Raw genomic sequence first — 57,671 nt, 5'->3', positions numbered from 1 at the left:
TTAAACAAGCGGATATTACTGCTATTCAAGACATTGTACCTGCGGCGAAAACACTCTTAATTCACTATACACCGTGGCTAATCACGGCTGAAGAACTTGTATTTCAACTTCGACAATTAGAAGTCAAAGCGGTATCAGCACGTCAAACACAATCATTAACGATCCCTGTTCATTATCAAGGTGAGGATCTTAATGAGGTCGCTGAATTATTAGGGATCGCGACCAGTGAAGTGATCCGCAGACATACAGAACAAACCTATCAAGTTGCATTCACTGGTTTCGCTCCGGGTTTTGCTTATTTGATTGCTGATGAAACTCAGCTTTATGTGCCTCGTCGCAAAACGCCTCGTACACGCATCCCCGCAGGGTCGGTCGGATTAGCTGGCGAATTTAGTGGTGTTTATCCGCAACAAAGCCCTGGAGGTTGGCAACTTATTGGTACCACAGAAATAAAGATGTGGGATCTCTCTCGTGAACAACCCGCTTTTTTATTACCGGGAAATGAAGTGCATTTTGTTGATGCACAAAAATCACCGATAACCGTTTCACTACCGGAGAAAAAAGCCGTAGTCGCTTCCCCGCTCTCATTAAATGATAAAGGGTTATATGTTATTTCAGCAGGGTTACAAACTTTATTTCAAGATGAAGGGCGTATTGGTGCCGCATCAATGGGAGTATCTGCTTCAGGTGCACTTGATAAACCCGCTTTACATGCGGCCAATCGTTTAGTGGGTAATCCCACAACTTTTGTTGCACTTGAGATAACCCAAGGTGGACTGATGCTTAAAGCACGACAAGATTGTGTGATCGCTTTAACAGGGGCGGATTGTTCCATTACGCTAAAACATGAGTCGGGTGAGAATGAATTCTTATCTGGTTATCAACCTATTGATGTTCGCTGTGGCGATGAAATTATTTTAGGTATGCCAAAAACTGGTGTACGTAGCTATCTTGCCGTGAGAGGAGGGTTTGAATTACCAAAGGTGTTAGGTAGTTATGCATTTGATACTTTGGCACAAATTGGCCCTAATGCTTTGCAAGAAGGTGATGTACTTCATTTAAATAATGAAAGTACCTCGAACGGTATTCTTACTAATGAACAGCCGACATCAACACTGCCAAAACAAGGTGATATCGTCACGCTTGATGTTGTTTTAGGCCCCCGCACCGACTGGTTTACCAGTGAAGCTATAAAGACATTAACCTCTCAATTATGGCAAGTGACACCACAATCTAACCGTATTGGGTTACGTTTATTGGGCGAAACACCTCTTGTACGCGAACAACAACAAGAACTATCGAGTGAAGGCACTTGCATCGGTGCAATACAAGTTCCGATTAATGGGCAACCAGTTTTGTTTCTTAACGATCACCCGTTAACAGGAGGATATCCTGTTATCGGCGCAGTTGCTGAATATCACTTACCACTTGCAGGGCAGATCCCTGTTAACGCTAAAATTCGTTTTAATCCAATTACCGAATTTCAAGAATATTGATAGGAGAATGCCACTCATGACAACAATTAACCAAAAACAACGAGTGAAGCATAGAGTACTTATTGCCAACAGAGGTGAAATCGCTGTTCGTATTATTCGAGCTTGTCAGGACTATGGTGCGACTTCCATCGCTATTTATGCCAATGATGATATTGATGCACTACACGTTCGTCTTGCTGATGAAGCTTATGGACTCAATGGTAATTTGCCGAAAGAAAGCTATCTAGATATTAATAAAATCATTGATATTGCCCATAAAGCTAATGCCACAATGATCCATCCCGGTTACGGTTTTCTTTCTGAGCGAGCTGATTTTGCAAAAGCGGTACAAGACGCAGGATTTATTTGGATCGGCCCTAACCCAGAAACGATAGAAGTGCTTGGTGACAAAGTGAAAGCTCGTAAAATTGCACAATCTGTTGGTGCTCCTCTTGTAAATGGTACGGCTGATCCCGTTAATGATGCCAAAGAGGTTCTCGATTTTGCTAAACAGCATGGTCTACCTGTTGCCATTAAAGCTGCTTTTGGTGGTGGTGGACGAGGTTTGAAGATCGCTCATAAAATGGAAGAAATTGAAGAGCTTTACCATTCTGCTGTACGAGAAGCTGTAACTGCATTTGGTCGTGGTGAATGTTATGTTGAGCAATTTCTAGATAAACCTCGTCATATCGAAGCGCAAATTATCGCAGACAAACTGGGCAATGTTGTTGTTGTCGGAACACGAGATTGTTCGTTACAGCGACGTAATCAAAAGCTTATTGAAGAAGCGCCAGCACCTTATTTGACAGACGAACAACGTGAACGTATTCACCAGTCGGCTAAAGATATTTGTGCTAAAGCAGGTTATGTGGGTGCAGGTACAGTTGAGTTTTTATTAAGTGCAAATGGCACTATCTCATTTTTAGAAGTGAATACACGCTTACAAGTGGAGCATCCTGTTACAGAAGAAACGGCGGGTATCGATTTAGTGATCGAGCAATTGCGTATTGCTGAAGGTTTACCGCTAAGTATTGATAAAACGCCTGTTCCTCGGGGGCACTCTTTTGAATTTAGGATCAATGCAGAAGATCCCGCGAAAGGCTTTTTACCTACCCCAGGTTTAATTACGCATTTCTATGAGCCTTCAGGCCCAGGTGTTCGTGTAGATAGTGGTGTTACTGAAAATAATCAGGTTTCACGCCAATTCGATTCTATGATGGCAAAATTGATAGTGACAGGTGCAACTCGTGAACAAGCCATTGCACGGGCTCGTCGAGCATTATCCGAATTTAAAATTGAAGGGGTAGCAAGTGTATTGCCTTTCCATTGTGAAATGATGGAGCATGCCGATTTTACTGAAGATTTCAAAGTGCATACCCGTTGGATTGAAACAGATTTTCAGGCAAAAAATACCCATTTCCCTCGTAGCACACCTGCAAAAAATGAAGAGCTTGTTCGTACTTTTATTGAAATTGATGGCCGTCGTCATGAACTCGCTTTACCTGCTCAATTACTATCGCTCTCTGCGGTAATACCAACAGCAATTAATGCCTCTCATGAGAAAGAAGAGAATGAAAAAACAGTCACTGCACCCATCTCTGGTGTATTACATAGCTGGATCTTAGCTGATGGCGACAAAGTTAAAGAGGGTGATGTTATTGCCATTATGGAAGCGATGAAAATGGAAGTTCAGGTAGTAGCTTCTTGTGATGGTGTACTACTGCAAAAAGCGAAAACAGGTGACTATTTTTCAGCAGAAACAGTTTTAGCTGAAATCAATTAAGCGTATTAAAAATTAACTTATTGATTAATAATAATATCTATCATTAATATCGGCCCTTTAATATGAGGTAACTTCATATTAAGGGGCTTTTTTATAATAACTTTATTTATATTCCTATTTGTTATATCTAATTCCTTTTGGTTATAAGTTATTTTGCCTATAATCGAAGCTTGTTAAATTTTAACCAAAAAGGAAATAAGATGTTGCTTGTAACACAACTACTTATCGGTGCTGCAATCGGGTTAGTTATTACAACGACCGGTGTAGGTGGTGGTGTTATTTTATTACCTGTTCTTATTTATCTTTTTGGTATGAATGCATTAGCTGCGGTTGCAACAGCAAATTTACTCTCGATGCTAATGAAGCTCTCATCTTCTTATATTCATTTTCGGTTAGGTAATATCCCATTAAAACCCGCACTATTGATCTTAGGGATAATGTTTCCGGCAACATTTTTAGCCAGTTATGGTGTGACATGGCTGGGATCACAACCTCAATATTACGATCGTGTTGAATCAGCGATTAATATTTTGATGATCGTTGCTATCGTATTTTCATTGGTCTTATTTTTACAACGAATGGTAAGAAGGTCAGCAATTTCAGATCCTTTAATTGCTTTACCACCACCTTCTACAGTGACTTTTTCTTCCTTATTTGTACCAGGAATGAGTGCCGGGTTTGTGCTTGGTGCAACAGGTGTCGGCGGAGGATTAGTGGTGTTACCGGTATTAATGCGTTTTGCCCAAATGGGTATTAAAGAGGCAATCGGCACTTCTATTTTTATTACCACGATCCTTTCTGGTGGCTCTGCTATTGCTTATAGCGCTGGTGGTTATACCGATGTTCACACAGCACTTATTCTATGCTTAGGTTCATTACTCTCCATCCCATTAGCTCGCTATTTACTTGTGTATTTATCAGAGCGTTTTTTCCAATACTTAACACTGTCTTTTATTCTGATCAGCATCATTATGATGAGTTGGAAATTAATAAATTAACTTAATGTAATATCGAGTGAGTCAATCTTTCTCTTACTACCTTTAGTTAGACTAAACTTATTCTATCATCATTAGATTAACTACTAAGAGTAAGTACAGCGAGATGAATATTAAAACAGGTGATGAGTTTTTAGTTTATATGGCGCTGGGTGAAGAGAGCTATATGAAAGAGTATTACCGTGTGATTGAAATTGACTCAACGCTTTCTCAAGTGACGGGTAAATTGTTAAGAAGAACAACGGCTGATGACAAAAATATTGGATTAGGTCGTTGCGAGTTAGAAGGTGGCATTGAGCAATTTGCGTTAGAAGATATCTATCCTGTTAAAGAGTGATCCGTTATTGGGATCACTCTCCTTACTTAATTTGTTGCTTAGGCAGCGGGTGCATTCTCAGGTAATGCAGATTTTGGTAAGCCAAAAATTTTGTCAAATACCCAGTTATAAACGAAGGTATAACAAGGGATAATGATGATCAGTGCAAAGTCCATAACTAACGCTTGCCACAATGAAACATTAAGCCACCATGCAATCAGTGGAATTAAATAGAGTACCAGTGTTAGCTGAAATCCAATTGCATGTACTAGGCGGCGTCTAAACGTTCGAATTCTCGAAACTTGTCGGCTTTCCCAAAACTCAAATATGCAGTTATAAATAAAATTCCAACTCACCGCGATTGTTGTGATCACCAACGCTAATGGGCCTGTTACTGCTGTTGAGCTATCAGCCAAAAGTGCAAGCCCGACTGATGAAATAACCCAGCCAAAAATTTCATAAGCTGTCACGTAGACAATTTTTCGTTTGATACCTTGCATTGTGCTCTCTTTTTCTGTGGATCTGTGTCGTTAAGCATCGTAAGATAAATCAGCAAGAATGATAGAAAAAGTTAGCTAGTATCAATTTGACTGAAACATCAGGAGTGAACATGCAGTTCTCAAGTGAACATATTGCGATATTTTTAGCAGTGATGGATAAGGGATCTTTCTCTGCGGCTGCACGTTCATTAAAACGCGTTCCATCAGCAGTCAGCATGGCAATTGCTAATATGGAAGCTGAATTAGGTTATGCGCTTTTTGAGCGCTCATCACGAGAGCCTCAGCCAACTGAAAAAGCCAAAGCACTTGAACCTCATGCCAGAATGATCGCAGAGCAATTAAAATTATTACAAGTGCATGCACAAGAGCTTTCGATGGATCTCGAAAGTGTCTTAAATATTGGTGTTGCCGCTGATATTAATCCTGATTATTTATTACCTGCGTTATCTGAATTAACGCAACGTTATCCATTACTTAATGTGAATGTGATAACCGCGGCACAAGATGACATTATTGAGATGTTACATTCACATAAAATTCAACTGAGCCTAGTTTATGGGGGCTTGTATGTGAATGGTGATGAGCAGTTTCAATATCTTGGTTCTGAGTCATTGGTCGCAACAATCTCTGCAAGTCATATTGCATTGGCACACCCTGCAAGTGTGTTTATTGAGGATCTTGTGAATGTTCGCCAAATTATGATCGCAAGTCACACCAAAGAGTTAAGAGATGAGCGCTCATTAGTGGCGACGAATTATTGGCAAACAGATAGCTTTCAAATGGCATTAGGTATGGTTGAAGCAGGGATGGGGTGGGGTAATTTACCGTATTCGCTGATTTATACTCAATTGCAAAAAGGTAAATTAAAACAGATTCAGTTTAAGAATACGAAAAATGAATTACGATTGCCTATTCATGCTATGTGGCTAAAAGGGGAGTCGTTACAGAAAGGGGCGAAAGAGTTAGTTGAGCTGATGAGTACTCACCAGCCCATTGTTCCTAACTTTAATTAATCGACACGTTGTTGATGAACCCAAACAGCAACTTCAACACGAGATTTTAGCTTCATTTTTTTCAGTAGATGTTTTACATGTACTTTGACCGTACTTTCCGTAATATCAAGCTTACGTGCGATCATTTTATTTGATAATCCTTGCGCTATCAGTTTCAAAATATCGCGCTCACGCGGGGTGAGTTGTTCAATATCACGTTCACCCTCAGAGCGATCTTCACGTAAGGATTCGGCTAAAATAGGGGTTAACGCAGGGCTGACGACCATTTTTCCGGCCGCTGCCTGTTTTAGAGCTGCCAGTAATTCTTCAGGTTCCATATCTTTTAGAAGATAACCATCTGCACCACGTTTTAACGCTGTGACTAAATCATCACTATAATTTGATACGCTGAAAACAACGATCCGACCTGATAACGACTTTAATCGCAGTTGATCGAGCGTTTCAAAACCATTCATTCCAGGCATATTCAGATCCAGTAAAATTAAATCAGGATCTAACTCTTCAGCTAGCTTCACACCTTGAATACCATCTCCCGCTTCCCCAACGACAGTTAGTGTTGTATCAAGACTTAAAAGTTGTTTTACACCATTGCGTAGCATCGGGTGATCATCAATGAGTAAAATTGTCGCTTTTTCTGCGGGGGATCCCATATTATTCATTACGACTTGCTCCAATTTAGACAGGGTCTTTATGAGTAGTTATTAATGGAAATTTAACAAACACTTGAGTACCGCCCTGTTCGCGTACTTTTATAGTATAAGAACCATTTAAGCTATTTGCGCGTTCACGCATAATAATAAGGCCATAATGATTTAGTTTTTCAGGATTAGGGCTAATTCCTTCACCATTATCATTAATTTTTAGTTCAACCATGCCATTATTTAGGGATAAAGAAACTTCAGCCCAATTGGCATTGGCATGTTGCAAAATATTATTTAAGGCTTCACGGACGATTTGAACAACGTGAATACTTTGGTGCGAGTTCACACATTTTGCGGGCAATTGATAGTCAAAATTAATAGGAAAACCAAGGCGCTGATTAAATTCAGTCAGTGTACCTTCCAAGGCTGCAAGCAATCCCGGTTCAGTGAGTTTTAAGCGAAATGTGGTTAACAGTTCTCTTAATTGGCGATAAGCCACATTAAGCTCTTCTCGCATCTCTTTTAGTAGCTTTTGGCAATTGTCCGGTAAGGTTTCTGACTGCATCTGCAAATAGCTAACTTGCATTTTTAAACAAGAAAGCGATTGAGCAATAGAGTCATGTAATTCGCGTGCGATTGCTGAACGCTCATCCATTAACAAAAGCTGCTGCTGTTGCTCGTTTTGCTGTTCCATTGCCAGCATTGCTGAGATCTGTTTTGTCAGTAATAGCATTAAATTATTCTGTTCGTCCGTCAGGGCGGTATGTTCAGGTAATTGCATAACAAATAATCCATAGCGATGGATTTGATCTGCTAGTTCCCAATGCAATAGTTCACTGCGTAGTGGAACGGTGGCTGAAGCGGTTTCATCACAGCGTTCACATTGTAGATCTGGGCAATGTTCAGGGCGTGGTTGAGGTTCTAAACTGATCTCATTAAAGAGTGTGTGATGATTATCTTCATATAACCGTATCTGTAAATAAGCATCAGGAATGATTTGTTGAAGCTCAAATAATATCTGTCTTAATCGGGCACAAAGTGGCGCAGGAGAGTGTAATTGTTGGCTTGAGTGATAGAGATAAGAGAGTACTTTATTTTTCTGTTGTAAGTCGTGTGTTTTTTCAATCACTCTTTTTTCTAATTCGCTATACAGTGTAGAGAGCTCTTCTGACATGGTATTGAGTGCAATACCCAATGTGGCAATTTCATCATGGTGTGTACGCTGGTGGAAACGGGCTGAAAAATTACCATGACCAATCGAATTTGCCATCGCCATAAGTTGTTGCCAAGGGTGCAATAAACGGCGGCGGAAATGCCAAACAGAGCCAAACAGCAATAGCAGTGTAAGCGCTGTGAAAATAAGCTGGGTATAAGCCACCAGCCTGATTTTTTGCTCTGTAAGTTGATCGATACTTAATACTAATTTATCTAACTGTGAAACAAAAAAGGCAACCTCTTGTTTGGCTTCATCGCGTTGTTGCGCATAAAGCAAGGTTGGCTTTAGGGTATCTTTCCAGTAAGTATTTAATTGAGCATATTGTGATTGTAGCGATCCATTGCTTAGGACTTGACGTAACTCACCACTGTCTAAGTCGGTTTCTAACTCGTGAAGATAATAACGATGTTGCTCATCTAGGGGTAAAGCAGATAGCAAGCGATAGCTTTGCATCCGTAGCGATCCAGATTTATTAATCGCATGAGCATTACCTTGTACACTCAAAATAATATGGTTAGAAATCGCCATCCCCACCACACCCAATAGAGTGAAAAGTAACATTAATATCGCTATCTGATTAATAATTGAAAAACGGTAGTGCCATTGGATTTTATTTGTACTCATCGTTATTTTTCCAAATTTATTCTGGCGCTATATTGCCTTAAAAATACATCAAATGTCATATACCACTAAAGTGTTACCCCTAAATATCTGATGGAGGTAATTTCACTTCTAAATTATAGTATTTTTAATTTAACTTATTAATTTAAAATAAAAAATTAAGGATAATCCTATTAATACTTAGGTGTAAATAACGACTTTAGCTTAAAAATCAAACAAATCTTTGCTTGATGCAGATCATGACTAATTAACAATTCTAATCGTACAAAGATGCCAATCTAACCGTTAATCGAGGTTGTTATGGCACTCACTCAACACCCAGAAAAAATGAGAAAAGGGGTGATCGAAGATTGGCATCCTGAAGATAAAGTTTTTTGGGAAAAGACTGGTCAAAAGATCGCTTCACGCAATTTATGGATTTCTGTTCCTTGTTTACTTTTATCGTTCTGTGTATGGATGCTTTTTAGTGCAGTTGCAGTAAATTTGAACAAAGTAGGTTTTAACTTTACCACAGATCAGTTGTTTATGCTGACTGCACTGCCTTCAGTCTCTGGTGCTATTTTACGCGTTCCTTATTCTTTTGTTATTCCTATTTTTGGCGGCCGTCGCTGGACAGCAATCAGTACCGTCTTTCTCATCATTCCTTGTATCTGGCTTGGTTTTGCAGTGCAAGACAGCACAACGTCTTATTCGACCTTTATTGTGATTTCATTGCTATGTGGTTTTGCAGGTGCAAACTTTGCATCCAGTATGGCAAACATCAGCTTTTTCTTCCCTAAAGCACGTCAAGGTGGTGCATTAGGTTTAAATGGCGGATTAGGCAATCTGGGTGTCAGTGTTATGCAATTGGTTGCGCCATTAGTGATTGGTGTTGGCGTATTTGCTATGTTTAGTGGCCCCGGTGTTGTTCAGCCTGATGGTTCACGTTTATGGCTAGAAAATGCTGCATGGGTTTGGGTTCCTTTCTTACTTATTCTGACCTGTGCTGCTTGGTTTGGCATGAACGATCTGGCAGCTAACAAAGCCTCTTTAAGCCAGCAATTACCTGTTTTAAAACGTGGTCACCTCTGGCTGTTAAGTATTTTATACCTGTGTTCTTTTGGTTCATTTATCGGTTTTTCAGCGGGTTTTGCGATGTTATCTAAAACCCAATTCCCAGATATCGTCATTCTACATTATGCGTTCTTTGGACCTTTATTAGGTGCTTTAGCTCGCCCTGTAGGTGGTGCTTTGTCGGATAAATTTGGTGGTATTAGAGTCACACTTATCAACTTTATCATTATGGCGATTTTCTCTGCTCTGCTTTTCTTAACACTGCCTGTAAATGGCGCTGGTGGCTCATTTATCGCCTTCTTCGGTGTCTTTATGGTGCTGTTTTTAACCGCTGGTTTAGGTAGTGGTTCTACATTCCAAATGATTGCTGTGGTGTTTAGAAAAATCACAGTCGATCGCATGAAAGCACAAGGTGCCTCAGACGAAGTCGCTCAAAAAGAAGCAGTAACAGAAAGTGCAGCAGCACTTGGTTTTATCTCTGCTATTGGTGCAATTGGCGGCTTCTTTATTCCTAAAGCTTTCGGTACATCACTGGCTATGACTGGCTCTCCTGCCGGTGCAATGAAAATCTTTGTTCTATTTTATATCGCCTGCGTCTTGATCACTTGGTTGGTCTATGGACGTAAACACAATAAACAATAATGACGAATTATACGCAATGTGAGAGCGCTCGCGCGCATTGGGAGAGTATCTGATGAGTAAGTTTCTCGATAGATTCCGCTATTTTAAACAGCTTGGTGATACCTTTTCAAAGGATCATGGCCAAGAGCTGAATGTTAACCGTGATTGGGAAGATGGTTACCGTAGTCGTTGGCAACACGACAAAATTGTCCGTTCCACTCATGGTGTTAACTGTACCGGTTCATGTAGCTGGAAAATTTACGTCAAAAATGGGTTAGTAACTTGGGAAACCCAACAAACGGATTATCCACGTACACGTCCGGATTTACCGGATCATGAACCTCGTGGTTGTCCTCGTGGTGCAAGTTATTCATGGTATTTATATAGCGCAAACCGCGTTAAATACCCAATGGTACGTAAACGCTTAATTAAACTATGGCGTGAAGCAAAAGCACAACATAGCGATCCTGTTGATGCATGGGCTTCTATTGTTAGTTCACCAGAAAAAACTAAAAGCTATAAGCAAGCGCGTGGGCGTGGTGGTTTTGTTCGTTCTTCATGGTCAGAAGTGAATGAAATCATTGCGGCTTCTAACGTGTTTACTGCCAAAGAGTTTGGTCCTGATCGTATTATTGGTTTCTCGCCAATTCCTGCTATGTCGATGGTCTCATATGCTGCGGGTGCGCGTTATTTATCTCTGATTGGTGGCGCATGCTTAAGTTTCTACGATTGGTATTGCGATTTACCACCTGCATCGCCAATGACTTGGGGGGAGCAAACCGATGTTCCTGAATCAGCAGACTGGTATAACTCTTCTTACCTGATTGCATGGGGTTCTAACGTACCGCAAACACGTACTCCAGATGCCCACTTCTTTACAGAAGTTCGTTATAAAGGGACTAAAACCGTTGCGGTAACACCTGATTACGCTGAAATCGCGAAACTCTGTGACCAATGGTTAAATCCAAAACAGGGTACTGATAGCGCAATGGCGATGGCGATGGGACACGTTATTCTTAACGAATTCCACGTTAAGCGCCAAACTGAATACTTTAGTAACTATGTGCGCACTTACACTGATATGCCAATGTTGGTGATGTTAGATAAACATGATTCTGGCAAGTTAGTTGCGGGTCGTATGTTGCGTGCTTCTGATTTAGTGAACAATCTGGATCAAGAGAAAAATCCAGAGTGGAAAACCGTTGCTATTGATGAAAAAACACAGCAATTAGTTGCCCCTCAAGGCTCTATGGGCTTTCGTTGGGAAGGTGCTGCTAAATGGAACCTTGAGCCTAAAGACGGCAAAAGTGGCGAAGATGTCACTTTACAATTAGGTCTTTTAGATAACCACGATGATATTGTTGATGTAGCATTTCCTTACTTTGGTGGCATTAAGAGTGAATACTTTGAAGGTGTTGCCCTTGATGATGTGATTGTTCATAAACTGCCTGCTAAGCGTATTACACTTGCGAATGGCGAAGAAAAATACATCACAACTGTTTATGATTTATTGTTAGCTAACTACGGTGTTGATCGCGGTTTAAATGATGAAAACTGTGCATCAAACTACGATGAAATCAAAGCATATTCACCAGCATGGGCTGAAAAAGTGACAGGTGTAAGTCGCCAAGATATCGCTCGTATTGCGCGTGAATTTGCGGATAACGCAGAAAAAACACACGGCCGTTCGATGGTGATTGTGGGAGCCGGTATTAACCACTGGTATCACATGGATATGACTTATCGTGGCATTATCAATATGCTGATTTTCTGTGGTTGCGTTGGTCAAAGTGGTGGTGGCTGGGCACACTATGTTGGACAAGAAAAACTGCGTCCACAAACAGGTTGGTTGCCATTAGCCTTTGGCCTTGATTGGCAACGTCCGCCTCGCCATATGAACAGTACATCATTTTTCTACAACCACTCAAGTCAGTGGCGTTATGAAACTGTATCACCGACAGAGTTGTTATCACCATTAGCGGATAAATCACGCTTTAGTGGTAGCTTGGTTGATATGAACGTGCGTTCAGAGCGTATGGGGTGGTTACCATCTGCGCCTCAATTAAACTTAAACCCGCTGTCTATTGCGAAAAAAGCCAAAGAGGCAGGCGTTAGTGCCGCTGATTACACCGTTAATGCATTGAAATCAGGTGAAATTCGTTTTGCTTCAGAGCAACCTGATAATCCACAAAACTTCCCACGTAATTTATTTATCTGGCGCTCTAATTTATTAGGTTCGGCGGGTAAAGGACATGAGTATTTACTGAAATACTTGCTGGGAACCGAAAACGGATTACAAGGTAAAGATTTAGGCGAGCAAGGCCAAGTTAAGCCACAAGAAGTGGAATGGCAAGATAAAGGCGGTGAAGGTAAAGTTGATTTAGTGGTGACTTTAGACTTCCGTATGTCAAGCACCTGTCTTTTCTCAGATATCGTTTTACCAACCGCAACATGGTATGAAAAAGACGATATGAATACGTCGGATATGCATCCCTTTATTCACCCATTAACGGCAGCCGTTGATCCTGCTTGGGAGTCTAAAACAGACTGGGAAATCTATAAAGGTATCGCTAAAACCTTCTCTAAATTGTGTGTAGGCCATTTAGGGGTTGAAACGGATTTAGTGACATTACCTATTCAACATGACTCTGCTGCTGAAATGGCGCAGCCTTTTGATGTGAAAGATTGGAAAAAAGGTGAATGTGATCTTATTCCAGGTAAAACAGCACCACACCTTATTCCTGTAGAGCGTGATTATCCAAATACTTATGCTCGCTTTACTTCACTTGGCCCTCTGATGGACAAATTGGGTAATGGTGGTAAAGGGATCAGCTGGAATACACAAGCAGAAGTCGATTTCCTGAAAAAACTTAATCGAGTTCGTCATGATGGGGTGGCAAAAGGACGTCCAGCGATTGAAACGGCGATTGATGCAGCTGAAGTTATCCTTTCTTTAGCACCTGAAACCAACGGCCAAGTGGCTGTAAAAGCATGGGATGCACTAAGTAAAGTGACGGGACGTGATCACACTCACTTAGCCAAAGTGAAAGAAGACGAGAAAATTCGTTTCCGCGATATCGTTGCTCAACCTCGTAAGATTATCTCAAGCCCAACATGGTCTGGTCTTGAAGATGAGCATGTCTCTTATAACGCCTGTTATACCAACGTTCACGAGATGATCCCTTGGCGTACTTTAAGTGGTCGCCAGCAGTTATATCAAGATCACGAGTGGATGCGTGCTTATGGTGAAAGCTTAGTGGTCTATCGTCCACCGATTGATACCAAAGCTATTGATGCGGTTAAAGGTAAAAAACCAAATGGTTTCCCTGAAAAGGCACTGAACTTCCTGACTCCTCACCAAAAATGGGGTATTCACTCAACGTATAGCGATAACTTACTGATGTTAACGCTAGGTCGCGGTGGCCCTGTGGTTTGGCTAAGTGAAGATGATGCCAAAGAGATGGGAATTAGCGATAACGATTGGGTTGAAGCATACAACAGTAATGGTGCGTTAACGGCGAGAGCTATTGTCAGCCAACGTATTCCTGATGGCATGATTTACATGTATCACGCACAAGAGCGCCAAATAAACCTGCCGGGATCTGAAATGACAGGAATGCGTGGTGGTATTCACAACTCTGTGACGCGTGTTTGCCCTAAACCAACGCATATGATTGGTGGATACGCTCAATTGGCTTATAGCTTTAACTATTACGGCACTGTGGGCTCTAACCGTGATGAGTTTGTTGTGGTGCGTAAAATGAAACAGATTGATTGGCTTGATGGTGAAGGTGATGCTTATCAACAGACCCTGAATGGACAGGAGAAGGCATAATGAAAATTCGTTCACAAGTCGGTATGGTACTGAACCTCGACAAATGCATCGGTTGCCATACCTGTTCAGTAACCTGTAAAAATGTTTGGACCAGTCGCGAAGGTGTTGAATACGCATGGTTTAATAACGTTGAAACCAAACCAGGTACAGGGTATCCCCAAAATTGGGAAGACCAAGAGAAGTGGAAAGGTGGCTGGATCAAAAATATCAAAGGTAAATTAGTACCAAGAATGGGTAACCGTGTTGGTCTATTATCTAAAATTTTTGCCAACCCTGATGTTCCTGCATTAGATGATTACTATGAGCCTTTTGATTATGACTATGAGCATTTAAAAAATGCTCCAGAAGGCTCGTTACCGACTGCACGTCCTCGCTCGCTGATCACAGGTCAGCGCATGACAAAAATCGAAAAAGGCCCAAACTGGGAAGACGATTTAGGTGGCGAATTTAGCAAACGTGCAGCGGACAAAAACTTCGCCAATATGCAAAAAGAGATGTATGGGCAGTTTGAAAATACATTCATGATGTATTTACCACGCTTATGTGAACACTGCTTAAATCCTGCTTGTGTTGCGACGTGCCCAAGTGGTGCGATTTATAAACGTGCTGAAGATGGCATTGTGCTTATCGACCAAGATAAGTGCCGTGGATGGCGCATGTGTTTAACAGGATGTCCATACAAAAAAATCTACTTCAACTGGAAAAGCGGTAAGTCAGAAAAATGTATTTTCTGTTATCCACGAATTGAAGCTGGTCAGCCAACACTGTGCTCAGAAACTTGTGTAGGACGTATTCGTTATCTGGGTGTGATGTTGTATGACGCAGATAAAATCTCACAAGCTGCCAGTGCAGATAATGAAAAAGATTTATACCAAAGCCAGTTAGATATCTTCTTAGATCCGTTCGATCCTGAAGTGATCAAAGCCGCTGAAGAGCAAGGTATTCCGTTAAGTGTGATTGATGCAGCACAACGTTCACCTGTCTATAAAATGGCAGTGGATTGGAAGCTGGCATTACCACTGCACCCTGAATATCGCACCTTACCTATGGTTTGGTATGTGCCACCTTTGTCACCAATTCAATCTGCTGCTGATGCGGGTGTGTTACCGCATACTGGTGTACTGCCTGATGTAGAAAGCTTACGTATTCCGGTTCAGTATTTAGCTAACTTATTGACAGCGGGCGACACGGCACCTGTGTTGTTAGCATTAAAACGAATGCTTGCTATGCGTCATTACAAACGTGCTGAAACCGTAGAAGGAAAAACAGACTTAAGTGCATTAGAACAAGTCGGTTTGACCGAAGCACAGGCACAAGAGATGTATCGTTATCTGGCTATTGCAAATTATGAAGATCGCTTTGTTATCCCATCGAGTCATCGCGAACTCGCAAGAGAAGCTTTCCCAGAACGTAATGGCTGTGGTTTTAGCTTTGGTGATGGTTGTCATGGTAGTGATAGCAAATTTAATTTGTTTAATAGTCATCGTATTGATGCGATTGATATCACATCAAGGACACCTCAAGATGAACGTCGTTCAGAGGAGAAAATATAATGATCTCTCTGAAAGTCATTTCCCATCTCTTAGATTATCCCACACAAGAACTGTGGGATAACCGAGACGAACTTATCGATGCATTACAGGAAGCCGATGAACTTCCTGTGACTCAAGTTGCGAAATTAATGGCATTTATTCATGCCTTAATGCAACAAGAGTTGCTCGATGCACAATCTAATTACAGTGAGCTTTTTGATAGAGGTCGAGCGCGATCACTGTTGTTATTTGAACACGTTCATGGTGAGTCTCGCGATCGTGGTCAGGCAATGGTTGATCTGCTCAATCAATATCAACAAGCAGGGATCACATTAAGTAGTCGTGAACTTCCTGACTATTTACCTACTTACCTTGAGTACTTAACGCTTTTACCTATAACCGAGTGTATTGAAGGGCTAAATAATATTGCGCCTATTTTGGCTCTGTTAGGTGAACGTTTAAAACAACGAGGCAGTGATTATCACGCTCTCTTTGATGTGTTGCTTTGTCTTTCACAAAGTGGATTAGAAGCATCGCAACTGACTGCTCAAGTAGAAAAAGAGCCTTTAGATGATACACCTGCTGCATTAGATGCTGTGTGGGAAGAAGAACAAGTGACGTTTCTTGGAGAAGGTACGCAGTGTGGTAGTGGCAAGATCAGCCAACATCAGCGTCGTTTTGCACAAGAGACCGCAGTTCAATATCTCAACGTGGGGAATTCGTTGGATACGGGAGCACAAAAATGAATTACATCAATATGTTATTTTTTGATATCTATCCCTATATTGCTGGTGCCGTTTTTATTATCGGTAGCTGGTTACGCTATGATTATGGTCAATACACTTGGCGTGCGGGCTCTAGCCAGATGCTAGACAAGAAAAATATGCGATTGGCATCTAACTTATTCCACGTTGGGATCATCGGTATTTTTGCTGGTCATTTTCTGGGAATGTTAACACCACACTGGATGTATGAATCATTTCTGCCTATTGAATATAAACAAATTATGGCGATGGTAGGCGGTGGTACTTGCGGTGTGTTAATGCTGGTGGGGGGCGTGATGTTATTAAAACGTCGTTTAACCAATCCACGAGTGAGAGCCACATCTTCATTTGGTGACATTATGATTTTAACGCTACTGGTTATTCAAGTGGCATTAGGTCTACTAACAATTCCATTCTCTGCACAACATATGGATGGTAGTGAAATGATGAAGCTGGTGGCATGGGCACAATCTATTGTGACATTCCACGGTGGTGCTTCAGCAAATCTTGAAGGTGTTGCATGGGTATTTAAGTTGCACATTTTATTAGGAATGACGATTTTCTTATTATTCCCATTCTGTCGACTAGTCCATATTTGGAGCGTGCCTATTGAGTATTTAACTCGCCGCTATCAAATTGTGCGTAATCGCCATTAATGAATACCCATCTCCTGATAGTAAGTTAGAGACCTTTTAGTTGCGCTTATCTCACCCCCGCCCGCGGGGGTTTTTTTTATCTCTTTTTCAATTCTAAATCTTCAACAAAATTTTTGAATGGTTAAAACAATAATCTTTAGATTCATTTAGGCATTGTTGCACTTATAATTCTTTTCAACGAAATAAATAAATTTATATAAACAAATAAACAGATAATTAAATGTCGTGATATTTAAATATATTTAAAGTTTACAGTCGATTATTTATTATTAATAAATACATTAAATTGTAAATTTAAAAGGATCTGAATATTGTCATATAAATTTGGTGCTATTATTTAATTGAGTCTTACCTCTATTATGCTATCGGAGATTATTATGAGCTTTAAATATCATCGTATCGATAAAAGTAATGCTGCTGTTCTGTTGGTAGACCATCAAGCTGGGTTACTTTCTTTAGTCAGAGATATCGAGCCTGATAAATTCAATAATAATGTATTAGCATTAGCTAATGCCGCTAAGTACTTTAATTTACCTACCATTTTAACGACCTCTTTTGAAGATGGCCCTAATGGCCCTTTAATGCCTCAACTTGTTGAGATGTTCCCTGATGCTCCTTATATCGCTCGTCCAGGTCAAATCAACGCATGGGATAACGAAGATTTCGTAAAAGCGGTTAAAGCGACGGGTAAAAAACAACTGATTATTGCAGGTGTTGTAACTGAAGTGTGTGTCGCATTTCCTGCATTATCAGCACTTGAAGAAGGTTTTGAAGTGTTTGTTGTCACTGATGCTTCAGGTACTTTCAATGCCATTGCTCGTGACTCTGCGTGGGATAGAATGTCAAAAGCAGGGGCACAATTAATAAACTGGTTTGGTTTAGCTTGTGAGTTACACCGTGATTGGCGTAATGATGTTGAAGGATTAGGTGCGCTCTTTGCTAACCATATTCCAGACTATCGTAATCTTATGACAAGCTATAATACTTTAACAAAAAAGTAAGTGATTAATTTAAATATTATATAATAATAGGGCTTATATTATTTTTCGATAAATATAATTTAATAGAAGTTAAAGATTATTAAATTATAGATATAAGCCCGTAATTAATAAATGGATCAGAAATGAAAAATAAATTATTAAAAACCACTGCTATTGCAATGGCATTAAGCGTGGGTGTTGCACAGGCTGCTGAATATAAAGCAAGTACCGCAGAAGGCCCAATTAAGATAGTTAACTTAAAAGCGATGGAAGCACAAGTCCAAGCAAATATGGATAAAGGGGCTTTTGGTTATATTCGTGGTGGTGCTGAAGACGAAAATAATTTACGTTCAAACACGACGGCATTTGATAAAAAATATATTATGCCTCGTTCATTACAAGGCATCGAATTTTCTGACTTAGATTTAAAAACAGAATTTTTGGGTATTAAATTAGATACGCCTATTATTCAGGCACCGATGGCAGCTCAAGGGCTTGCACATCAACAAGGCGAAGTCGCCACAGCAAAAGGTATGGCAAAAGCAGGTTCTATTTTTTCATTAAGTACTTATGGTAATAAAACAATTAAAGAAGTGGCTGATGCTAAACCGGGTTATCCTTTCTTCTTCCAGTTGTATATGAGTAAAAATGATGCCTTTAACGAGTATATTTTATCTCAAGCAAAACAGTATGGTGCTAAAGGCATTATTATGACTATTGACTCTTCTGTGGGTGGTTATCGTGAAGATGACGTGAAAAATAATTTCCAGTTCCCATTAGGTTTTGCCAACTTAGAAGCATTCGCAAAAATTAGCGATGATAAATCTAAGACAGGTAAAGGTGCGGGTATTAGCGAAATTTATGCGCAAGCTAAACAAGCCTTCACCCCTGCTGATATTCAGTACGTGAAAAAAATGTCTGGTTTACCTGTAATTGTAAAAGGTATTCAATCACCAGAAGATGCTGATGTGGCAATTAAAGCGGGTGCAGATGCAATTTGGGTATCTAATCATGGTGGCCGTCAATTAGACAGTGGTCCAGCATCAATTGATGTTTTACCTTCTATTGCAAAAGTTGTGAATAAACGTGTTCCTATCGTGTTCGACAGCGGTGTACGTCGTGGTTCACATGTCTTTAAAGCATTAGCCAGTGGTGCAGATATTGTCGCTGTTGGTCGTCCAATTCTTTATGGATTAAATTTAGGGGGCGCTGAAGGTGTAAATTCAGTTATCCAACATTTAAATAAAGAATTAAAAATTAATATGATGTTAGGTGGGGCGAAAACAGTAAAAGATATTCAAGCCACTCAACTTTATACTGATGCCAGTTTTAATCAATAATTAACTTATTTAAGTTAAGAATAATAAAAAACCACGCTTAATATCGAGCGTGGTTTTTTTGTCTATTAGCTATTGAGAAAACTTAGTTTTGGGTTGATGGCATATCACCAAAACAGAGGTTATTTTGATTATTAATGCCACCATCTGGAGATGAATAACCTAAGCAACCTAACATCGAATCGAAAATATTATGATGATAGAACGTGCGCTCTGCATCTTGATTACGTTTTAGGTTATCAAATAATTGCTTATTTTCAGGCTCTGCTAAATAGCTATCTGACATCCAAACTAAGAAAGGCACTTTAAATTGTTCTGGCGGTGCAATTTCTTTTGGTGTGCCATGTAAGCCACCTTTTTCGGAAATAGATTCTCCGTGATCGGAGGTATAAAACACAATAGCTTTTTTATCGCGTAATGTGTCGAGTACGCCATCAATAAAATAGTCAGTATAAAGAATAGAGTTGTCATAAGCATTCACTAACTGCTCTTTAGTACACTCATCATCCACATTTAAACATTCAGGTTGATACTTTTTGAATGATTCAGGGTAACGTTGTGAATACATAAAGTGAGAGCCTTTAGTATGTAAAATCACTAAATGATTTCCCTTTGGATGCTGAGAAACCGCATTCGCCGTTTCAGCAATTAATAAAGTGTCATCCAACTCTTTACCAAAGTTGCTATTTTTTGCCGTCATCATCTCTTTCATTGCGTAGTTATTTAAATCAAGTTTATTGTAAAACCACAACTCACTCTGCATTGAAAAAAGCTCAGAAGACATACCTAGTTGGCTTAATACTGAGAATATATTGTTCTCTTTTAATGTTCGTTGATCGTTACTTTCTGTTCCATTTTCACGTACAAACATACATTTTAAAGAGAGTTTTGTTGCGGTATCACAAGAAATACCTTTAAAGGCAACAAGATTTTTTTCTTGGCTTAATAGAGGATTTGTTTGACGCTCATATCCTAATAATCCCATATGATCCCATCTTGCTGTTTCACCAATAATAAAGACAACATACACATCCTCATTAGCCTTTGATGGTTGGTATGTGAAGTGATCGGCAGGATCAAAAATATTTTTGCTATTAAACGTATCGTCATACTGCGTTATTGCATATTGGAATAATGGAATAATCCAATTTGTAGGCAAATACGCATAACTTAAACCCCCACTATAACTAGGTAAATCTAAGTTATTCTTGATTTCATAGGCTTTTTGTTTTGAATCGAGTGTTTTCAAATAGCTAAAAACAGCCAGCGCAATCACCAGCATTTTGGCCGTGTTTTTTATCCAGATTTTTTTCTTTTGTTGAGTCGTTAGATTTTTCTCTGGTTTTTTACATAGCCAAATAAGCGCCAATGGCAAAACAGATAAACCAATAATCCAAATAATTACATTTGGGCTAACCAGCTCTTTAGATAAATCCGTATCTGTAGTTAGTGTTGAAATGATAATGCCGTATCCAATGACTACATCATAAAAAGAAATATAGTAACTAGCACAAACACTCACGACGAGAATAAAAGAGGTAATTATTTTAAAAAAGAGAGTGCCGAAGAAAGAGAGTAATCGTAATAAGAAGAAGGTAAAGGCAATATTAACCGCAATTTCACCTAGGATATATAATGCATCAATGAGGGGGTTGTTTGTATTCTGTGTGCCGTATCGGCCAATGTAGACAGAAAGATTAAGAAAAAAACCAAGGTAGACAGCTAAAAAAAGGGCAATGTTTTCTTTCGAAAACCTTAAAAACTTTAATTTTTGCATGTTCAATTATTATCAATTTATAAGGTGTAGAGGTCTTTATGACCGCGAAGTTGTTTTCAGGTTCAGTATTATGTGCTTTTTTTTATTGAAGTTTAAAAATTTTTTATTTGAATAACATTAATATCAAAATTATTAATTTTAAATAGTTCTAGTAGATAGGGATATTGATAGAGATATTAGAAGGTTGTCATCATTATATACGGTAAGAGCCGGATAAAGGCAGATAAGAAAGCGTATTTATTATTTTGATTTCGTAGATGAAATGAATAAGTACTATTACGTTATAAGCGTTAATGTATAACGAAATTTGATAGAAACACAAATCGACATAAATATCGTCATTAGTGTCGAGTACTTCCTATTTTTTTGGTTTTCATTGTTTTCTTACTCATTCAATGGTTTTTATTTTTCTTTATTTTTCATTGTGTTGTAGAAAAGTAAAAAAGCGTGCTTATTTGGCACACTCTCTGCATAGATAGAGGAGAGAATCAGGTAATAACCTGAAAGTTGATGAACACAGGAGCAATGTTGATGAAAAAAGTCATCACGGTCTGTCCGTATTGCGCCTCAGGATGCAAAATCTACCTGAAGGTGGAAAACGGTAAAATCATTGGCGCTGAAGGAGCTAATGGTTTAACAAACCAAGGTGAGCTGTGTCTGAAAGGGTATTATGGATGGGATTTTATCCATGATACTAAGATACTGACTCCACGTCTTAAAACACCAATGATCCGTCGTGAAAGAGGCGGAAAATTAGAATCGGTTTCTTGGGAAGAAGCGATTGAGTTTGCGAGTAGCAAACTTCTTGCTATCAAAGAGAAATACGGTGCTAAATCTATTATGACAACCGGCTCTTCACGAGGCCCGGGTAACGAAGCTAACTTCGTTATGCAGAAATTTGCTCGTGCGGTTATCGGAAATAATAATATAGACTGCTGTGCTCGTGTCTGACACGGCCCTTCGGTTGCAGGTCTGCAGCGTTCGGTCGGTAATGGTGCTATGAGCAACTCAATCGTTGAGATTGAGGATACCAAATGTCTATTTGTCTTCGGTTATAACGCCGCAGACTCGCATCCTATTGTTGCTCGCCGTATTGTTAAGGCGAAAGAGAAGGGTGCCAAAATTATTGTATGTGACCCTCGTTACATCGAAACAGCACGTTTAGCCGATTTACACTTAGGCTTAAAAAATGGCTCTAACATTGCGTTATTAAATGCGATTGCGCATGTGATTATTGAGGAAGGATTGCATGATAAATCCTTTATTGAAAATCACACCGAGCAGTTTGAAGAATATTGTAAATTAGTTGAAAGTTATACACCTGAATCCGTTGAAGAAATAACAGGTTTAAGTGCTCAAATTATTCGTGAAGCTGCGCGTATGTACGCAAAAGCAGAAACTGCAACAATTCTTTGGGGAATGGGGGTCACTCAGTTCTACCAAGGCGTTGAAACGGTTCGTTCACTGACTAGCTTGGCATTATTAACCGGTAATTTAGGTAAAAAATACGTCGGTGTTGGTCCTGTTCGTGGTCAAAACAACGTACAAGGTGCGTGTGATATGGGGGCATTACCTAACACGCTGCCGGGATATCAATACGTTACTGACGAAAAAGCACGTGAGAAATTTGCTAAATTCTGGGGCATTGAATCCATGCCTGATGAAGTGGGCTATGCGTTAAGTGAAGTCCCTCATAATATCGATCACGGTTTATTAAAAGCTCACTATGTAATGGGTGAAGATCCACTGCAAACTGAGCCTGATTTAGCAACAATTCGTAGAACGTTTGAAAAACTGGAACTATTGATAGTACAAGATATCTTTATGACCAAAACGGCGGCGATTGCTGACGTTATTTTCCCTGCAACATCATGGGGTGAACATGAAGGTGTTTATACTGCAGCAGACCGCGGTTTCCAACGTTTCTATAAAGCCGTTGAACCTGTTGGTGATGTAAAAACAGACTGGCAAATTATCAGTCTAATGGCTACAGCAATGGGTTATCCAATGCATTACAACAATACCAAAGAAATTTGGGATGAGTTGCGTGAGCTATGCCCAATTTATTATGGTGCGACTTACGAAAAAATGGCGGACTTGGCATATATTCAATGGCCTTGCCCAACAGAAGATAGCCCAGGTACACAATATCTGTACGATGGTGGTAACTTTGATACCCCTAATGGTAAAGGTCAATTCTTTACTTGTGAGTGGGCTCCACCAATTGACAAACTGTCTGATGAATTCCCAATGGTACTGGCAACAGTCCGTGAAGTTGGGCACTACTCTTGCCGTTCAATGACAGGTAACTGTAAAGCATTGGCAGCATTAGCAGATGAGCCAGGTTATGTTCAGTTAAATACTGAAGATGCCAAACAACTGGGTATTAAAGATCAAGAGTTAGTTTGGATACGTTCTCGTCAAGGTAAAGTGATTACGCGTGCTGCGGTCAGTGATAGACCAAATAAAGGTGCGGTATATATGACTTACCAGTGGTGGATTGGTGCTTGTAACGAACTAGTTGCAGAAAACTTAAGCCCAATCACTAAAACACCTGAGTATAAATATTGTGCAGTATGTGTTGAGCCAATCAAGGAACAGGCTCAGGCAGAACACTATGTGAAAACGGAATATAGCAATATTAAACGTCGTTTAAGAGAAGCCGCCGAGGGCTAATCTGACCTAATTAGTATTGTTTTTTTGCCTTAAGACCGAGTTTATTAACCTTGTGTTAGTAAGCTCGGTTTTTTTATGATTTTTTTACTGTTGTCTGGTCTTTTTTTCTTCTGCTTATCATCGAAAAATCACTTAACTTTTGCCTGAATATTCACCATGAGTTGGCTCACAATAAAAAAAGTAACATGTTACTTTTAACGTAATCCGTTTCTAAATCAAGTGGATAAATTGCTTTTTATTTAATGCCAGCGCAGGATGCTGTTATGGAAATGAGTGTAAGAAAACAACAACGAGATACCGTATGAAAAAACTCATTAATGCCCTACAAGCGTTTGGTAAATCCTTATATGGGCCAGTCTTAATATTGCCGATTGTCGGTTTATATATCGCTTTAGGTAATGTTTTTGGCAATGGCAATCTTGCGGAATATATTCCGTTTTTAAATCACCCGATTATTCAAAGTATTGGGCAATTACTCGCAAAATCATCTGTTGCTATTTTAATCAACCTGGCACTGATCTTTGCTGTGGGTATTCCCGTTGGTTTAGCGAAAAAAGACAAAGGCTACGCCGGTTTAATTGGTTTAGTGGTGTTTGTTATTTTCACGAATGCCATGAATATTACGCTAACGCTACAAGGTAAACTGGTTAGCGCAGAAGAGATGCGAGCTGCTGGTCAAGGCATGGTATTAGGTGTCCAAGTCCTAGAAATGGGCGTATTTGCCGGTATTTTAACTGGGGCAATATCAGGGTGGCTTTATAATCGTTATTCAGGTCGTCAGTTTAACGGCATTATGGCTATCTACTCTGGTCACTGCTTTGTCGCCATTATTGCTATTCCATTCACCATTGCACTCGCTGTTTTAATGTGTGAAGTCTGGCCTTTTGCTCAGGCGGGTATTACTAAAATGGCGCTTGTTATTCATGATTCTGGTGCTTTTGGTGCGCTGATTTATGGATTCTTAGAACGTATTCTTATCCCAACAGGATTACATCATTTAGTCTATACCCCATTCTTGTATACCGAATTAGGCGGTGTTGCTGATGTTTGTGGCACAACTTACCAAGGTGCAAGAAATATCTACTTTGCTGAAATGGCGTGCCCGGAAGTTAAACAACTCAGTAGCACTGTGATTTGGGATGCGCGCGGTATTGCTAAAATGTTCGGCTTAACTGCCGCGGCTGCGGCCATGATCTCTGTGGCTAAAAAAGAGAAAAAGCAGATGGCCAAGGCAATTTTAATTCCTGCGGCTGCAACCTCTTTCTTACTTGGTGTAACAGAGCCTCTTGAGTTTTCCTTCCTATTTGTTGCCCCAGTTTTATTTTTAGTTCACGCCGTATTAACCGGTATTGGCATGATGCTGTTCTACCTATTAGGTGTTCATGCGATTGGTGCGAACGGTGTCATTGATTTCATTTTATATAACTTGCCGTTAGGCACTGAAAAATCAAATTGGCCTATGTATATCGTGGTGGGTTTGATTATGTCAGTTCTCTATTTCGTTATCTTTAGAACCTTGATTTTAAAACTCAATCTTAAAACACCGGGTCGTGAAGATGATGATGAAGAGACGCGTTTATATAGCAAAGAAGATTACAAGAAAAAAGCAGAATCAGTCACTGCCTCTGAACAAATTACTCAAAATATCAATGAATTAGGTGAGGAGATTATTGAAGGACTCGGTGGGCGTGACAATATTGAAGTGGTTGATAATTGTTATACCCGCTTAAGAGTTATTGTTAAAAATGTCGATGTAATTCATGAAGATATTTTGAAAAAAACAGGTGCTAAAGGCGTTGTACGCCACGGTAATAATGTTCAGGTTGTTTATGGATTACATGTGAAAAAAATGCGTGAAGCGGTCGAAGCCGCACTTTAATAGGAGAAAGAAAGATGACTAAATCACCCTTTATCTTAAGTATTGCAGGCGGCGGAAGCACCTATACACCGGGAATAGTAAAAAGCTTAATGGTACGTTTAGAGGATTTCCCTCTGAGTGAAATTCGTTTATACGACATCGATCAAGAGCGCCAGGATACCATTGCCCCAGTCGTTGAAAAAGTGATCCGTGATCATAGTGATACCATTAAATTTACAGTGACAACGGATGCAAAAGCCGCGTTTGATGGTGCTCATTTCGTGTTTGCTCAAATGCGTGTGGGTCAATATAAAATGCGTGAACAGGATGAAAAGATCCCATTACGTCATGGTGTTGTAGGGCAAGAAACCTGTGGGCCTGGCGGACTTGCTTACGGTTTACGCACCATTTTACCTATGGTTGAGCTAATTGATTTAGTTGAGGAATATGCTTCACCTAAAGCATGGATTGTAAACTATTCAAACCCAGCCGCGATCGTTGCTGAAGGTGTACGTCGTTTACGCCCTAATGCTCGTGTATTGAATATCTGTGATATGCCTGTTGCAGCGATGCGTAATATGGCAGCCGTATTAAACGTTGATCGCCATGATTTAGATGTGGACTACTTTGGTCTAAATCACTTTGGTTGGTTCACTTCTGTGCGCGTAAAAGGTGAAGAAAAACTGCCTGAATTACGTGAACATATCGCTAAATTCGGTCTTTTAACCGAAGATGCAGCTCAAACTGATCCACAACACTCAGATCCATCATGGGTGAAAACATGGCGTCATATTCAGCCATTAATGGAAGCATTCCCTGAATATATTCCAAACCCATATTTGCAGTATTACTTGATGCCAAATTATATCGTTGAGCATCAAGATCCAGATTACACCCGTGCAAATGAAGTGATGGATGGTCGTGAAAAACGCTTGTTTGAAGCAGCGCGTGAATACAAAGAGACCGGTATTTTACCTGATGCTTTCCACGTTGGTGTTCATGGCGCTTTTATTGTTGATGTGGCATGCTCTTTAGCTTTTGATTTACGTCAGCGCCATTTAGTGATTGTTGAAAATAAAGGTGCGATTGCAGATTTACCTTATGATGCAATGGTTGAAGTGCCAGCATATATCACTTCTCACGGGCCAGAGCCTATTCGTATTGGCGACATTCCGCGTTTCCATCGTACTTTGTTAGAGCAACAATTGGCATCAGAGCAATTATTAGTGGAAGCAACGCTTGAAGGTAGCTACGAGAAAGCACTTGAGGCGTTCACACTGAATAAAACAGTGCCAAGCGTGATCCACGCTAAGAAGATCCTCGATGATATGATTGAAGCAAATCATGAGTATTGGCCTGAATTACGTAAAGCTTATGTAAATGGTAAGCGTGTTTGATCTCAAGACTTGCTGTTAATGAGTAATTGAATAAGAATGCTGTTCTATCACCAGAACAGCATTTTCCTTTTATGTTGGTAAGGACGATGTATCAATAAGGTAACAGGTATGTCGGCACGATTATCATCTTTACTATCAAGAGCAACAGAATTAACCCGTGCAGAATATCGCATCCTCTCCTATTTAATTGATAATCCGACACAAGTTGGCAAACTTACCATTAGAGAACTTGCACAAGCCAATTTTGTTTCGACAACGACCATTATGCGTCTTTGCCAGAAATTAGGTTTTTCTGGTTATAGTGAGTTGGTGTATTACTGTAAACAGTTGTTATCCACGGCTGAAAAATACCATCAACTGAAAAGTGATGAAAATGAGGTAGCAGAGCCTCTTTTTGATCAATTTTTGGCGAATTATTTAAAAACTTTCACCTTAATTTCAGATGAACGAAGACAAGCTTTTGCTGATTTAATTAACAGTAAGAACTCATTTTTTATTTATGGTGCAGGTTTTTCCCATATCTTTTCAGAATATATCAGTAAGCGGTTACAGCTGATTGGTAAAGATGCTTTTCTTTCTGGACTGAGTGACAGTAAGAATATCTTTATTAATAATGCGTCACGCTATACGGTTTTTATTGCGATATCTCGTAGCGGAGAGACAGAACAAGTTGTTGAAAAAGCGAGAATAGCAAAAAGCATTGGTATGAAGATTGTTGCATTTACTCGTGCAAGTGCCAATCCATTGGCTGAACTTGCTGATATTCATTTCCCCATTTATGACGATGCAGTGAATTATCATAGTGACACTATTGAGAGCTCGTCTTTTGAATCAAACCTTGTCTTGATAATTGATTTGTTACTCAGCCGAGCTCAACGATTTTAATTGCTGTAATAACGATTTATGACTAAGCGACTGACTGATTTAAATAAAGCGTTAAGGATAAATCAGGGTGTGCATTCATTGAGTCGAATTTATGTGATGGGTGAGCATCAACTGTGGGGTAACGAGATAATAAAACGATAAAATCTTGGTAAGCCTGATTTTTATTATCATGAGTAAAAATAGGTGTACCACTATGATTTAATTCATTATCTGCAATTAATAAGACATCAAGATATTGCGCATTATTGTGTTCATAAAGCACATTTTCAGGGTTGATTTCTTGCCAAGGTGTTCCTATGGCTTCTTTCGGTGAATGCACACGTAAAGCACCTGTATTATCTTTAACGTTATTCTTATTCATCATCACAATCATGGTGTGATCAACGCCATCTTTATGAACGCCTTCAATTGAAAGTTCACTTAAAGAATCTGGTTGGGCAATTAACCTTAAATGGAAAACAGTGGATATTGATTTAGGCGAATTTTGATCTGTTAAGTGACGTGGTGTAAATGTATTACCTTGAATTAATAGCATTTTTAATTTTAATATCGCTTGATAAGCTGTATTGCTCTGCCAGCGATCATCAAGTGCTCTAAAATGCCTTTGTGCGCCACTATCTTCACGAATAAATCCATCTTCTTCAGTGAGAACAAAAGGTTGGTACTCTAGCCTGGAGATCGTTTCCATATCATTATCAAAAAGGTAGCGTCCAGTTCGAGAGTGACGAAATGAAAGCGTTGGATCTTGTGCTAAATAGTCACCATATTCCATTAGTGCATTAATATCTTTTTCTTCAGCACCTAATTGTTTTATTAAATCAATTACAATATTTTGAGGAATAAAAACATATTTATTATTTTTGTATTTTTTTCTTATTTCATTAATTTTATTTATAAGCAGGTTATTCATATATAATATGCTCCATTGATGGTTTATATTATTAATAATTAATTAGGGGAATAACTAATAAAATATAATCATGTGAATTATAGATGTAGATTAATAAGTTTCAAATATAAAAAATAGAGAGTGTAATAAATTAATTACACTCTCTTAAAATAATTAAGTAATTAGATCAAAATTAAAGTATTTCTGGAATTGAAATACCTAAACGTTGCATCCGTGATAATAACGTTGTTCTTTTTAATCCTAATTTTAAAGCAGCGCCTCTAGCACCAGCAACCACACCATTAGTTTCTCTTAACGCTTGAATGATCCTTTCTCGCTCCTTATCATCACTTTCTGGCGCATTAGTTTGCATACGCTTTTCAATAGATGAAGGTTGAGATAGCACCTGTTTTAAACGAGAGGGCTTATTAATATGAAGCTCTTTTAACTGAAGGTTTAGTGTTGAACCTCGTGTTAAAATAACTGCACGTTCAATAATATTTTCAAGTTCACGAACATTACCCGGCCACGGATAAAGTGTTAATTGTTCCAATGCATTAGCTGGAATACAATCTATTTTTCTATCCATTCTTCGCGCAATTTTTTGCGTGAAATGTTTTGCTAAAAGCGGAATATCTTCAGGTCGCTCTCTTAGTGGCGGAATAATAATAGGAAAAACATTAAGGCGATAATAAAGATCTTCTCTAAATTCACCTTCATCTGTTAAATCATGGAGATTTTTATTGGTTGCCGCGATAAGCCTGACATCCACAGGAATAACTTTATTACCGCCTAATCTTTCTATTTCGCGCTCTTGAAGAACACGAAGCAGTTTAGGTTGTAATTCAATGGGCATATCACCAATTTCATCTAGAAATAGCGTACTTTTATCCGCCATTTCAAATCGACCAATATGCGTATTTGTTGCACCTGTAAATGCGCCTTTATCGTGACCAAAGAGATCGCTTTCTAAAAGACCAGAAGGTACTGCCGCACAGTTCATTTTTATCATCGTCTTATTTTTTCGCTGACTTAGACTATGAATAGCGCGTGCGATTAATTCTTTACCAGTACCTGTTTCACCTAATATAAGAACGGTACTATCACTTTGTGCTACTAACTCAATTTGTTCGAGCACATTATGCATAGCATCGCTTTGATAAATAATCTCACTAAAGCATGCATTATTATCTATCTGTTCATTAAGCCAAATATTTTCATTCTTTAAACTATCTTTTAAATGCGTTATCTCTTCATAAGCGGCGGCATTTTCAATGGCAATACCAATACGTGCCGCAATTTGTTGAAGCAATTGGCAAGTATCGTTAGTAAAAACACTTCCTATTTCATGCGCTAAAATTAATAAACCGAGAGGTTTATGATTAAAAGCCAGTGGCAATAACAAAGCCGTCTGCATATTTTGCTTAACTAGACGCTTAATCAAAACATCTTCCTGATCTTCTTTATTAATATCAATTAAGACAGGTTTATTCTGATTAATAATTTCTTCGGCTTTGTTATTCGCGCTACTAAATTTACGTTGTTGACGAATAACGGATTTCCCAGTCTGATAACGACTAGAATAAAGAATACCTTCATTACTATTTTGTGATGAGGTACGGCATAACATAAGACTAATATGGTTCAGTCCAAAAAAACGATGTATTTCTTTAGAGACTTCAGAAATAAGACCATCCATGTCTAGATGAGCTAATACAGAATTTGTGATATCAACCAATATTCGATATTGGTTACGCTCATTACGAAGGCTCTCCATAGTTTCAGCATTGTTACTGCTTAATTTCATGACACCACCGATTGCCCTAAAAAATTAGCTATATTGTAGTAGGTTTATAATAAATTTATATCAATGACTGAATCATCTTTGATCCAACCCGCTATTTTTGTATATGTAATGAAACTTAAGAATATAAACGTATTAAATCAATATATAATAAAATATATAGCGATTTATTTTATCGTCAAAATTGTCGAATAATTTGACGAAGTGACTTATTTATTAATTAATAATCATTTTTATTTGAAAATTATTTAATTGAAAAATAAGGAATAGTTATATCAAAAATATATTGGCATGAACCGTGCTAGATTCATTCTATTGATACTCTAATTATTATTCTTAATTAGAATAACTCGTTGCATTTATCGCCATATATAACGGCTATATATAACAAAAAGCAGGAGAATATGATGAACCGTTTCATCATTGCAGACCCTAAAAAATGTATTGGTTGCCATACTTGTGAAGTAGCTTGTGTCGTGTCACATCAGCAAGCAGACCAAGATAATTTAGCCATTGACCAAATTAGTGAGCAAAATTTTCAACCTAGAATTCATGTGATTAAAGGATTCTCAATCAGTACAGCAGTTGTTTGTCACCAATGTGAAGATGCCCCTTGTGCCAATGTGTGTCCAAATGGCGCTATTATTCATAACAAAGATTATTACTATGTCGATCAGGAAAAATGTATCGGCTGTAAAACCTGCGTGCTGGCTTGTCCTTATGGCACGATGGAAGTGGTTTCTCGTCCAGTTATGCGTAAATCAACTGCGCTGAATGCGATTGAAGCATTTAAAGCAGAAGCAAACAAATGTGATTTATGTCACCACCGCGAAGCGGGCCCTGCATGTATTGAAGTTTGCCCAACTCATGCTTTAGTGTGTATTGATAGAGATGCACTTGAAGAGATGGTTAAAGAGCGTCGTCGTAAAGCAGCTTTTGAAACCGGTGCTGAATTGTTGTTCTAAGATCAATAATAAAGCAACTATGTGCTGATACTATAGTTGCTATTATTTATCCTGCTTCAATAAGGTATCGACATGCATGAAATCACGCTTTGCCAGAGCGCATTTGAGATAATAGATTCTCAAGCTAAATTAAATAATGCAAAAAAAGTAAAAAGCGTATGGATGGAAATTGGCGCATTATCTTGTGTTGAAGTCAGCGCACTTGAGTTTTGCTTTGATATTGTTTGCAGAGACACCCTTGCTCAAGGCTGTGAATTACATATTGAGGTTATCCCCGCAAAAGCATGGTGTTGGGATTGTCATCAAGTTGTTACTGTTTCAACTTTTAATGCTGGTTGCCCATCTTGTGGTAGCCAGAATATGCGCGTTGAAAATGACGATTCAATGAGAATAAAGCAAATAGAGATCGAATAGGGGTTGTTATGTGTCTTGGTATTCCAGGTCAAGTTGTTGAAGTTGGAAAAACAATCACTGAAAATGCGATGGTCGATGTTTGTGGCGTTAAACGAGAAGTGAATATTGCGCTAGTCTGCGAAGGTGAGCCTCATACGATGATTGGTAAATGGGTGCTGGTGCATGTTGGTTTTGCCATGAGTATCGTCAATGAAGAAGAAGCAAAAGAGACTCTGGATGCTTTGATGGCAATGGGCGAAGTGGAAGACGATGTTTCTGCTTTTCTTTATGGTGAAGAGGGTGCACCGAAGAAAAACTGAGTTAGTTTTGTACTATTGCACGATTAATTTCTTTTTCTTATACTTGACCTTCATCTTTTGAAAGCTGGGACGACCCAGCTTTTTGTCTTTGTATTCAGGGGACGACCCCAACTTATCGAGTAGGGGATGTTATGTCTTGGATTATCCTTTTTATCGCAGGTTTATTAGAGATCGTTTGGGCTGTCGGCCTTAAGTACACACACGGTTTTACGCGTCTAACACCAAGTATTATTACCATTAGTGCTATGGTTGTGAGCATGGGAATGTTGTCTTATGCCATGAAAGGCTTGCCTGCGGGTACGGCTTATGCAATTTGGACTGGTATTGGCGCAGTGGGTACCGCAATCTTTGGTATTTTGGTCTTTGGTGAGTCCGCGAATATCTATCGTTTACTCAGTTTAGCTATGATTATTTTCGGTATTATTGGGCTAAAATTAGCGAGTTGATTATCATCAGTTTTCCATAAAAAAGCCACTCAATTGAGTGGCTTTTTATCTTACGTATTAATCAATTACAGTGTAAATACACCAATGATAGCGATAACGCTGATAATTGCTGCACCACCATAAAATACCCATTTGCTTGCAGGTACATGCACTTTAAAATCGTGCAGAGTATGGTGAATACGGTGTAATGCACACCAAACTGGCAGAATAATCATTAGCAGTAAGAACAGACGACCAATGATGCTTTGGCTAAATGCCATAATACGTTCGTAAGTAAATGCTTCTGGCGCAATACCCATAGGGATTAGGATACCGAGCAGGATGATGATTGCTGGAGAAACAATCGCACTCCACATACCACCTGCACCAAATAATCCCCAGAAAATAGGTTCATCAGAGCGCTTAGGAAGTTGATTCTGATTCATTATTTCCTCCTGGGTTAAATTAACGCCACTGCCAGAATAGCGGCAGTAACAACGATTGTGACACCCCAGAAACCACGAACGATAGGTTCCTGTGGCATTTTTTCATCTTTAACTACGATAACCACTGCTTTTGGTGCAAGTTTGAACCAAGTAGCAGAGTGGAAGACCGTTGCTATCAGGGTCACAATATTAATCAGCATTACAATTGGGTTGCTCAGGAATCCAACGAAACCTGCCCAACTTTCTGGTCCATTTTTTAGTGCGAATACACCAAACAGTACAACCAGACTGAACCAAAGTTGTGGCAGACAAGTCCCTTCACGGGTGATATAGAAACGATAGAATCCAAGTTTCGTCCACCAGTTTGGTTGCATGCCACGAACATAAGGCTTACGTTTTGTTGTCATGTCTTGTTTCCTCCTTAACGTGGTTTCAGCATCGCAATGACAAAGTCTTGCGCACTGGCTGCTTTACCTTGCTGAATAGCGGCAGCAGGATCCACATGTTTTGGACAGACTTCAGAACAGTAGCCAACAAAGGTACAAGACCAGACACCGTTCTCACCATTTAACTGAGGCATACGCTCTTTTGCCCCATGGTCGCGACTATCTGTGTTGTAACGTTGAGCTAATGTAATCGCTGCTGGGCCAATAAACTCTGGGTTTAGACCAAACTGCGGACATGCTGCATAGCAAAGACCACAGTTGATACAACCAGAGAATTGGTGGTATTTCGCCATTTGAGCAGGAGTTTGTTTATTCGTCCCTTCTGAAGGCTTACGATCATTACCGATGATATAAGGTTTAATCGCTTCTAAGCTTTCAATAAAGTGAGTCATATCGACAACAAGGTCACGCTCAACTGGGAAGTTACCCAGTGCTTCAACTCTTACACCGTCTGGATATTCACGAATAAACGTTTTACAAGCTAATTTAGGCACTTTGTTGACCATCATGCCGCAAGAGCCACAAATCGCCATACGGCAAGACCAACGGTAAGAAAGATCAGGCGCTAAATTGTCTTTAATATAACCCAATGCATCCAGTAATGAGGTTTGCTCATCATAAGGAACATCATAAGTGACGAAATGAGGCGCTTCGTCCGTTTCTGGGTTATAGCGCATGACTTCCATTTTAATGTGCTTCATGTCATCAGCCATTCGCTTTCTCCTTATTCTGCTTGTCTTGTGCAGTCGCTTCACCACCATAGACACGTTTAGCAGGAGCAGACTTCGTGATCTTCACATCGCTATATTCTAAACGAGGGGCACCTTCTGGGTTATAGAACGCCAGAGTATGTTTCAGGAAGTTCACGTCATCACGCTCAGTACAACCTTCGTCAAGACGTTGGTGTGCACCACGAGACTCTTTACGATTGATTGCGGAATGAGCCATACATTCAGCGACATCTAAACCAAAGCCAAGCTCAATTTTGTACAGTAAATCTGTATTAAAGACGCTACTGGTGTCTTTAATTTCAACGCGTTTGAAACGTTCTTTTAATTCAGCCAGTTTATCAACGGTTTTTTGCATTAATTCAGGTGTACGATAGATACCGCAACCTTCTTCCATTGATTCACCCATTTCATCGCGAATTTGAGACCAGCTTTCAGAACCTTTTTGGTTCATCAGATTTTTCAGGCCATCTTCGATATCACGAGTACGAGCATCTAATGCTGATGCGTTAGCTGGTGCTGCTTCTTGAGCACAACGAACCGCTTCTTCACCTGCAAGACGACCGAATACAACCAGTTCTGCTAGTGAGTTAGAACCTAAACGGTTAGCGCCGTGTAAGCCAACAGATGAACATTCACCCACCGCAAACAGACCTTTAATACGAGTCTCAGTTTGTTGGTTAGTTTCGATACCACCCATAGTGTAGTGAGCAGTAGGACGAACAGGAATTGGTTCATTAACTGGGTCAACACCCACATACGCTTTTGCCAGTTCACAAATAAATGGCAGACGTTCATGAAGTTTTTTCGCACCCAGATGACGTAAGTCAAGATGAACAACGTCACCACGGTGAGTTTTGATGGTACGGCCTGCGCGCCATTCATGCCAGAAAGCTTGAGAAACTTTATCGCGAGGGCCTAATTCCATGTATTTATTTTCTGGTTTACCTAATGGGGTTTCTGGTCCTAGGCCGTAATCTTGCAGATAACGATAGCCATCTTTATTGACCAGAATACCACCTTCACCACGACAACCTTCGGTCATCAGGATACCTGAACCTGGTAGGCCAGTTGGGTGATATTGAACAAATTCCATATCACGCAGTGGAACGCCATGACGTAAAGCGATACCCATACCATCACCAGTAACAATACCGCCATTGGTATTGAAACGATAAACACGTCCTGCACCACCTGTTGCCATAATGACTGCGTTAGCACGAATTTGAATTTTCGTACCTTCCATCATATTAATCGCAACAAGACCACGAGCGTGACCTTCATCAACAAGAATATCGAGAACAAAATGTTCGTCGAAACGTTGAATTTGCGGATATTTTAAGGATGTTTGGAACAGGGTATGTAGCATATGGAAGCCGGTTTTATCGGCTGCGAACCAGGTCCGTTCGATCTTCATCCCACCAAAACGTCGGACGTTGACTGACCCGTCTTCTTTACGGCTCCAAGGACAGCCCCAGAGTTCTAGTTGAGTCATCTCTGTTGGACAATGCTCAACGAAGTAATCTACGACATCCTGTTCACACAACCAGTCACCGCCTGAAACGGTATCATTGAAGTGGAAATCATAGGAGTCGTGAGCCTGAGTCACTGCTGCTGATCCACCTTCTGCTGCCACGGTGTGGCTACGCATTGGGTAAACTTTTGAGATCAGAGCAATTTTCAGTTGAGGATTCGCTTCCGCTGCAGCTATTGCTGCTCGTAAGCCTGCGCCCCCGGCTCCGATTATCGCTATATCGGCATTAAAGGTTTGCACTGCGCTTCTCCATTGTTCAAGTGAAAATTGGAATAATTGTCTAGAATTCAATTCACTGACATTATTAATTTGTAATGCTATTTTTTTAAGCTATCCGTAACGAAATTGTTTCACTGCCTTGTGACTGCGCTTGATAACATCTTTATTATCATTGACTGTAATTTTAGTATAACGAAATGTAGGGCTCCGAAATTTGATATGAATGATGGTTTTCCCGTATTTCGCAAAAAAAGTGTGATCCACGCCAAGAATTCTGGGTTTTGATAATAAGCTGCCAGAGAAACTTGAAGTTCAAATAAAATATATTTTTCTAAATTGAAAATTATAAATAGTAATGAATAGCTTGTTTTGAAAGTATAGATAACTTTAATTGAAAATGACAATGGTTTTTTGTAAGTGATTGATTTTAATGTGCAAATGTTTTTATGGTTCTTAAGTCTAATTTAAATTAATAAAAACCGATTAAAAAATTTAAAATAAATTTTTTACTATTTATCTAAAACAAATCGGTTTGTCTTGTTAATTGTTAATAAAATATTAATAATATTTCTAAAGGTTTTTAATACTAATCAAAATACGTAGATTTAAATAGAAAGTTAACATTGAAGTTTAGATGAATTTGGCTATTTAAATATAAGCATAGTGTTAGTTTATTGTTATTTTTAATTGAGAAAAAGAATTATTCTAATTAACTACTATTATAAAAATAGTGAAAACTCACTGAGTTTCTTACTCTAAATAGGTGTTTATTTAAACGATAAAAAGTGCCAAAAAGTAGATGTTTTGTAGAATTACATTTATTTGTCTTATGTGTTTTTACTTAAAAAATGAAAAGATTAATGAAAAAATATAAAATGAAACCCTTCTTTATTAGGAGAAATTTGTCTGTTGAAGAGGATGCGAGTAAACTGCACGCTTTGTTTTCTGTTGGAGTTTTTCGTTCATGAGTGAAATCGCGGATTGGCAGCCAAGCGCCTCAATCGCCAACTTGCTAAAAAAGGCGAAAATAGTCAGTAATATTAGGCGTTTTTTCGCTGATCGTGGTGTGTTAGAAGTTGAAACGCCTATGATGAGTCAGGCTACCGTTACCGATGTTCATCTTTGCCCATTTGAAACCCAATTTGTGGGGCCAGGCGCTTCTCAAGGGCTGAAACTTTATTTGATGACAAGCCCTGAATACCACATGAAGCGTTTATTAGCTGCAAACAGTGGCCCGATTTATCAAATGGGGCGTTGCTTCCGTAATGAGGAAGCCGGTAGATATCATAATCCGGAATTTACGATGCTAGAGTGGTATCGACCTTGTTTTGATATGTACCGGTTGATGAATGAAGTCGATGATCTACTGCAAGAAGTCTTAGATTGTGAAACATCAGAGTCACTCTCTTATCAACAAGCATTCTTGCGTTATCTCGATATCGACCCTTTATCTGTTGATAAAGAAAAATTACGTGAAGTGGCTACAAAACTGGATTTATCAAATATTGCAGATACTGAAGAAGATAAAGATACACTACTTCAATTGCTATTTGTTTCTGGGGTTGAACCTCATATCGGTTTAGAAAAGCCAACGTTTATCTATCATTTCCCTGCGTCACAAGCCTCATTAGCTGAAATTAGCTCTGAAGATCATCGTGTAGCAGAGCGTTTTGAAGTCTATTTTAAAGGTGTTGAATTAGCGAATGGATTTCGTGAGTTGACGGATGCTCAAGAGCAACGCCATCGTTTTGAACGTGATAACCGTCAGCGAGTGGCAATGGGATTACCAGAGCAACCTATTGATGAGCGTTTTTTAGCGGCTCTTGAAGCGGGATTACCAGAGTGTTCTGGTGTGGCTTTAGGCGTTGATCGTCTCATTATGTTGGCGCTTGGTTTAGAGCATATTAGCGATATCATTGCCTTTCCTGTTTACAGAGCATAAGTTCATCTATCGATGAGAATTAAAAAAGAGAGTCTAGGCTCTCTTTTATTTTTTTGATTTTCGGTTTTGCCTTCGCTTTTCTTCTGCTTCAAGCGCTTTTTCTTGAAACTTCGCAAATTTATTCCCTGTTACGTCTTTCATATAGCGATAATTAATAAACCAATACGTAATACATGAAAATAAAATAACCCACCAGATTAAGAGTAGTTTTAATGCCGAGTTAACACCGAGTATTAAATTAAAACTAATCAAGACCATTAAGCTGACAAATACCGAGCTAAATAACCCACCTGCAATTTGTGGCATATATTTTTTTAAAGGAGTAATACTCATTAATGGTAAAATAATCGCCATTGAAAATAATGTACCAAAAGTGGCAAGCATAATAATCATGATGGGATCACCAAGACCTAATATCCAATCGGTGATACCAAAAAATGAAAAAGGAATTTCTATCATGAAGTTGCCTCCCTACTAGGGTAGAAAAGAGGGATATCTTTAAAATTAAAAATCAATTTAAACAATACATTAGGGAATATATGTATTTCAGTATTATAGAGTGTGACGGATTGATTAAAAAATTCACGTCTATCTGCAATACACTCTTCTAACTCTTTAGCTTGTGCTTGTAATACGTGTAAATTTTTTCCGCTGATAAGTTCAGGGTATTTTTCAGCAATGATGAGTGATTTTTTTATTTGAGGTAATAACTGATTAGCTAAATCAACTTTTTGGTCTAATACATCTGCGCGTAAATAGTGCTCTCTATTTTCAGCTAATTTTTCAAATAAGGCTTTCTCATGATCCATCGCTTTTTGTGTAATTACTATCAACATGGGGATCAAATCGGCTTGTTTTTTTAATAAAACATCAATATTTGCAAAGGCTTTATAGCAATTATTCTTTAGCATTACCATGTTGTTATAAATCATCACTAATTGGCGTATTAAAAAATAAACCAAAGCGAGAATAAAAATGATGAAAATAAGCCATTCCATATTAATCAATTACCAAGATGAAGAGGTGCTATTAAAATAAAGTGTTAGGATGCCATTTTGGTAATCCATTGGTATCACTAGAATGGATAAGATAACAAAAAGAGCAATAATAACGATGATGGCCGAGTTACGACGAAAAGGGCGTGCTTTGTTCCAACGGACAACATAATCTTGTGGTGATAAACCTAATAGATAGTGAGGAGCATTGTGTGTGATAACAACTTCATCATTGATAGGTTCTGCATTACCTATTAATAAATAAGTGGTATCAGCTTCTAAGATGTACTCCTTAAAACGTTTATTGTTATATTCCAGATCTTGGTGAGGATCGATGCCAAGGTGAACTAAAGGTTTGTCAGCTGCAAGAACTTGAACCGAGCCTGTATCATCAGTCATAGTAAAATTGTTGATCTTTTTGTCACAGAGTGTTTGGCGATAGCTTTTCTTACCTTCTTTATCTGTGGATATGTCATATTCATAATAGCAGTAGCCATAGCACTCTTTTTTACCCAGGCGACTTGTGAGTTTTTTACCCGCAGTTATCTTGCCTTCAATTTCAACAAGCCCAATGGCTAAAGAGCGAATTTTAGATGTCGCTAGAATTTTTTGAAAACGTAAAAAACGCTTTTCTGGTGTTTTTTTGGCAATTTGATAAACGAACATTAAAACGAAACTTAAAAAGAACAATCTATGGTCAATAAAAAAGCCAAAGCTTAAAAAGAGCAGTAACAGGCTAATAAATACGGTGTTAATCAATGCTGAAAATTTAGACTCACCTTCCATTTGTAATTGATGATAATTTTTTATCGCCTTTTCACCAATATTTCCAATATGATTTGAAATACCATAGGAAAATATCAAAATGACAGCGAATGCAATACAGGAGATAAGGTTAACAACAGAGTCTTCACCACTAGGATAAAGGTCATTTCCTCGCGAAAAAAACAGATAATTTCCAGCAGCAAAAGCGATCCCTAAAAAGGGAACAATACCCAAATTGTTCTTCTTTTTTTGAGCTCGTTTACTGCGTAAAAAATAGATTAATGCGCCAACAGCACTGCCGATAAAAAAATAAATTAACACTGCAATTTATCCTTAATGCGGTTATTTAACTTATTGTTATTTAAATCTGATACCTTCAAATTTCATTTCTTCTTTTGGTATTTCTAATAATTGCATACGCTCAAAGCGGAAAAGGCCGGCAATTAAGCTATCAGGAAACATTTCTATTGCGGTGTTGTAGTGAGTCACTGCATCATTAAAACCTTCACGACGTTGAGCAATTTTATTTTCTACGTCACTAACACCAGTTTGAAGTAATGCGAGTTGTTCACCTGAAATTAACGTCGGGTAATTTTCAGCAAGGGCAATCATGCCTCGTAGTGCTGTATTCATCTCATTTGTTGCGCTGATTTTTTCATTAATATTTTGCGCTTTAAAATAGCGTTGTCTTGCGTCACTTAATGCAATAAATACACTTTTTTCGTGCTCCATTGCTTTTTCAGCTACTGCCATTAATTGAGGAATTTGGTCGGCTCTTTGTTTTAAAATAACGTCAATATTCGCAAACTGATTACTTACTTGATTACGTGTCGCAATAAGACGGTTGTAAATTGAAATTCCCCAACCAATAAAAAGAACGATAAGAATAAGCAAAATAATAGCCATTATTGTCATAATGATCCCTTCCTCTAAATATTTAATAAATAATGATAGCTAAATTAAAAAGTGATTATGATTTTTTAATTAAATTATTTGAGTAAGTTAGAGAAAGATGAAGAAATATACAATCAGAAAGGGCGCAAATCTTACAAGAAAGAGTATCTACTTGTCATACTTCAAGTTATAGCATTGTTGACTGTATCACTAGCACTAGCCACATACTCATGTATGTGGCTAGTGTTTCATTTATTTGTAGCCTAGCTACACCTTGAATTATTTAGCTTGTTTTTGTAAGAATTTAACTCCTAAATCAGGGAAGTCTGTAAAGACACCTTCAGCACCCGCTTGGTTATAAATGATGTCGTAAAGTTGATCACCGTCTTTGGCGTATTTAGGAAGTTTATCAATACGAACAGTAAACGGATGAATGGTTAGTTTATTCGCGTGAGCATCTGCTGCCATACCCGTTAAGGTGATTTTTTCTGGCGTTGAATCTGCTTCAACTAACATATGATAATCAGGGCCAATAGCATCAGCATAAGTTGCAATTTCTTTCATTGCACCCGGCTTAAACATCCACTCATAGCTGTAGTTTGTCCATGTACCGTCAGGCTGTTTTTCATATGTCTCATTCCAGTCGGTATAAGCAATTAGCTGAACAAGTTTTAGATCCATGCCCATTTTTGGCATCAATTCTGTTTTGATGCGTTTTAGGTCGTTAGCATCGAATGATTGTAGATAAACATTGTCGGTTTTTTTCGTATAACCGTACTGTTTAAGTACTTCCAGTACTTTAGTGGTAATGTCTTTACCTTCTTGTTCATGGAACCAAGGTGCTTTGATTTCAGGATAAATACCAATATCTTGACCTGTTGATTTGTTTAGACCTTGGATAAATTCAATTTCTTCTTGGAAAGTATGTACACGGAAATCCGATTTGCCCATAGGGAAACGGTTTGGATAACTTTGGACTTTTTTACCATCAACAATGTCAAAACCTTCGGTAAATTTCAGTCCCTTAATTTCTTCAAGGGTAAAGTCGATAGCATAGTAACGGCCATCTTTTCTTGCTCTATCAGGATAACGATCAGCCACATCTGTTACACGATCAAGATAGTGGTCATGTAAAACAACTAATTCGTTGTCTTTGGTCATCACCAAGTCTTGCTCTAGATAATCTGCACCTTGGGCATAAGCTAATGCTTTGGCAGGAAGCGTATGTTCAGGCAAATAACCACTTGCACCACGGTGAGCGATAACGACCTTATCACTTGCCGCTTGTGCGATTGCACTTAAGGATAGAGTTAAAAGAACGCCTGCAACTAACGGTTTTATTCTAAAAGATGTACTCATAAAGCTGCTCCATTTTAATTCTACGTACAATAAAGTTATGTACAGTTGGCAATAAAAAAGCCACATCAAAACAGTTGATGTGGCTTGGTTTTTAGAGATGAGATTTAGCTAATTTCATAAATAATCAGTTAGCGATTATTCGTATTTCTGAAGCATTTCACGTTTGTGTTTGGTTTCGGTAACCATCACGATAAGTAATAACACAACAGACAGTGCACTACCGCCGATCATGACCATAAAGCCGCCATCCCAGCCGAAGTAGTCAACTGTGTAACCTACGATAGCACTCGCCGCAACAGAACCACCTAAGTAACCGAATAAACCGGTAAAGCCTGCTGCTGTACCTGCTGCTTTTTTCGGTGCAAGCTCAAGAGCATGCAGACCAATCAACATAACAGGACCGTAGATTAAGAAACCGATGATTAACATACACGCCATATCAACATTCGGGTTACCCGCTGGGTTCATCCAGAATACGATAGTTGCGATAGTGACTAAGGTCATGAAGAACACACCTGTTGCACCACGGTTACCTCTGAACACTTTATCCGACATCCAACCACACAGCAGTGTGCCCGGAATACCTGCGTATTCGTATAAGAAGTAAGCCCATGATGATTTATCCATTGCGAAGTGTTTTACTTCACGCAGATAAGTTGGTGACCAATCCAGCACGCCATAGCGTAGTAAGTAAACGAACACGTTCGCAATTGCAATCATCCACAGAAGTTTGTTAGGGAACACATACTTCATAAAGATTTCTTTTGCTGTCAGTTCTTGTTCGTCAGTTTCTTTATAATCAGGTGGATAATCGTTTTTGTACTCTTCAATTGAAGGTAAACCACAAGATTGAGGGGTATCACGCATTAATGCGAATGCAATCATTGCAACTAAGATTGCCGCAAATGCTGGCATATATAACGCTGCTTTCCAGTCGTTAAACCACGCCATACCTAATAAGAACAGTAACGGAGGTAAACCACCACCGACGTTATGCGCACAGTTCCAGATAGAAACGATACCGCCACGTTCTTTCTGTGACCACCAGTGAACCATGGTACGTCCACAAGGAGGCCAACCCATACCTTGGAACCAACCACAAAGGAACAACAGAACGAACATAATCATAATGCTCGAAGTTGCCCATGGAACAAAGCCCATAACTAACATCACTAAAGATGCTAAAATAAGACCTGCTGGTAAGAAATAACGTGGGTTAGCGCGGTCAGAGAACGATCCCATAATAAACTTAGAGAAACCATAAGCAATAGAGATCCCTGATAACGCAAAACCTAGATCCCCTTTTGAGAATCCCTCTTCTACAAGATAAGGCATTGCTAACGCAAAGTTTTTTCTTACTAAATAATAAGCAGCGTAACCGAAGAAAATCCCCATAAAGATCTGCCAACGTAGACGACGATAGACGGGATCTATCTGCTCTTTTGGCAAACGCGCTTTATGTGGCGCAGGTCTAAACAGACTTAACATATTAGCCTCCGATGGCTTTTATTTTAATATGTTGATATTAAATAATGACAAAACGAACAGTGAAGTTATCAAAAAATTTTCTTTAACGAACTTAATAGTAAACTTATACAATCAAATTTACTGTGAGGTATTACTCAGTTGTCGAATAATTTTTCAAGATGTGCAATTTTGAGTGATATGTTAACTTTATCAAATACTTTTTGTTAAATAATTTGTGATTGGTGTCACATATGTGGTTTTAATCTTTCACTCGTGAGCGTTTCTCTTTCGTTTTTGCTCATTATCAAACATTAACCACATTTTTTGTGTATCTTATACACTATAATTAACGCTAAAGAATAAATAAGCGTTTGCTGAATGTAATGTGAGAGGGCATCTCTATGATGAGCGGTTCACCAGTGACAGAAACTGATGTCATTATTATTGGCGGGGGAGCAACTGGTGCGGGCATGGCAAGAGACTGTGCACGCCGTGGATTACGTTGCGTCCTGCTAGAAAGACATGATATTGCAACCGGTGCAACCGGTCGAAATCATGGATTGTTACACAGTGGTGCGCGTTATGCAGTAACAGACCCAGAGTCAGCGCGTGAGTGTATTGAAGAAAACATGATTTTAAAACGGGTCGCTCGTCATTGTGTTGAAAGAACGGATGGCCTTTTTATTACCCTTCCTGAAGATTCTTTAGAGTTTCAACAGACCTTTATTCAATCTTGCCAAGCCGCAGGGATTGATGCTCAAGCGATTTCACCCGAAGAAGCTATTCGCTTAGAGCCTTCTGTTAACCCTAATTTAATCGGTGCGGTTAAAGTTCCTGATGGCACAGTTGATCCTTTCCGTTTAACCGCCGCAAATATGTTAGATGCCCGCGAACATGGCGCTCAAGTACTGACTTATCATGAAGTCGTTGGACTTATTCGTGAAGGTGACCGTGTTAAAGGCGTGAAAGTTTACGATCATCAAGCGAAAAAACTGTATGAAATTCGCGCGCAAATAGTGGCGAATGCTGGGGGGATTTGGGGACAAAAAATCGCTGAGTATGGCGAGTTAAAAGTTCGTATGTTCCCAGCCAAAGGTGCATTACTGATTTTGGGTCATCGTATTAACAATATGGTGATCAACCGTTGTCGTAAACCTGCGGATGCCGATATTTTAGTTCCTGGCGACACCATTTCATTGATTGGTACAACATCAACACGAGTACCTTACGATGAAATTGACAATATGTATGTCACCCCTGAAGAAGTCGATATTCTTATCCGTGAAGGTTCAATGTTAGCGCCAAAACTGGCTCAAACTCGAATTTTACGTGCTTATGCTGGTGTGCGTCCTTTAGTGGCAAGTGATGATGATCCATCTGGTCGTAATGTTAGTCGTGGTATTGTTTTACTCGACCATGCGCAACGTGATGGATTAGAAGGCTTCATTACTATTACTGGCGGTAAATTAATGACTTACCGTTTAATGGCTGAATGGGCAACAGATAAAATCTGCGAAAAATTAAATGTTTCTGCAAAATGTACCACAGCAGAAGAAGCTTTACCGGGCTCTCGTCAGTCAGCAGAGCAAGCATTACGTAGCGTTGTTTCATTACCTGCGCCCATTCGTGGTTCTGCGGTTTATCGCCATGGTGATTTAGCTAATAAATTATTGAGCAATGAGCGTAGTGATAAGAGTTTAGTTTGTGAATGTGAAGCTGTTACTGCGGGGGAAGTTCGCTATGCAGTTAACTCTTTAACAGTCAACAATTTACTTGATTTACGTCGCCGTACTCGTGTGGGTATGGGAACATGCCAAGGTGAACTTTGTGCTTGTCGTGCAGCGGGTTTATTAAACCGTTTACAAGTTACTACTCCTCACGAATCAGAACAACAGCTTGCCCATTTCTTAAATGAGCGTTGGAAAGGTATTCGACCAATTGCTTGGGGTAATGCATTACGTGAAAGTGAATTCACCAGTTGGGTTTACCAAGGTTTATGTGGTTTAGATGCTGATATGATTGAAAAAACAGCTTCAGCGGAGGCAGATAATGAAATTTGACGTCATCATTATAGGTAGCGGACTTGCAGGTTTAACCGCAGGTATTCGTCTTGCTGAAGCCGGTAAGTCTTGCGCAATTATCAGCAATGGCCAAAGTGCACTGCATTTTTCATCGGGGTCGTTGGATCTATTAACTCATCTTCCTGATGGTTCATTAGTGACTCAGCCGAAGAAAGCTTTAGCAACATTAGCTGAACTTGCCCCTAAACATCCTTATAGTCGTATGGGTGAAACACAAGTTTCAATTTTAATTGAACAGGCTCAAGCATTACTGGAAAGTACAAAAGACCTTGAATATCAAGGTAGTGGTGATGAAAACCATTATCGTATTACACCTGTTGGGCGTTCACGTATGAGTTGGATGAGTCCAAAACGTGTACCCACTCATGGTGTTGACCAAGCACTGCCGTGGAAAAAGCTGGCGGTTGTTGGAATTGAAGGCTTCTTAGATTTTCAGCCACAATTTGCAAGCAATACGCTGAATGAGCAGGGTGTTGAATCTATTCCGTATCATATTCATTTACCGCTATTAGACAGATTACGTGATAACCCAAGTGAATTTAGAGCAGTTAATATTGCTCGTTATTTAGATAAGCCTGAAAACACCAAAGCGTTAGCGGAAGAGCTGAAAAAACATATTGATGACAGTGTTGAAGCGATTATTTTGCCTGCATGTATCGGGCTGGATGCAGAAGAGCCTGTGACGCTACTTCAACAACTTGTGGGTAAACCTATTTGTTTATTACCGACACTACCGCCATCACTATTAGGTATTCGTTTACACCAAGCATTAAAACTGCGTTTCCAAAAAGCTGGCGGTTTAATTATGCCGGGCGATCGTGCAGAACAAGTTGATTTAATTGGTAATAAAGTTACAGGTATTCATACTCGAAACCATACTGATATTCCTATTCGTAGTGAACATGTTGTATTGGCAACAGGCAGTTTCTTCAATAATGGTTTAATTGCAGAGTTTGATCGTGTCTATGAACCTTTAATGGAGCTTGATTTGCTAGAGACATTACCACGCAATGAGTGGACACAAGTAAATGTCTTTGCAAAACAGCCTTATATGCGATTTGGTGTTGATACAGATAGTCAATTAAGACCGATGAAATACGGTGAGGTCTTAGAGAATGTTTACGCTGTAGGTGCTGTATTAGGTGGGTTTGACCCTCTTAATGAAGGTTGTGGTGCGGGTGTTTCAATGATCAGCGCACTTTATGCAGCGCAACAAATTTTACAGCACAATAAATCAGAACAGACCACATCTGCGGTTGTGGAGGCAGCACAATGAGTTTACATGATAACAGTTTTGAAGCGTGCATTAAGTGTACAGTTTGTACTACTTACTGCCCAGTTGCAAAAGTAAATCCACTTTACCCTGGCCCTAAACAAGCGGGCCCTGATGGTGAGCGTTTACGTCTAAAAGATCCGATGCTTTATGATGAAGCATTGAAATATTGCACTAACTGTAAGCGTTGTGAAGTTGCTTGTCCGTCAGATGTGAAGATTGGTGACATCATTTCGCGTGCGAAACTGAACTACAATACGAAAACACCAAAACTTCGTGATGCTATTTTAAGTCATACGGATTTAATGGGAACATTATCAACGCCAATGGCGCCGATAGTAAATACCATTACAGGATTAAAACCTGTACGTAAAATCTTGGATAAAGCACTTAAAATTGACCATCGTCGCGAATTACCAAAATACTCTTTTGGTACATTTAGAACGTGGATGAAAAAACAAGTTGAAGAGCAAGCGCGTTTTAAAGATCAAGTAGCCTTCTTCCATGGTTGTTACGCTAACTATAACCACCCACAATTAGGGAAAGATTTAGTTAAAGTATTCAATAAAATGGAGATTGGTGTTCAGTTATTAAAACGCGAAAAATGCTGTGGTGTTGCATTAATTGCGAATGGTTTTGTTAAACAAGCCAAAAAACAAGCCGCAGTCAACCTTGAATCACTGACAGAAAAAATTGTTGAAAACAATATTCCTGTCGTTGCAACATCATCAACTTGTACTTTCACTATTCGTGATGAGTATGAACATATTCTTGATGTTGATACATCAAAAGTACGTGAAAATATTGAATTAGCGACACGCTATATTTATCGTTTATTAGAAGAAGGTCGTGAATTACCACTGAAACATACTCCGTTAAAAGTGGTGTATCACACACCTTGTCATATGGAAAAAATGGGATGGACAGCATATTCCATTGATTTAATTAAACGTATCCCAGGTGTTGAGGTCATTGTTTTAGATTCTCAATGCTGTGGTATTGCCGGAACTTACGGTTTTAAATCTGAAAACTATGATGTTGCTCAAGGCATTGGAGCGGGCTTATTCCGTCAAATTGAAGAGAGTGGCTGTGATTTGGTAATTACAGACTGTGAAACCTGTAAATGGCAAATTGAGATGTCAACGACAAAAAAATGTGAACACCCCATTAGTTTACTGGCAAGAGCATTATAAGTATTGCCTATTAGATAATAAAAAAGTAATTGATTACTAAGATAACAAGCAGCTAGGGAATAAAAGAGGATCTTTTGTTCCCTTTTTTTATTTTTTAGTAAAAAAGAGATTAAATATAAGATAATAAGGAAATTAAATAACCTGACACTGTGGAACACTGGTTATTTAAATACTCTCATTTTTAATGAGAGATATAGGTATTTTGATAAAGCCACATATTTTGGACTTTTTTTAGTGTGATATTTTGCCCATCAGTCAGCGAAAGGGCTTGCCTTCCCGCCTCGTTAATAATTGGAATATCTAATGCATTGGCTAATACTGTAGTATTAGATAGAGGGTTCCCATGACTTAATAAAATTCCCTTGATCTTGTTGGTATCAAGAGCCATTAATGTTGAAGGATGAAGCAGTTTTGTTACTAAAATTGCGTTTGTATAAGGAGGATGCGTGATTGGAGGGGGAGCAGAAGTTAAATAGCGTAGTAATCGATATAAAATATCATCTAAATCACTTTCACGAGCACGCATATTATCATCATCCATTTGCGCGTAAGTATCTATTAAATCAATAAATGTCTGCTGTAAGGCGAATTCAGCATTGCAGTGGTGTTTGTTTATCATGCTACATACAGTCAGTTGTAATTCGGTATTTTCTAATAAGAAGCGGTGACTAGAAAAAATATGAGCATATTGTTCTCCAACCTTGCGATACGCTTCCTCAGTTAACCAGTCTATATCCTTTTGGGATCGCTCAATCGCTTTTACGAGACGTTTTTGCTCTTCAAGTAATAAATGAGAGGATATTTTTTTACGAGGGATCACGAAACGATGATAAGGGTATAGCCAAACAGGTGCGGTGATAATTCTGACAGGTTCGTAATTTGTGTTTTTAGGGTGAATATTAAAATTAGGAAGATTTTCGCCTAATTGCAGTTTTTTAATTGTAATGGTTTTATGTGCTGCTTTTTCTGCTTCTTCAAGTGAAGCGCCTAGCGCAATACTATTGGCCGCAGCCAAGGTGCCTTCGACAATCGGAGCTGAACTTAACGCAACATTTGTGGCAACGTTATGCTCAAGATTAGCGATGGCGAGTGCCGCGTTTTGTGCTGAATGATAAGTATCGAGTAAAACGAGTACACCTTGTTTGTTATAACTCTTTTTAATTGCTGTGAGTATGGTTTCTGGTGACACTTCATTAGCAAGATCAGAAGGTGTTTGGTAGTTAGTTGCAATGGCAATTTTTACTTGGCGATCTACAGTCTGATTAACGAGCTCTTTGATACCATTGGCGAGCGTAAGGCTCTTTGAAACTAATACGATACTGACCATAAAACACCCTTTTTTGTAAATGCAAACAGGGAGATAAGCACTCCCTGCTTACTCAGGCTTTAATAAAGCCATTCCCGTCCTAATTGGTCGGCAGTTAAAATTGCGGCATAAACCTTATCGGAATCAACATCAAATGGCATGTTGTAAATTGTCTCTCCTTCAGCACAACTTAACTCAGCAACCGCCATGATTTTTTCATTTAATTCATCGCCTGTTGCATTGATACCCAACTCTTCTAAAGTGACAGGTAGCCCAACTAAAATACAGAAATCAAGGAACTCTTCTAACTCTTCTAATGGGCTGTTTTCTAACACTAATTGGACTAATGTACCAAAGGCAACCTTTTCACCATGATACATGTTGTGACACTCTTCTAATGCCGTAAATCCATTATGAATGGCGTGGGCAGCCGCAAGACCCGCACTTTCAAAACCGATACCACTTAAGAAGGTATTAGCTTCAATAATATTTTCTACCGCAGTTGTACAAACACCACGGCTTACCGCAAGTTTTGCTTTATAACCATCTTCTAAAAGGGTGTTATAGCAAAGTTCAGCTAGAGCTAGAGCTGCAAGTGTCGATTTACCTCCAGCCATGGTCTGTTTTTGGGCATGACTGCAAGCTCTTGCTTCAAAGTAAGTTGCTAAAGCATCCCCCATACCTGCTACTAATAAACGAGCTGGCGCAGAAGCGATGATATTAGTATCCATCACGACAACGTCAGGATTTGTTGGGTAGAAAAGATAACTATCAAATGCGCCTAATTCAGTATAAATCACAGAAAGTGCACTTGTCGGTGCATCAGTGGAAGCAATGGTTGGAGAAATAACGACAGGAAGTTGGCATTTATAAGCAACAGCTTTGGCAGTATCAAGTGTTTTACCACCACCAACGCCGATGATCACAAGAGAAGCTTGTGCTTTTGCAAGTTCAGATAGTCGATTGATTTCGTTGTGTGTGCATTCACCATTAAAAAGTTCGAAGTGCCCATTAACTTCATATTGAGACATACTATCTTTAACGGTACTACCAACAAGTTCCATAACAAATTTATCGGCAATAATCAGTGCTCTATCACCAAAAGGCTTCGCATATTTACCAATATGATATAGCGCGTCTGGCCCTTGAATATACTTAGCGGGGGATTGAATAACTTTTAACATAATAGACTCCTACTATTCGCAAAAGAGAGTAAAAAATCCTTATGGTGAGACTCGTCATCCCAACTGACATATAACAATATGGAGACGTTCTAAGAATACATTAACAGTTTAATAGATGAATAAAATAATTTATTGTAAATAATTAAGACTTTTTATATTAGCATGTGAAAAACATCCTAATAATGATATTTAAGCAATATTTCGTGAGTTATTTAACGAATCATGCTAATTAATTACTATGCAAAATATTTACGAAAAATAATAAATTATTAGAATCAGAATAAAGCTTCATAAAATTGGCTTATGAAGCTTTATTATTGGAATTATGACACTTTTGTCATTATTTTTTTGCGAGGAGATCCAGATTATGAGCGAATTTCAGCATAATCTTGTTTTTGATTTTCTTGTGCGAAAAAGTGACGCAAAATAAAATTCAATAAGACACCATATGCAGGTAAGAAGAACAGCATACAAATGGTTAATTTAAACACGTAGTCAACTAATGCAATTTCAACCCAATTCTCTGCCATAAATGTGTCAGTACTACGATAAAATGCAATAAAGAAGAATGCGAGTGTGTCGAGTAAATTACCGAAGAACATTGCTGCACTTGGCGCTACCCACCATTTTTGTTGTTGTCTTAAACGATTAAAGACAGACACATCCATGATTTGACCTAACACATAAGCCATAAAGCTTGCTGTCGCAATTCTTGCCACCATAATATTAAAATCAGTTAATGAGGCAAAACCCTGCCAACTGCCTTGGAAGAAAAGTGTTGAGATCAGGTAAGAAATCGCTAATGCAGGTAGCATAACGGCGGTAATGATGCGTCTGGCAAGTGGTGCACCATAAATACGAACCGTTAAATCTGTTGCCAGAAAAATAAACGGAAAGGTAAAGGCGCCCCAAGTGGTATGGAAACCAAAAATGGAAATAGGTAATTGCACAAGATAGTTACTAGAAGTAATTATCAATATGTGGAACAAAGAAAGCCATAACAGCGCCACCGCTTTTTGGCGGGGAGTAAACGTATACATAAATTGTACCTTTTTAGTGATTGGGGTGAGGGAACCCAATAAAACAGTGATTTCTCTCTTAAATGAGAGGATGCGCATAATACGCCTGTTGCGCAACAAAAGCAAAGGTTAGGGGGAATACCTTTGTGCTTAATGTGCCGTGATGTGAACACGAAAGCGAGATATAATGACAAAATCTGTCGGTGTAAGAAGAATGGTTAATAGAATGAATGCTCAATTTGATGATGCAACCAAGACATTAGATACGCTAGGACTACGTTGCCCTGAACCTGTGATGTTAGTACGTAAAACCATAAGAAATATGGCATTAGGCGAGACGTTATTAGTGATTGCTGATGATCCTGCCACTGTGCGTGATATTCCTGGCTTTTGCCGATTTATGGAACATGACTTATTAAATCAAGAGACGCAATCTACACCTTATCGCTATCTTATCCGTAAAAAAGAGAGCAATCTGTAATTTATACTGTAAATATTGCTTATAATCGCGCTAAAAAATAACCCAAACCCCATATACTGAGGTTTGGGTTTTGTTATTTTAGCGTACTTACTCTTTGTTTGAAGCGCTAATTTTTACTCTTAACAGTCTTACGGCATTGGCTGTTACCAGCGCTGTTGCCCCAGAGTCAGCAAGAACAGCAACCCAAAGCCCAGTAATTCCTAATAAGCTTGTTACTAAAAATATCGCTTTTAAACCAAGTGCTATCGTGATGTTTTCACGTATGATTTTACGTGTCGCACGAGATAACTTAATAATTTCAGGTAAGCCAGTTAAACGGTTATGCGTTAATGCTGCATCAGCTGTTTCAAGTGCAACGTCTGTACCGCTTCCCATTGCGACACCAATGGTTGCTGCCTTCATTGCTGGCGCATCATTGATACCATCGCCCACCATCATTGTGTTATGCGTTTTACTGATCTCCATGACTGAAGTCACTTTATCTTCAGGCAGTAATCCTGCTCGGAAATCCATACCTAGTTTTTTCGCAATAGCCGCGGCTGCTCTTGGATTATCACCTGTTAACATAACGGCATTGATGTTCATCTCTTTCAATAATTTCATTGATTCGACAGCGTCACTGCGTAAGGTATCTTGCATAGCAATAACACCGATAAACTGACTTTCTTTTAATACGACAACCACGGTTTTGCCTTCATCTTCAAGGCGTGCAACTTCTTGTTGCCACTGAGAAGAAAGTGAGGTGTCTTCTGATAATTGAGAAGGTGCACTCACCAGAATATGTTGGCTATTTAAATAACCTTCAATTCCTTTACCTGCTAGCGCTTTACGATCTTCTGCTTCAACAACAAGTACGCCTTCATCTTGTGCTTTATTGATAATGGCTCTGGCTAATGGGTGATGAGAGCCAATTTCTACGGATGAAGCAAAAGTCAGTACTTCTTTTTCATTAAATCCGGTTTCAGCCACCACATCAGTAACTTGAGGTTTGCCTTCGGTTAATGTGCCTGTTTTATCTAATGCGATAGTGTTAACAGTACCTAATTGCTCTAATGCTGCGCCACCTTTGATAAGCGCTCCACGTTTAGTTGCAGCCGCTAATGCTGAAGTGATGGCTGCTGGTGTTGAGATAACTAAAGCACAAGGACAACCAATGAGTAATAGAGTTAAACCGCGATAAATCCATGTTTCCCAAGGTTGTGAGAACAACAGTGGTGGAACTATGATAACCAGTGCAGAGAACAGCATAATCGCAGGTGTATAGTAACGACTAAAGCGATCAATAAAGCGTTCAATTGGGGCTCTACGCTCTTCTGCTTCTTCAATCAATTGCAAAATACGGTCGATAGCATTTTGCCCTTGTTCAGATACTACTTTCATCTGTACAGATCTATCGACAGATAAACAACCAGCAGCGACTTTTTCGCCTTGTAAACGCTCTACGGGTACGGATTCGCCCGTTAATGCACTTTCATCAAAGCTTGCAAACGTACTGACTAATTCCGCGTCTGTTGGCAAACGTGAACCCGGTGCAATCTCAATAATGTCGCCCGGACGTAATTGCGCAACTGGAACAGTTTGTTTTTTACCGTCTTTGACTAATGTTGCTTCTTCTGGCACTAATGCCATTAATGCACTCACACCACGACGAGCACGTCCTGCGGCATAAGACTCCAGCATTTCACCAATCATAAACAGCAAAATAACCATTGCTGCTTCTTCGGTTGCATTAATAAATAGTGCACCAATTGCAGCGACACTCATCAATGTTTCAATAGCAAACGGCGTACCACTGCGAATAAGTTGTAAGGACTTTTTCACAATGGGGAATAGACCAATTAAGGTTGTTGCAATAAAGGCGGCTCGACCTGCTTGTGGATCAATAACCTCGGCACCCCAGCTAATTGCCATCAAAAGCGCCAAAATAATCACATATGAGCTCTCTTTCAAGAAACTCTGCTTCACCACTTTTTGGGATTGAGGCGATGAGAGATCAAAAAGCTCGAAACCGGCACTGTTAATAGCCGCAATGACATCGGCGCGTAGATCACTATCAGCATCAACGACTAATTTTTCGGTGGCAAAAAGGACTTTTGCTTGTTTTACACCCGCAACTTTAAGTGCTGCTGTTTCAATTTTTTGAGCGCAACTTGGGCAATCCATACCTTGCACTTTCCAGCTAAAGCGCTGTTGTGCAATCTTTTCTGGCTCAATGTTAGAGACAGGGGCATTGATATCACAGCTTCCATGAGTGTGGTTGTGCCCATCATGGTTATGGTCGTGATCATGTTCGTGGGAGTGTCCGTGGTGGTGCTCATCCTCACATTCAGGATCACTTTTATCTATTTTGGTATGAGAATGTCCACTTTCAGTATGTGAGTGCGTACTATCATCTGAGTGACCTGAACAGCATTGAGAGCTTGAGCAGCAAGCATCGGTATGTTTATGGTTATCGTGTTGATGAGCATGTTTAGTCATAACTGGCTCTCCTTGTTCAACAAAGTAAAGTCTAAATTTATCTATCTGATAAGTACTTTACAGCTTGGAGTAGAGTCCAGAGTCAAGATACCGAAGGCATATTCATTGGCAAAAAGTGCGAATTAGGTTAAAAAATTAACCCCTTGATTTAAATATTTAAAACAAGGGGCTGGATTTAAACTAAAGGAACAGTGCTCTGACAATAAAGAAATGACCAATAAAATAACAGGCGCTGACAAGTCCTTTAGACGCTGAAAATGAGAAGCGGAAGCGATTGATTAGCCATATTGAGTAAGCAATTACTAACAATAATGAGCCAATCATTACTGATAAGTTATAATCATTACTTAAATAGAAGAATTTTTCACCTGCAATCCAAAACATAGCAAATGCAGCTAGTAAAGTTAGAGAGGCTGGAATAGCTAATTTATCGAGCTTTGTCCAAACAATGGCTAGAACGATAATGAAAGCAACAATAACGAATCCAAGTAAAGGAAGATAGAACGTGAGTTGTAATGGTAGTAAAAAACTCACCATATAAAGTATGTAACTTAGAAAAACTAAGGCAAGAGAAGGTAGTAAATACTTACCATCAAATATTCTTAAGATATCAGAAAGCAGTGTCGCTAATAACGCACCGACAATAAGGTAGCTATTAATATTGTGTTCGGGAACTTGCCATGCCCAGAGTAATAAAAGCAGTAGCGTGATAGGACGGAATAACCATCGTTGCCAATTAGGGCCTCGATATGCGGCATCGATATAAAGCCATCCGGAGAATAATACGGCGAGAAAAGGCCAACTCATAATATCTTCCTTATATTCAGAACTGTTTTATTATTCATAACAGAAAGATTAATTTAAGAATAGCGGTTAATGACGAAACTGATGGACTTATTAAAATAATATAAAGCACAATGTTTTTTAATCCATATAACGATAGGAATTAATGTAATGAATAAAGCGGCTATTTTAGGAATTGCGGTACTGGTGATTATTATAGCGTCAGCAACTTATCGTTTTTTCGAGCAAAGAAAACAGCGGATAAGTGACGATAATTCACCTGTTACACTCTATATGGTTGAAGTAATTGATAAAAAAGAAGTTGCAGCAAATGAACGACGTTCAAGAGAAAATGATGTAAATGGCCCAGAAACAACATATTATTATCAAGTGACCTTTCGTTTAACCACTGATGATCGTAAAGATTTAGTGTTAAAAATGGATAAATCATCTTATCAAAATATCGAACCTGAAATGAAAGGACGTTTGTTTATGCAAGGCAGTCGTTTTGTACAGTTTGAAACAGATATACCAATCGATGAACAAAATAATAAATAAGCGAAAGTGATTATAAGATTGGCAACCTCTGGGGTAGATGGGCAACCCCAGATAATTGCGAGGATATAACAATATTTATGGCTGTGGTTTAGTTTTATTCTTTTGTTTTTCTTCGTATTCTTTACGTAATTCTTTTTGTATTTTTAAGAGTTCAAAGATCCCAAAAAAGAAAATGCGAAACTGTAATGCCGTTGAGGGTTTTTGATCTTTAGGTTGTCCTGCTTTATACATAACGATTTGTAATCCATGCATAATCACCATAAAAATCAATGCAATATCCATAAAGTACTTTAGAGGCTTAGGAAATGGGGAAATAATATTTAAAAACAGAAAGCCCCAAACACCGACCATTAAAAATCGGCCAAAAAAGATTAACATAGCAGCTCCATAAAAAATTAAGCAGATAAACTGCGAATATAAAGACGATACGCGACTTGCCCTGCGATCTTCTCTCTATGTAATGTCCAATGAGTCGGAATTGTATAAGTCTGTGCTTTAACTTCTTCCTCAATATAAATATAGCAATCTTGCGCTAACCAACCGTTATTTTCTAATAATTGGATAGTGTCTGACAACATGCCTTTATGAAAAGGAGGATCTAAAAAAACGATATTATAAGGAGAACCTTGTTTAGCAAGATATGACAATGCACTGTCTTGAATGACATGCCCATTCTTGGCATTAAGTAAGATTAAATTTGCGGTAATTTGTTGGGCAACTGCACGTTCATATTCGATAAACGTGGTTTCACGAGCATAGCGAGAAAGAGCTTCAATACCTAAACCACCGCTTCCTGCAAAACAGTCGAGGCAACGAGCATCTTGGATAACGGGCATTAGCCAATTAAAGAGCGTTTCTTTTACTCTATCCGTCGTTGGTCGTAATCCTTGGCTATCGAGAACAGGAAGTTTACGACCACGCCATTTTCCCCCAATTATTCTGATTTGTCCCATTGGGGCTTTTTGTGGTTTTTTAGCCATATTATTTTGATTTATATCGTTTAAACGTGAGTTTTGGAGTGTCTTTTGGAATAAGGAATTCGTGTCTGTTGTTATCTCGATGACTTCCCTTGATTTAATCCGGAATAATTTACCATAAAATTCGTATAAAAGATGCGTTTATCCATGATCAAATGATAGACTTCATTATTATTTTCAATATCGTCAATGTAATCGCGCCATGATTTAGTGCGAGGAGTTTAGTAGCTAATGGCAAAAGAAAAAAAAGGTTTTTTCTCGTGGCTCGGTTTTGGGCGTAACAAAGAAGAAAATATTGAGCAAGAGAAAGAACAGCAACGCTTAGAAGAAGAGCGTTTAGAACAAGAACGTTTGGCAAAAGAAGCTCAAGAAGATGCGGCTCGCCAAGCGCAATTAGAAGCAGAGCAAGAACGTTTAGAAGCAGAACGCCAAGAAGCGCAACGTGTTATACAAGATAGATTGGCACAAGAAGCTGAAAAACAACGTTTAGAACAAGAGAAAGCCCAGCGCCAAGCAGAAATAGAAGCAGAGCAAGCGCGTTTAGAGGCAGAGCATGCAGAACAAGCTCGTTTAGCTCAAGAAGCACAAGCTCAACGCCTTGCGCAAGAAGAGGCACAGCGCCAAGCTGAACTTAAGGCGGAGCAAGAACGCTTAGAAGTACAACGCCAAGAAGCGGAGCGTGCAGAACAAGCTCGTCTAGCTCAAGAAGCACAAGCTCAACGCCTTGCGCAAGAAGAGGCACAGCGCCAAGCCGAACTTAAGGCGGAGCAAGAACGCTTAGAAGCACAACGCCAAGAAGCGGAGCGTGCAGAACAA

General features: G+C 39.1%; 49 protein-coding genes and 1 pseudogene (1 of these 50 running past the window's edge). 27 read left to right on the top strand and 23 right to left on the bottom strand.

Features of this window, described 5'->3' with window-relative positions:
- The 4 genes from DK857_RS17680 to DK857_RS17665 form a co-directional block, all read left to right on the top strand.
- Positions 1-1,496, top strand: the 3' portion of a protein-coding gene (locus DK857_RS17680) for a 5-oxoprolinase subunit B/C family protein (protein ID WP_109402866.1). Its footprint begins 82 nt before the window's first position; 1,496 of the gene's 1,578 nt are visible here — the last part of the coding sequence; its start codon lies beyond the left edge, outside the window; its stop codon occupies positions 1,494-1,496.
- 16 nt (positions 1,497-1,512) lie between these two features.
- Positions 1,513-3,258: an acetyl/propionyl/methylcrotonyl-CoA carboxylase subunit alpha gene (locus tag DK857_RS17675; RefSeq protein ID WP_109402865.1), complete on the top strand. Its 1,746-nt coding sequence runs from the start codon at positions 1,513-1,515 to the stop codon at positions 3,256-3,258.
- A 200-nt stretch (positions 3,259-3,458) separates the two neighbouring features.
- A complete protein-coding gene (locus tag DK857_RS17670; protein WP_109395382.1) occupies positions 3,459-4,256 on the top strand; it encodes a sulfite exporter TauE/SafE family protein in 798 nt (265 codons plus the stop codon).
- A gap of 103 nt (positions 4,257-4,359) precedes the next feature.
- Entirely contained in the window at positions 4,360-4,590 is a 231-nt protein-coding gene (locus DK857_RS17665; protein WP_075672928.1) for a hypothetical protein, read from the top strand.
- Positions 4,591-4,628: 38 nt separating this feature from the next.
- Here DK857_RS17665 and DK857_RS17660 read toward each other — a convergent pair whose 3' ends face one another.
- Positions 4,629-5,069 carry a PACE efflux transporter gene (locus tag DK857_RS17660; RefSeq protein WP_088493886.1) on the bottom strand — a complete coding sequence of 147 codons (441 nt, stop codon included), beginning with the start codon at positions 5,067-5,069 and terminating at the stop codon, positions 4,629-4,631.
- 110 nt (positions 5,070-5,179) lie between these two features.
- Between DK857_RS17660 and DK857_RS17655 the strand changes: the two genes are divergently transcribed.
- Positions 5,180-6,082, top strand: a complete 903-nt coding sequence (locus tag DK857_RS17655; protein WP_109395381.1) for a LysR family transcriptional regulator — start codon at positions 5,180-5,182, stop codon at positions 6,080-6,082.
- Here the strand turns inward: DK857_RS17655 and narL are convergent.
- Positions 6,079-6,732 (bottom strand): two-component system response regulator NarL, encoded by a 654-nt coding sequence (narL, locus tag DK857_RS17650; protein ID WP_109402871.1) that lies wholly within the window; start codon positions 6,730-6,732, stop codon positions 6,079-6,081. The two genes, DK857_RS17655 and narL, sit on opposite strands and share 4 nt — an antisense overlap.
- 25 nt (positions 6,733-6,757) lie before the next feature.
- Positions 6,758-8,563 carry a nitrate/nitrite two-component system sensor histidine kinase NarX gene (narX, locus tag DK857_RS17645; protein ID WP_109402864.1) on the bottom strand — a complete coding sequence of 602 codons (1,806 nt, stop codon included), beginning with the start codon at positions 8,561-8,563 and terminating at the stop codon, positions 6,758-6,760.
- Positions 8,564-8,860: 297 nt separating this feature from the next.
- On the opposite strand from narX, the gene DK857_RS17640 reads away from it, so the two are divergent.
- From DK857_RS17640 to DK857_RS17610, 7 genes are all read left to right on the top strand, one after another.
- Positions 8,861-10,255 carry a NarK family nitrate/nitrite MFS transporter gene (locus DK857_RS17640; RefSeq protein ID WP_109402863.1) on the top strand — a complete coding sequence of 465 codons (1,395 nt, stop codon included), beginning with the start codon at positions 8,861-8,863 and terminating at the stop codon, positions 10,253-10,255.
- Between the two features lie 52 nt (positions 10,256-10,307).
- Positions 10,308-14,069 (top strand): nitrate reductase subunit alpha, encoded by a 3,762-nt coding sequence (locus DK857_RS17635; protein WP_109395379.1) that lies wholly within the window; start codon positions 10,308-10,310, stop codon positions 14,067-14,069.
- Entirely contained in the window at positions 14,069-15,622 is a 1,554-nt protein-coding gene (gene narH / locus DK857_RS17630; protein WP_088493882.1) for a nitrate reductase subunit beta, read from the top strand. Before DK857_RS17635 ends, narH begins: the two co-directional genes overlap by 1 nt.
- A complete protein-coding gene (gene narJ, locus DK857_RS17625; protein WP_167394850.1) occupies positions 15,622-16,347 on the top strand; it encodes a nitrate reductase molybdenum cofactor assembly chaperone in 726 nt (241 codons plus the stop codon). Before narH ends, narJ begins: the two co-directional genes overlap by 1 nt.
- Complete coding sequence (gene narI, locus DK857_RS17620) at positions 16,344-17,021, top strand: respiratory nitrate reductase subunit gamma (protein WP_109402861.1); 678 nt, start codon at positions 16,344-16,346, stop codon at positions 17,019-17,021. The genes narJ and narI overlap by 4 nt, the downstream gene beginning before the upstream one ends.
- Before the next feature lie 377 nt (positions 17,022-17,398).
- Complete coding sequence (ycaC, locus tag DK857_RS17615) at positions 17,399-18,022, top strand: isochorismate family cysteine hydrolase YcaC (protein ID WP_109402860.1); 624 nt, start codon at positions 17,399-17,401, stop codon at positions 18,020-18,022.
- A 122-nt stretch (positions 18,023-18,144) separates the two neighbouring features.
- Positions 18,145-19,341 (top strand): lactate oxidase, encoded by a 1,197-nt coding sequence (locus tag DK857_RS17610; protein WP_109402859.1) that lies wholly within the window; start codon positions 18,145-18,147, stop codon positions 19,339-19,341.
- 82 nt (positions 19,342-19,423) lie between these two features.
- Here the strand turns inward: DK857_RS17610 and eptB are convergent, their stop codons facing one another.
- Positions 19,424-21,115, bottom strand: coding sequence for a kdo(2)-lipid A phosphoethanolamine 7''-transferase (gene eptB, locus DK857_RS17605; protein ID WP_109402858.1), 1,692 nt, complete (start codon positions 21,113-21,115; stop codon positions 19,424-19,426).
- 531 nt (positions 21,116-21,646) lie between these two features.
- On the opposite strand from eptB, the gene fdhF reads away from it, so the two are divergent.
- The 4 genes from fdhF (at position 21,647) to DK857_RS17585 (ending at position 27,931) form a co-directional block, all read left to right on the top strand.
- Complete coding sequence (gene fdhF / locus DK857_RS17600) at positions 21,647-23,791, top strand: formate dehydrogenase subunit alpha (protein ID WP_109395372.1); 2,145 nt, start codon at positions 21,647-21,649, stop codon at positions 23,789-23,791.
- Between the two features lie 301 nt (positions 23,792-24,092).
- Positions 24,093-25,670, top strand: coding sequence for a PTS transporter subunit EIIC (locus DK857_RS17595; protein WP_109402857.1), 1,578 nt, complete (start codon positions 24,093-24,095; stop codon positions 25,668-25,670).
- Positions 25,671-25,684: 14 nt separating this feature from the next.
- Positions 25,685-27,046 (top strand): 6-phospho-alpha-glucosidase, encoded by a 1,362-nt coding sequence (locus tag DK857_RS17590; RefSeq protein ID WP_109402856.1) that lies wholly within the window; start codon positions 25,685-25,687, stop codon positions 27,044-27,046.
- A 108-nt stretch (positions 27,047-27,154) separates the two neighbouring features.
- Positions 27,155-27,931, top strand: a complete 777-nt coding sequence (locus DK857_RS17585; RefSeq protein ID WP_109402855.1) for a MurR/RpiR family transcriptional regulator — start codon at positions 27,155-27,157, stop codon at positions 27,929-27,931.
- A gap of 22 nt (positions 27,932-27,953) precedes the next feature.
- Here DK857_RS17585 and DK857_RS17580 read toward each other — a convergent pair whose 3' ends face one another.
- Together DK857_RS17580 and DK857_RS17575 are read right to left on the bottom strand one after the other, a co-directional pair.
- Complete coding sequence (locus DK857_RS17580; protein ID WP_109395368.1) at positions 27,954-28,841, bottom strand: 2OG-Fe dioxygenase family protein; 888 nt, start codon at positions 28,839-28,841, stop codon at positions 27,954-27,956.
- 172 nt (positions 28,842-29,013) lie between these two features.
- A complete protein-coding gene (locus DK857_RS17575; RefSeq protein WP_109402854.1) occupies positions 29,014-30,627 on the bottom strand; it encodes a sigma 54-interacting transcriptional regulator in 1,614 nt (537 codons plus the stop codon).
- Positions 30,628-31,031: 404 nt separating this feature from the next.
- Between DK857_RS17575 and hydN the strand changes: the two genes are divergently transcribed.
- From hydN to sugE, 4 genes are all read left to right on the top strand, one after another.
- Positions 31,032-31,589 carry an electron transport protein HydN gene (gene hydN / locus DK857_RS17570; protein WP_036914782.1) on the top strand — a complete coding sequence of 186 codons (558 nt, stop codon included), beginning with the start codon at positions 31,032-31,034 and terminating at the stop codon, positions 31,587-31,589.
- 72 nt (positions 31,590-31,661) lie between these two features.
- Complete coding sequence (gene hypA / locus DK857_RS17565) at positions 31,662-32,003, top strand: hydrogenase maturation nickel metallochaperone HypA (RefSeq protein WP_075672946.1); 342 nt, start codon at positions 31,662-31,664, stop codon at positions 32,001-32,003.
- Positions 32,004-32,011: 8 nt separating this feature from the next.
- A complete protein-coding gene (gene hybG / locus DK857_RS17560) occupies positions 32,012-32,302 on the top strand; it encodes a hydrogenase maturation factor HybG (protein WP_036933156.1) in 291 nt (96 codons plus the stop codon).
- Between the two features lie 131 nt (positions 32,303-32,433).
- A complete protein-coding gene (gene sugE / locus DK857_RS17555) occupies positions 32,434-32,748 on the top strand; it encodes a quaternary ammonium compound efflux SMR transporter SugE (RefSeq protein ID WP_069368216.1) in 315 nt (104 codons plus the stop codon).
- A 65-nt stretch (positions 32,749-32,813) separates the two neighbouring features.
- Here the strand turns inward: sugE and frdD are convergent, their stop codons facing one another.
- The 4 genes from frdD to frdA are packed head-to-tail and all read right to left on the bottom strand — an operon-like array spanning position 32,814 to position 36,121.
- Positions 32,814-33,173 carry a fumarate reductase subunit FrdD gene (gene frdD, locus DK857_RS17550; RefSeq protein WP_006535438.1) on the bottom strand — a complete coding sequence of 120 codons (360 nt, stop codon included), beginning with the start codon at positions 33,171-33,173 and terminating at the stop codon, positions 32,814-32,816.
- 14 nt (positions 33,174-33,187) lie between these two features.
- Positions 33,188-33,580, bottom strand: a complete 393-nt coding sequence (frdC, locus tag DK857_RS17545) for a fumarate reductase subunit FrdC (RefSeq protein WP_088493866.1) — start codon at positions 33,578-33,580, stop codon at positions 33,188-33,190.
- Positions 33,581-33,594: 14 nt separating this feature from the next.
- Positions 33,595-34,332: a succinate dehydrogenase/fumarate reductase iron-sulfur subunit gene (locus DK857_RS17540; protein ID WP_075672948.1), complete on the bottom strand. Its 738-nt coding sequence runs from the start codon at positions 34,330-34,332 to the stop codon at positions 33,595-33,597.
- On the bottom strand, positions 34,325-36,121 hold the full coding sequence (gene frdA / locus DK857_RS17535; protein ID WP_109402853.1) for a fumarate reductase (quinol) flavoprotein subunit: 1,797 nt from the start codon (positions 36,119-36,121) through the stop codon (positions 34,325-34,327). The genes DK857_RS17540 and frdA overlap by 8 nt, the downstream gene beginning before the upstream one ends.
- A 943-nt stretch (positions 36,122-37,064) precedes the next feature.
- On the opposite strand from frdA, the gene epmA reads away from it, so the two are divergent.
- Positions 37,065-38,042 (top strand): elongation factor P--(R)-beta-lysine ligase, encoded by a 978-nt coding sequence (epmA, locus tag DK857_RS17530; protein ID WP_109402852.1) that lies wholly within the window; start codon positions 37,065-37,067, stop codon positions 38,040-38,042.
- 45 nt (positions 38,043-38,087) lie between these two features.
- On the opposite strand, the gene DK857_RS17525 is transcribed toward epmA, so the two are convergent.
- From DK857_RS17525 to glpT, 6 genes are all read right to left on the bottom strand, one after another.
- On the bottom strand, positions 38,088-38,501 hold the full coding sequence (locus DK857_RS17525) for a hypothetical protein (RefSeq protein ID WP_109395363.1): 414 nt from the start codon (positions 38,499-38,501) through the stop codon (positions 38,088-38,090).
- Positions 38,498-39,040, bottom strand: coding sequence for a LemA family protein (locus DK857_RS17520; protein WP_109402851.1), 543 nt, complete (start codon positions 39,038-39,040; stop codon positions 38,498-38,500). The genes DK857_RS17525 and DK857_RS17520 overlap by 4 nt, the downstream gene beginning before the upstream one ends.
- Positions 39,041-39,049: 9 nt before the next feature.
- The gene (locus tag DK857_RS17515; RefSeq protein WP_109402850.1) at positions 39,050-40,123 is read right to left on the bottom strand and encodes a hypothetical protein; all 1,074 of its coding nucleotides are present in this window, start codon (positions 40,121-40,123) and stop codon (positions 39,050-39,052) included.
- Positions 40,124-40,159: 36 nt separating this feature from the next.
- Positions 40,160-40,717, bottom strand: a complete 558-nt coding sequence (locus DK857_RS17510; RefSeq protein WP_109402849.1) for a LemA family protein — start codon at positions 40,715-40,717, stop codon at positions 40,160-40,162.
- 258 nt (positions 40,718-40,975) lie between these two features.
- Entirely contained in the window at positions 40,976-42,055 is a 1,080-nt protein-coding gene (gene glpQ, locus DK857_RS17505) for a glycerophosphodiester phosphodiesterase (RefSeq protein WP_098941255.1), read from the bottom strand.
- A gap of 135 nt (positions 42,056-42,190) precedes the next feature.
- Positions 42,191-43,543: a glycerol-3-phosphate transporter gene (gene glpT, locus DK857_RS17500; RefSeq protein WP_109402848.1), complete on the bottom strand. Its 1,353-nt coding sequence runs from the start codon at positions 43,541-43,543 to the stop codon at positions 42,191-42,193.
- A gap of 380 nt (positions 43,544-43,923) precedes the next feature.
- Between glpT and glpA the strand changes: the two genes are divergently transcribed.
- From glpA to glpC, 3 genes are read left to right on the top strand one after another with little or no spacing between them, the layout of a single operon-like run.
- Positions 43,924-45,582, top strand: a complete 1,659-nt coding sequence (glpA, locus tag DK857_RS17495) for an anaerobic glycerol-3-phosphate dehydrogenase subunit A (RefSeq protein ID WP_193528612.1) — start codon at positions 43,924-43,926, stop codon at positions 45,580-45,582.
- Positions 45,572-46,879, top strand: a complete 1,308-nt coding sequence (glpB, locus tag DK857_RS17490; protein ID WP_109402847.1) for a glycerol-3-phosphate dehydrogenase subunit GlpB — start codon at positions 45,572-45,574, stop codon at positions 46,877-46,879. The genes glpA and glpB overlap by 11 nt, the downstream gene beginning before the upstream one ends.
- Positions 46,876-48,069 (top strand): anaerobic glycerol-3-phosphate dehydrogenase subunit GlpC, encoded by a 1,194-nt coding sequence (gene glpC / locus DK857_RS17485; RefSeq protein WP_023583709.1) that lies wholly within the window; start codon positions 46,876-46,878, stop codon positions 48,067-48,069. Before glpB ends, glpC begins: the two co-directional genes overlap by 4 nt.
- Positions 48,070-48,250: 181 nt before the next feature.
- Here glpC and DK857_RS17480 read toward each other — a convergent pair whose 3' ends face one another.
- The 3 genes from DK857_RS17480 to DK857_RS17470 form a co-directional block, all read right to left on the bottom strand.
- Positions 48,251-49,396, bottom strand: a complete 1,146-nt coding sequence (locus tag DK857_RS17480) for a phosphoenolpyruvate-utilizing N-terminal domain-containing protein (RefSeq protein ID WP_109402846.1) — start codon at positions 49,394-49,396, stop codon at positions 48,251-48,253.
- A 59-nt stretch (positions 49,397-49,455) separates the two neighbouring features.
- Positions 49,456-50,559 (bottom strand): glycerol dehydrogenase, encoded by a 1,104-nt coding sequence (locus tag DK857_RS17475; RefSeq protein ID WP_099074055.1) that lies wholly within the window; start codon positions 50,557-50,559, stop codon positions 49,456-49,458.
- A gap of 365 nt (positions 50,560-50,924) precedes the next feature.
- A complete protein-coding gene (locus DK857_RS17470; RefSeq protein WP_109402845.1) occupies positions 50,925-51,599 on the bottom strand; it encodes a 7-cyano-7-deazaguanine/7-aminomethyl-7-deazaguanine transporter in 675 nt (224 codons plus the stop codon).
- A 205-nt stretch (positions 51,600-51,804) separates the two neighbouring features.
- Here DK857_RS17470 and tusA point away from each other — a divergent pair, with 205 nt between their 5' ends.
- Entirely contained in the window at positions 51,805-52,059 is a 255-nt protein-coding gene (gene tusA, locus DK857_RS17465; protein WP_109402869.1) for a sulfurtransferase TusA, read from the top strand.
- 87 nt (positions 52,060-52,146) lie between these two features.
- On the opposite strand, the gene DK857_RS17460 is transcribed toward tusA, so the two are convergent.
- Together DK857_RS17460 and DK857_RS17455 are read right to left on the bottom strand one after the other, a co-directional pair.
- Entirely contained in the window at positions 52,147-54,537 is a 2,391-nt protein-coding gene (locus DK857_RS17460) for a zinc/cadmium/mercury/lead-transporting ATPase (RefSeq protein ID WP_109402844.1), read from the bottom strand.
- Positions 54,538-54,717: 180 nt separating this feature from the next.
- Positions 54,718-55,344: a lysoplasmalogenase gene (locus DK857_RS17455; protein WP_109402843.1), complete on the bottom strand. Its 627-nt coding sequence runs from the start codon at positions 55,342-55,344 to the stop codon at positions 54,718-54,720.
- A 147-nt stretch (positions 55,345-55,491) separates the two neighbouring features.
- Here DK857_RS17455 and DK857_RS17450 point away from each other — a divergent pair, with 147 nt between their 5' ends.
- A complete protein-coding gene (locus tag DK857_RS17450; RefSeq protein WP_193528611.1) occupies positions 55,492-55,878 on the top strand; it encodes a DUF2500 domain-containing protein in 387 nt (128 codons plus the stop codon).
- A 75-nt stretch (positions 55,879-55,953) separates the two neighbouring features.
- Here the strand turns inward: DK857_RS17450 and DK857_RS17445 are convergent, their stop codons facing one another.
- The gene (locus DK857_RS17445; protein WP_075672964.1) at positions 55,954-56,256 is read right to left on the bottom strand and encodes a DUF1145 family protein; all 303 of its coding nucleotides are present in this window, start codon (positions 56,254-56,256) and stop codon (positions 55,954-55,956) included.
- Positions 56,257-56,273: 17 nt separating this feature from the next.
- A complete protein-coding gene (gene rsmD / locus DK857_RS17440) occupies positions 56,274-56,858 on the bottom strand; it encodes a 16S rRNA (guanine(966)-N(2))-methyltransferase (RefSeq protein WP_109402841.1) in 585 nt (194 codons plus the stop codon).
- Positions 56,859-57,086: 228 nt separating this feature from the next.
- Here rsmD and DK857_RS17435 point away from each other — a divergent pair.
- Positions 57,087-57,671, top strand: a pseudogene (locus DK857_RS17435) (signal recognition particle-docking protein FtsY); the annotation flags it as partial.

The organism is Proteus terrae (assembly GCF_003144325.1).
GTDB lineage: Bacteria > Pseudomonadota > Gammaproteobacteria > Enterobacterales > Enterobacteriaceae > Proteus > Proteus terrae.
Note: the sequence above shows the minus strand (reverse complement) of the source record. Positions and strands in the feature narration are given on the sequence as shown.

Coding starts and splice junctions, on each gene's coding strand:
- narH (WP_088493882.1), top strand. CDS start 14,069: ATGAAAATTCGTTCACAAGTCGGTATGGTACTGAACCTCGACAAATGC.
- glpT (WP_109402848.1), bottom strand. CDS start 43,543: ATGTTAAGTCTGTTTAGACCTGCGCCACATAAAGCGCGTTTGCCAAAA.
- DK857_RS17475 (WP_099074055.1), bottom strand. CDS start 50,559: ATGTTAAAAGTTATTCAATCCCCCGCTAAGTATATTCAAGGGCCAGAC.
- DK857_RS17655 (WP_109395381.1), top strand. CDS start 5,180: ATGCAGTTCTCAAGTGAACATATTGCGATATTTTTAGCAGTGATGGAT.
- DK857_RS17520 (WP_109402851.1), bottom strand. CDS start 39,040: ATGGAATGGCTTATTTTCATCATTTTTATTCTCGCTTTGGTTTATTTT.
- frdC (WP_088493866.1), bottom strand. CDS start 33,580: ATGACAACAAAACGTAAGCCTTATGTTCGTGGCATGCAACCAAACTGG.
- narJ (WP_167394850.1), top strand. CDS start 15,622: ATGATCTCTCTGAAAGTCATTTCCCATCTCTTAGATTATCCCACACAA.
- narL (WP_109402871.1), bottom strand. CDS start 6,732: ATGGGATCCCCCGCAGAAAAAGCGACAATTTTACTCATTGATGATCAC.
- DK857_RS17595 (WP_109402857.1), top strand. CDS start 24,093: ATGAAAAAACTCATTAATGCCCTACAAGCGTTTGGTAAATCCTTATAT.
- DK857_RS17575 (WP_109402854.1), bottom strand. CDS start 30,627: ATGAAATTAAGCAGTAACAATGCTGAAACTATGGAGAGCCTTCGTAAT.
- DK857_RS17470 (WP_109402845.1), bottom strand. CDS start 51,599: ATGTATACGTTTACTCCCCGCCAAAAAGCGGTGGCGCTGTTATGGCTT.
- sugE (WP_069368216.1), top strand. CDS start 32,434: ATGTCTTGGATTATCCTTTTTATCGCAGGTTTATTAGAGATCGTTTGG.
- DK857_RS17460 (WP_109402844.1), bottom strand. CDS start 54,537: ATGACTAAACATGCTCATCAACACGATAACCATAAACATACCGATGCT.
- epmA (WP_109402852.1), top strand. CDS start 37,065: ATGAGTGAAATCGCGGATTGGCAGCCAAGCGCCTCAATCGCCAACTTG.
- DK857_RS17540 (WP_075672948.1), bottom strand. CDS start 34,332: ATGGCTGATGACATGAAGCACATTAAAATGGAAGTCATGCGCTATAAC.
- tusA (WP_109402869.1), top strand. CDS start 51,805: ATGAATGCTCAATTTGATGATGCAACCAAGACATTAGATACGCTAGGA.
- narI (WP_109402861.1), top strand. CDS start 16,344: ATGAATTACATCAATATGTTATTTTTTGATATCTATCCCTATATTGCT.
- DK857_RS17675 (WP_109402865.1), top strand. CDS start 1,513: ATGACAACAATTAACCAAAAACAACGAGTGAAGCATAGAGTACTTATT.
- glpA (WP_193528612.1), top strand. CDS start 43,924: ATGATGAGCGGTTCACCAGTGACAGAAACTGATGTCATTATTATTGGC.
- DK857_RS17610 (WP_109402859.1), top strand. CDS start 18,145: ATGAAAAATAAATTATTAAAAACCACTGCTATTGCAATGGCATTAAGC.
- glpQ (WP_098941255.1), bottom strand. CDS start 42,055: ATGAGTACATCTTTTAGAATAAAACCGTTAGTTGCAGGCGTTCTTTTA.
- DK857_RS17670 (WP_109395382.1), top strand. CDS start 3,459: ATGTTGCTTGTAACACAACTACTTATCGGTGCTGCAATCGGGTTAGTT.
- glpB (WP_109402847.1), top strand. CDS start 45,572: ATGAAATTTGACGTCATCATTATAGGTAGCGGACTTGCAGGTTTAACC.
- DK857_RS17455 (WP_109402843.1), bottom strand. CDS start 55,344: ATGAGTTGGCCTTTTCTCGCCGTATTATTCTCCGGATGGCTTTATATC.
- narX (WP_109402864.1), bottom strand. CDS start 8,563: ATGAGTACAAATAAAATCCAATGGCACTACCGTTTTTCAATTATTAAT.
- DK857_RS17585 (WP_109402855.1), top strand. CDS start 27,155: ATGTCGGCACGATTATCATCTTTACTATCAAGAGCAACAGAATTAACC.
- DK857_RS17525 (WP_109395363.1), bottom strand. CDS start 38,501: ATGATAGAAATTCCTTTTTCATTTTTTGGTATCACCGATTGGATATTA.
- DK857_RS17590 (WP_109402856.1), top strand. CDS start 25,685: ATGACTAAATCACCCTTTATCTTAAGTATTGCAGGCGGCGGAAGCACC.
- rsmD (WP_109402841.1), bottom strand. CDS start 56,858: ATGGCTAAAAAACCACAAAAAGCCCCAATGGGACAAATCAGAATAATT.
- hybG (WP_036933156.1), top strand. CDS start 32,012: ATGTGTCTTGGTATTCCAGGTCAAGTTGTTGAAGTTGGAAAAACAATC.
- DK857_RS17640 (WP_109402863.1), top strand. CDS start 8,861: ATGGCACTCACTCAACACCCAGAAAAAATGAGAAAAGGGGTGATCGAA.
- DK857_RS17635 (WP_109395379.1), top strand. CDS start 10,308: ATGAGTAAGTTTCTCGATAGATTCCGCTATTTTAAACAGCTTGGTGAT.
- hypA (WP_075672946.1), top strand. CDS start 31,662: ATGCATGAAATCACGCTTTGCCAGAGCGCATTTGAGATAATAGATTCT.
- DK857_RS17660 (WP_088493886.1), bottom strand. CDS start 5,069: ATGCAAGGTATCAAACGAAAAATTGTCTACGTGACAGCTTATGAAATT.
- DK857_RS17510 (WP_109402849.1), bottom strand. CDS start 40,717: ATGACAATAATGGCTATTATTTTGCTTATTCTTATCGTTCTTTTTATT.
- ycaC (WP_109402860.1), top strand. CDS start 17,399: ATGAGCTTTAAATATCATCGTATCGATAAAAGTAATGCTGCTGTTCTG.
- hydN (WP_036914782.1), top strand. CDS start 31,032: ATGAACCGTTTCATCATTGCAGACCCTAAAAAATGTATTGGTTGCCAT.
- DK857_RS17665 (WP_075672928.1), top strand. CDS start 4,360: ATGAATATTAAAACAGGTGATGAGTTTTTAGTTTATATGGCGCTGGGT.
- DK857_RS17480 (WP_109402846.1), bottom strand. CDS start 49,396: ATGGTCAGTATCGTATTAGTTTCAAAGAGCCTTACGCTCGCCAATGGT.
- DK857_RS17450 (WP_193528611.1), top strand. CDS start 55,492: ATGAATAAAGCGGCTATTTTAGGAATTGCGGTACTGGTGATTATTATA.
- DK857_RS17580 (WP_109395368.1), bottom strand. CDS start 28,841: ATGAATAACCTGCTTATAAATAAAATTAATGAAATAAGAAAAAAATAC.
- DK857_RS17445 (WP_075672964.1), bottom strand. CDS start 56,256: ATGTTAATCTTTTTTGGCCGATTTTTAATGGTCGGTGTTTGGGGCTTT.
- glpC (WP_023583709.1), top strand. CDS start 46,876: ATGAGTTTACATGATAACAGTTTTGAAGCGTGCATTAAGTGTACAGTT.
- eptB (WP_109402858.1), bottom strand. CDS start 21,115: ATGCAAAAATTAAAGTTTTTAAGGTTTTCGAAAGAAAACATTGCCCTT.
- frdD (WP_006535438.1), bottom strand. CDS start 33,173: ATGAATCAGAATCAACTTCCTAAGCGCTCTGATGAACCTATTTTCTGG.